Below are 57,671 nucleotides of genomic sequence, written 5' to 3' on the forward strand. Positions count from 1 at the left end.
AGCACGCGTACCCCTTTCGGAGCTACTTCATTTGACAGGCTTTTACTGTAATTGACCAGGGCCGCTTTCGCAGCAGCATAAGGCAACGTGGCGTCATACAGGGGCAATTTCGCCTGGATGGATGTGATGTGAACAATAACTCCTGCCCCGCGTCTGATCATGCCGGGCAGTACCCCCCGGTCCAGTCGCACGGGCGCCAGCAGATTCGTTTGTAGCGATAAGAGCCAATCCGCATCGGACAGTACGGCATACCCACCACCCGGCGTCTCGGAGCCACCCATATTATTAACCAGAATGTCCAGATGGCCGAATGTACTGAGTACTTCATCAATTACCTGTTGGGTACCGTCCGGTTTGATCAAGTCGGCAGCGATGAAATGGATGTCATCCGGTTGGTCTTCGGGCTTGTTTCGGGCCGTGCTGATTACCGTGGCACCCGCTGTCAACAGGCGATCGGCGATAGCTTTACCTGTCCCTTTGCTACCTCCGGTAACCAGGGCAATTTTACCGGCCAGTTCGTTGTTATTGGTAACGTCCATAACGTTGTCAATTTGTTTGGGACAAATTTCGGGCGTATGACAGGCGCTGACAAGTACGGACTTACGAATCAGATAGGGACAAATTTATCCCTATTGACCGGCGCAGGGCACCTGGTTATCTTTGTCATATGTACGAACGAAAAACACTCCCTGAGTTGAACTGCGGGCTCGACCTGATTGGCGAAGTCCTGTACGGGAAATGGAAGATGCGGCTTTTGTGGTTTATTCACGAAGGCTTTCAGCGCCCCAGCGAGCTACAGCGGAAAATTCCGGGTGCCTCACGGCGCGTGCTGAACGTACAGCTTAAGGAGTTGGAAAGCCACGAACTGGTGGGAAAGGTAATTTACCCGGTTGTTCCACCCAAAGTCGACTATTATCTTACTGATCTGGGCAAATCACTCATACCTATTATTAGGGTCATCGGGCAGTGGGGCGACCAGCATGATCAGCAATTACGGGCGCTCATTCTGAAGAACATCAACCTCTGAGCACCCGGATGACTGCCATAGGCAGGTTCTACCGCTTGCCGAAACCATCGGGCATTTCGTTGTAACGGCCTGGAAGCTGATTCGTACAGATCAGCCATCAAAGCGGCATAGGTGGTACCTGAAATAACGAAACATGACTCCCTGATGCTTTCTCAGGTGGGTATGTCCAGCTGAGAAAGCATTTTTGCCAGACGACATATTTTTTGCGCCGGAGTTAGGTTCATAAAGTACAGTTTTATCATATTACGCAACTCTGACACCATTCAGCGCTGCGCTTATGATATTCAGTTTCCACGCCACCCCTGATTTTGACTTCATTACCTACTTCGCCCGTCATATTCAGGCGACGGTACGGGACGGCCTCCTGGTCGTACCCGATCATCTGGGCGAGGGTTACGTTCGTAAATTATCGTTCGGGTCAGACTTCAAAATTACCATCCACCGGTACCTTCTTCGGGAAGACCTGATCATCAATCGCCATACATCCGGCCAGGGAAATGACCTGATCACCCTCTTTTTTTACAACAACGAACAAGCGCTTGAGATCGCTTACAACGATGACAAGCAGGTGCTGTTTTCCCAGCGCGATGAGTCGGCCATCCAGGCCGACCGCAGCAGCCAGCCGCATTTAGGGCAGTATTCGAGCGTCAGTGTCGGTTTCATAAAATTTTACAAGCCATATAAGTATCGTAAGAGCAGGTTCAATCAGAAGAATTTTCTTTAAGAAAATCGTTGTAAAGCTTATTACGGATGAATTTTTCTAAAAACTGACTAGCTTCTTTTGGTTGCTCATCAGGGCTTGGCATCACTGCACCTTTATCGAAACGCAAAAACGGCTCCAGGTCCGTATCCTGTGTATCAAATTCCGTTACGTTAATGACAATCACAAAAGCTTCCTTGTCATCGAAACGCCTGCGCATAATCGGCACTTCCTCTTTATGGATGTACGTCTTGGTTTCTGCATCCATATAAGCGTCACTTAGAAAAATAATGTATCCATCACAGTCTAAGAAATGCTGCTTTATTTGATTGTCCCAGTCTCCCCACCCTGTCAGATGACGATCATACCATAACTCGATTGTTTTGCGAGCTGCCACTTTTTTGCGTAGCAGGTCCACATAATACTTATCCTCTTTCGCAAACGAAACAACCAATTTTCGAATTTTAGGCTGTGCTACATCGGGTACGGTCTTGATCAGTGGTTGCGACGAGGTCTGCACAGGCTCTGGTTCACGAGCAAGCGCTGGTTGCCCGCTTGTTAGTTGCCAGTTGGCGTTCTGGTAAGTAAAATCGGTTTGTAGTTGGGTAATAGTTTCACCTGATATACAATCAGTACTGAGCGTAAGTGTATTATTGATCAAATCAGCCTCCAGCACGAACCGGCCCTCATGCGCTAAGTCAACCAACAGTCCCGTTCGCCAGATATTTCGAAAATCTGTTTTTGCCCCCCAGCGGGCTATGCATTGCTGAATGTGGTAATACGGCAAAAACGGCACGCTTTGCTGATAAATCTGTTTATTCAGATTGTCCTTGAGGAACTGTTCAGCCGAACTGGGTAGATTCTCGTCTAGGAACTGCGGGAACAAATAATAGGTATCGTCGGTCACGCTCTCGTAGCGCCTTTCATTTAATGGAAAGCATAGTCCGCAGCTTTCCATTAAGCGCACAAACAATCGTCGTTCGGCAACCGTGTACTGGGTTTTAAAATAGTCAAATAAATATTTTAGCCGCTTCTTACCGAATGTCTCATTAGCGAGTTCATCGTACAGCCGTCCCTCCCGATCAAGCACTTCGTAAATGGCTTCTATAGCCCATTGTTGATCGGCAATAATAGTATCGTTCAGAAACTGTTCATCAAAATAAAGAATACCTGTGTTGTGCAAATACTGCAAAAGCACCTCCTCAGCTCCAGTCAATACTTGGTGCTGACGACAGAGCTGAAAGAAATCCGATTTTGCAACCAGACGCTCCCGCTTGGTTATTTCTTGCTGACTATTGCGTATAAAATAATCACGAACGGCAAGCCACGAAGCCGGAAAAGGCATGTTGTACTCAGGCAGGCTCTGCGCAGCTTCAGTTAACGTGCCAATCAGGCCTGCAATGCCACGGCCCGAGCAGGCACTCACCCGAGCTGTCCATACCTGCTGCTCAGCCTCAAGCTGATTCACCAATGCCTGCGTAGTAGCTGGTACGGGCGTTTGGGTTTCCGTTTTATTTTGAACCACCACGAAAGCACTGTCTGGCGACAGTCGCTCAAGGTTATCTAGCCAATCGGGCAGTATTTTGTTGCGGTTGGTATCACCTCGCTTTCCCCGGCGGTCCTGAGCCAAACTAATGGCTTCTGTCTCAGCATCGAAAACAATCACCTGTACGGCCCGCGATCGTAAAAACAGCTGATGGGTACCATGGTAGATTTCCTGTCCACCAAAATCAAAAACAACTCCCTGCACCATGCCATTGAACAGTGGCAGTGATTCAATTCGTATAGCATGTGTACTATCCTTACCTGGCTGGGCTTTTCCAGCTTTCAGCGCTTCGAGCAGACTACTTTTACCCACATTACTGTTACCAGATACCATAAATTTCACCATCTGATTGAGGGCTGATTTATCAGCTAGATCAGAGAACCAGGCCCTAACATTACCAAGACAATTGTCTCGATAGTTTTTTCCTAGTAACTCAGTAGGAATATTTCGAGTCTTATTTCCTGTCAGGTACAGGCTTTGCAGCCCCGCTGGCAGGTCCTCAATCTGACTAACGGAGGTCTCACTCAAGTCCAGGCTTTGCAGCCCCGCTGGCAGGTTCTCGATCTGACTAACGGAGGTATAGCTCAAGTCCAGGCTTTGCAGCCCCGCTGGCAGGTTCTCGATCTGACTAACGGAGGTATAGCTCAAGTCCAGGCTTTGCAGCCCCGCTGGCAGGTTCTCGATCTGACTAACGGAGGTACGGCTCAAGTGCAGGCTTTGCAGCCCCGCTGGCAGGTTCTCGATCTGACTAACGGAGGTAAAGCTCAAGTGCAGGCTTTGCAGCCCCGCTGGCAGGTTCTCGATCTGACTAACGGAGGTCTCACTCAAGTCCAGGCTTTGCAGCCCCGCTGGCAGGTTCTCGATCTGACTAACGGAGGTAAAGCTCAAGTGCAGGCTTTGCAGCCCCGCTGGCAGGTTCTCGATCTGACTAACGGAGGTACGGCTCAAGTGCAGGCTTTGCAGCCCCGCTGGCAGGTTCTCGATCTGACTAACGGAGGTACCACTCAAGTGCAGGCTTTGCAGCCCCGCTGGCAGGTCCTCGATCTGACTAACGGAGGTAAAGCTCAAGTCCAGGCTTTGCAGCCCCGCTGGCAGGTTCTCGATCTGACTAACGGAGGTATAGCTTAAGTCCAGGCTTTGCAGCCCCGCTGGCAGGTTCTCGATCTGACTAACGGAGGTATAGCTTAAGTCCAGGCTTTGCAGCCCCGCTGGCAGGTTCTCGATCTGACTAACGGAGGTATAGCTCAAGTGCAGGCTTTGCAGCCCCGCTGGCAGGTTCTCGATCTGACTAACGGAGGTAAAGCTCAAGTCCAGGCTTTGCAGCCCCGCTGGCAGGTCCTCGATCTGACTAACGGAGGTACCACTCAAGTCCAGGCTTTGCAAATTAGAACAGGCCCGTATTTCTTTCGGTACTTGCACTAAATTCAGGCCACTTAAGTCTAATTGGGTTGCAGCTGTTCGTCGGGCTTGTTTAATCCGGCGGAGGGCTTCCTGATATGCTTCTTCGGTAGTCATTAGGCTGAAATTAGCAGATTATCGACCGAATGAATGCAACCAGCATCATCAACATTGGAATGCCATAAAAGACCCGCAATGAGAGCGAAACCATCAATCGCCATTCGCTGGGCGTCTGCGAGCGATATTGACCCGCATCCAGGCTATACCGTACCCGCTGCGCATCGGCGGAGTGCCGGATGACGTAGTTATATAGCTTTCGGTAAGCCTGCTCCGACCTAAGAAAGTAAGCATCGAGGTACCAGAACGACGTCCACACCAAAAGTAGAATGAACAGCAAGACAGGCGTTTGCAGAATTGTCTGCAAATTATCTTTTCCAAACGCAAGCACGGCTGCTATTAGCGATACGCTCCAGCCTTTGGTGTAATAAGCGTTCTGTGACATGCGGGCAATGACGCCCTGAATCAGATCAATTTCTTTGTGCAGGTTTTCTTGTTTAGGTTCGTCCATTAGTTGGGTGGATTAGTCACTCAAAGTAACAAACGGAACCGTTTTACGCAAAAGATAAGCTCAGCTTTGTTCTTGCGGCAACTTTTTACACCAACCTGATACCGGCATCCTCGATGGTGATTTTCCGGTCTTTGTAAAGTGTACCGATGGCTTTCTTGAACGTCTTTTTGCTCATTTCGAGTCGCCGGTAGATCTCCTCGGGCGCGCTGCTGTCCGTTAGCGGCAAAAAGCCACCCTCCGACCGGAGTTCGGCCAGGATGCGCCGGGCGTTCGGTTCTACGTTTTCGTAGCCCGGGCGCTGGAGGCTGACGTCGACCCGGTTGTCGTCGCGGATATGTTTGATGTAGCCGATGAGTGGGTCACCGGGGCGCACAGTCCGGAAAATCTCGTTATGGTAAACCAGCCCCTTGTACCGGTTATTGATGATAACGTTCATACCCAGCTCGGTAGCTTCGTAGGCCAGCAGCTGCACCTCTTCGCCCACGTACAGATCGCTCACGTCGGGGTCGAGGAAGCGGTTGACCCGGCTCGATGCAACCAGCCGATTCGTTTCTTCATCGAGATAGACAAAAACAACGTACCACCGCCCAACCTGCATGGGGCGGCTTTGCTCCCGAAACGGCACAAACAGATCTTTTTCCAGTCCCCAGTCCAGAAACGCCCCCGCATCGGTTACGGCCATCACCTGCAGAGTCGCAAACTCATCACGCTGCACAGCCGGAACGAGCGTAGTCGCCACGGGTCGTTCGAGTGAATCGTTATACACAAACACATCGATGGTGTCGCCCACGGCCAGATCGCGGGGCACGTACTTGTTGGGTAACAGAATGTCGTCTTTGGGATCGCCAGTAGGCGTATCGTTCAGAAAAAAGCCAACGCTGGTTTCACGCAGGGCGGTTAATGTGTTGAATCGTCCGAGTTTGAGCATGGGGCATGAATCACGTACCGGGGGCAAAGGTCGGCGTTTTTGCGCTGATACACGACATACCGGTAAAAACCCGGTTTGAAATAGGGTGATTTCCTCATTGGTTCGGCACCGGCATCTTCTTTATTTTACAAAATCAATTGACTATCAACCCCACCCATGACTATTCCTTTTACCCCCGACCTCTGGACCGTGCTGCTCGTGATGCTAACGGGCGGCATTATTGGCGGCATCGTCAATTTTTTCTACGCGCCCCTGCCCGATGGGCAGCCAAATTCCCTGGGGCGCTGCATTATTCTGGGTATTGGAGCCTCGGCGCTGGTGCCCGTCTTTTTGTTCGTCACCCAAAGTAAAATTCTCGATAAACTGTTTTACCCCGCCGGGCCAGAACTGTCGGCTGCCGACAAAGCCATCAACCTGCTGGTTTTTATCAGCCTTTGCTTACTGGCAGCCATCTCCTCATCGCGCTTCATTGCATCGGTCAGCGACCGGGTCATCGCCCAGTTGAAAGAAGAGGTCAAAGAGGCTAAAGAAGAAATCGACCAGACCCGAAAGGATGTGCAGGCTACCCGGCAAACAGCCGCCGAGGCCAAGCAGAAAATACAGGAAAATACCGCCACGCTCCGGGGCCTTAAGGAAGTGCAGAAGGCGCGAACCCTGGCCCCTTCGCGTCGGTCGGCCGTGTCTGCCAGCACCCGAGAGGTCCTGAACCAGCCTACGTTCGCATCTCATCCCGACGATCCGCAGAAAGGCCGCTGGGGCGGGTTGGCCGTTCGGGAGGGCTACCAACTGTCGGCTACGGTAGAAGCCGTGGACAACGACAACGATTTTTTTAGGGTACAGCTTCAGGTAACGGCACCCGATTCGGCTCAGCTCCCCGCCGATGCTGTCGTGGTCTTCCACCTGCACGACAGCTTCACCCCCGACGAGTACCGGACCCTGTTTCAGCAGCGGGTAGCTACGCTCGATCTGTACGCCTGGGGAGCGTTTACAGTGGGCGCCGAAGCGCCGGGCGGCATTCATCTGGAGCTCGATCTGGCCGATCCGAACCAGGTTCCAACCGCCCCTCAAAGCTTCAGAAATCGCTGATTATAGCCGTCGGGTTTCCGTCATATAAAGAAACCTTCGTGCAAAATGTTGATTATCAATAGACGATTATAAAGCCTACTTGCGTTATAGACTCATAACCATCTGAGTTTAGTCTTGATCAAACGCGTAGGATTCTCTCTGTTGATGGCTGCTTTTCGTCCGGCCATCTCGGTAGCAGCCAAGTTTACTCAATCGCCTATCACCTCATTTCAACCGGCCACCAGCCCGGTTTTGCTACAGGCCGACGCTACCCGTACCAGTCTGCTTACCACCTACTCAACCAGTGCCTGGCCGTCGACAGCATCGGCGGGCAACGAGCTTCCGATGCTCGACGTTAATTTTTGTGGAGAATGCCTTCCACTCGACCAGAGTGGTGTTGCTGACCGCTGGAAACACGTTTTCACCCTCTTCCGGAACAACACCAGCGATCTGGGCAGCCTCCAGAAACGAGCCGATGCGTTTTTCCCGATCATCGACCCCATTCTGGAGCAGTATGACATCCCGCAGGACTTTCGCTACGTGCCGCTGGCCGAGAGTGGGCTGAAGGCGAAAGCCGTATCGCCGATGGGGGCTGCGGGTTACTGGCAACTCATGCCCGGCACGGCCCGCGAGCTAGGCCTGAAAGTGGGTAAAGGGGTTGACGAGCGGTTCAACGTTCATAAAGCAACCGTAGCTGCCTGCAAATACCTGCGTAAACTATACGATCAGCTGGGGTCCTGGTCGCTGGTAGCGGCCGCTTATAATGCGGGCCCCGGCTATCTGAAAAACCAGCTCCGGCGCGACGCTCACCGCGACTATTATCGGATGAACCTCCCCCGCGAAACCCGTTATTACCTGTTTCGGGTCCTGGTGTATAAAGAAGTTCTGTCGCGTCCCGACGATTACCTGTCCTTCTTGTCGTAACGCACGAAAGGCCCCGGGCTAAAGCCTGGGGCTTCCCATGGTTAAATACCGTGGTCTGGTTGAGCCCCGCAGCCTGGTAAGAAGTTATTGTGGGAAGCTATCCGCTGACTTTGGTGGGCTCGACGGGCAACTCCTTTAAGAGCGGGGGAACCGTGTAGAAACCAGATTTCCTACACAACCCGTAGTCATCATTACGAAAAAGGTCTCCCATCCCGGGTTTATACCAGACCGTAGTCAGCTCATAGCTTTAATAAATAAACCCTGTTGGTCTAAAACAGTTATTAGCATACATTCGCCCCGCCATTTGCGGGCACTACACGTAGCGTTTGAATGCAAGCTGACACCAAATCAACGGACTCCCCACCCTCCCGCCCTTCTTTACCCCGGCGGTTTGAGCGGTTTTTCATTAATCTGGCCGATGTGGCGGCTTTTGTAGGCCGATTTTTCCGCGAAGCCCTGCTTCCCCCCTACGAATTCAAAGAAATTATCCGGCAGTGCTACGAAGTCGGATACCGGTCGTTGCTGCTGATCTCCACGACCGGTTTCATAACGGGTATTGTCTTCACGAACCAGTCGAGACCGTCGCTGACCGAATTCGGGGCCACCTCCTGGTTGCCGTCGCTGATCGCCATTGCGGTCGTGCGGGCGCTGGGTCCACTGGTTACGGCGCTGATTGCAGCTGGTAAAGTAGGATCGAGTATCGGGGCCGAGCTGGGCTCCATGAACGTTACCGAGCAGATCGACGCCATGGAAGTCTCCGGAACCGACCCGTTCAAATTTCTGGTCGTTACGCGGGTGCTGGCAACTTCGTTCACCATTCCGCTGCTGACGATGTACACGATCTTTGTGGCCCTGATTGGTGCGTATATAAACGTAAACCAGAACGAGCAAACCAGTTTCACCTCCTACATTCAGGAGGTATTCGGGGCCATCACCTACCTCGACATTTTCATGTCGCTGATCAAATCCATTGCGTTTGGATTCACAATCGGGATGGTGGGCTGTTACAAAGGGTACCACTCGTCGAAAGGCACCGAAGGCGTGGGTAAGGCCGCCAACTCGTCGGTAGTAACCGCCATGTTTTTAGTATTCATTGAAGAGCTTCTCTCGCTCCAGATCGCCAACGCGATCCGCGGCAGCTAGTGAGCATACGCGCCAATGGGCCAACGTCTAGGCGATCGGAAGCCCTGCCGTATCTGTTGCTCTGGCGTTTCTGATTTCTCTTTTACGGATTTATGGATGAGTTAGTAATTGACATACACGGACTGAAAAAGTCGTTTGGTGATCTCCACGTGCTGCGGGGCGTTGACCTGCAGGTACACCGGGGCGAAAACGTGGTGGTGCTGGGCAGATCGGGTACGGGTAAATCGGTGTTGATCAAGATCATTGTCGGACTGCTCAAGCCCGATGCGGGTGAGGTGCGCGTGCTGGGCCAGGACGTAACCCTGCTACGCGGTCGCGAACTGGACGAATTCCGCCAAAAGGTAGGGTTCTCCTTCCAGAGCAGTGCCCTCTATGACAGCATGAGCATCCGCGAGAATCTGGAGTTTCCGCTGGTGCGGAATATTCGTAACCTGAGCCGGGCTGACATTAACCGCGCCGTTGAAGAAGCGCTCGATGACGTAGGACTGTCGCAGACTATTAACCAGATGCCGTCTGAACTGTCGGGGGGGCAGCGCAAACGGATCGGCATTGCCCGAACGCTGATGCTAAAGCCCGAAATTATGTTATACGATGAACCAACCGCCGGCCTCGACCCCATTACCAGCATCGAGATCAACAATCTGATCAATGAAGTACGGCAGCGTACCGGCGCTTCGTCGATCATCATTACCCACGACCTGACCTGCGCCAAAACCACCGGCGATCGGGTGGCTATGCTGCTCGATGGCACCTTTGAACGAGTCGGCACGTTCGACGAAGTTTTTGCCGATCCCGATGAACGCGTACAGCAGTTTTATAATTACAACTTTGTGAATTGAACAGACGTCGCCGATTCGTGTTTGATGTTCGTGGCCTTCTCAGACAAGCCGGATGTCCCGCCCGGAAAGCGAACCCAGTCACACTCAACGTATACCACAACCACTACCAATAACACCAATGCCAACTGAATCGAATAAACGTTCTGTCATTGTCGGAATTTTCGTCGCCCTCGGTATCCTGATTTTCGTTGCCGGGGTGTTCGTTCTGGGCGGCCAGCAGAAACGCTTTTCCAGCAGTATAAAAATCATCGCGGTCTTTGACGATGTTGGAGGTCTCAAAGCCGGTAACAACGTCTGGTTCTCGGGGGTCAAGATCGGCACCGTGAAGCGCATCAGCTTCTTCGGTACCTCGCAGGTCGAGGTCGATATGAACATCGAGGAGGCCTCGCGGCAGTATATCCGGAAAGACGCCAGCGCCACCATCAGCACCGACGGGCTGATCGGCAACAAGATTGTGCAGATCGTAGGCGGTTCTACACGATCGGAACCCGTTGAAGAGGGAGACCGGCTGAAGACGCTGGCGGCCATGAGTTCTGACAAACTGATGGAGACCCTGCAGGAAAACAACCAGAATCTGCTGAAAGTCACTAACGATGTTAAGGAACTGATTGGCAACATCAAACGGGGTAAAGGTACCGTAGGTGCGGTCCTGACCGACTCGGTGCTGGCCGACCGGTTCCGCTCAACGATGGTCAACCTGAACCAGGCATCGGCCAATGCCGTCAAGGTAACGGGAGCCGTAACCCAGTTTGCCAACAAACTCAACACCAAAGGGTCGCTAGCCAACGAGCTGGTAACCGACACCACTATTTTCCGGCGCCTGAGCCGGTCGGCCGGTCGGCTCGAAAGCGCGGCCGGTTCAGCTGACCAGACAGTGGCTAACCTGAACCAGGCCTCGCAGAAGCTGAACAATACCAACAGTCCGCTGGGGGTACTGCTGACCGATCAGGAAACCGCCAACAATCTGCGGACTACTCTGCGCAACCTGAACACGGGCTCCCAGCTGCTGAACGAAGACCTGAAAGCGGCTCAGAGCAACTTCCTGCTGCGCGGTTTTTTTAAGAAACGCGCCAAAGAAGAGGCCAAGCGCAAAGCCGACAGCACGGCCGCAGCCACGCCCCAGCCTTAAGGCTTACCCGATTAGCTCCTGCCAGGAGATCAGCCCGATGGCCAGCACGGCCAGAGCCAATCCAATTTTATTAGCCGTTGATAGCCGCTCCTGAAAAAACAGGGCGGCTACCAGCGCGGCTACCAGAATGACCCCGATGTTGTAGAGCGGATATACCAGCGCCCCGTTACCGCCAAAGGCCGACAGCGCCAGCAGCAACGTATAAAAACTCAGAAAGTTGGGCACCCCCAGCGTAACCGCTCCAACCAGGCTCCTGGCCTGAAACGTTTCCCGGCCCTGCACCAGCCGTACCACCAGCATAGCATAACCAGCTACGATAGCCCCCAGTACCATAGTCAGGGTAACCTGTACGGTTTTGTCGGTGGTAGGTATGTAGCGCAGGTTCATGTAGTTGATCATGGTGTTGGTGGTGCCGTAACACAGAAATACCGCCACCGGCAATAGTACCCCGGCCCCTAGCCGACGCGCTGGTGGCTGCCCCTCGACGGGCTCAGCGCTCTTTTTGTACGTACTCAGCCCGACCGCTACCAGGGCCAGCACCAGGCCTATGTAATTTAGCGCGTCGAACTGTTTGCTTCCCGTACCGAATACAAACAGGCTGAAACAAACCGGAATGACCAGCGACAGGTTATTGGCCAGCGAGGTAGCGGTAATGCCCATACGCTGCGTACTGACGCCGGAGAGCAGGAATGTCAGGATGAAACCGACCCCCAGCGCCAGCGCCAGCCAGGTCCAGGTCTGGCTGAAGTCGACCGAAAAAGTCTGACCCGCCGGAAGCAGGGCGTACCCGGTCAGGAAACAAACGGTATAGTTGAAAACAATGGCCTGGAAGGTGTTGATGTCATAACGTGGGAAGAGCCGAAAATTCAGCAGCAGCACCACCGAAAGCAGAATACTCAGAAACAGAAGAAGCATGGGAACGCCTGCGAAGAGGTATTTTTCGGGCGAAGTTACACCGACCGACGGTTGCACGTGTATCTTTAGCGGCTCGACCCGAAAAATGCCTTTCGTTATGAATCGGTTTCTGTATGCTTCCGTTTTCGCTTTTCTGCTGCCACTAATCGCCGTTGCCCAATCCTCCTGGTCCGTCTCCCCCACGGTTGCGCCTGTGTTTACCCGTACCCAGTTCGTACAACGGGTGTTGTACCCGAACAGCGACGGGCAGCTGGTTGAGCCCGTCTATCTGAACGGGGGTTTCTGGTCAGCGGGGGTAATGGCGGGCGCGTCGGTCCATTACAGTTGGGCACCCGGCTGGTCGGTCAGTATGGGTGGCTGGTTTCGGTCGTCTACCCTGCGCCAGAACCGGCTTGCCAACGATGGCACTACGACGGTCAGACAGCGTAGTCTGCAGCTTCCGCTCCTGCTGAACGCCCGTACGTCGACCCGGCGGTTGTCGCCCTATCTGTCAGTCGGCACCCTGATCGATGTACCTATGCAGGCCCGGGTTATCGTAAACCGAACCGACGAGCCTACCCAGCGGCTACGGCTCGATACCGAACCGGGGCCCTTTTTTCACGTGCTGGCCGGTGCCGGTGGCTATTATCAGCTCAACAGGCAGTATGCGCTCATCGTGCAGCCCCTGATTACTTACAACCTGGGCCGCTTCGGAGGCATCCGAACCCATAACCCTTCCACTGACCTGGGCCTGCTGACCCAGCTCACCTATTCGTTCTGATCCGCAGGCTCCAACGCTTCCTTTTTATACCCTATCCCGATGAAATCATCTTTCCTGATTCTGCTGTGTCTGTCAGCGTGGGGGCCCGCTGCTGTTGCCCAAAATCAGCCGCTGCCCACTCCGTCGGCCACCGACCGCTTTGTTACCCGTCTGATGGACAAAGCAGGTATTCCGGGTCTGTCCATCGCCCTCATTCGCCACAATACGGTAGTCTACAGCCAGGGATATGGCTTAACTAAAGCCGACTCGACCCAGCGGGTGACCCCGGCCACCGTTTTCGACGCGGCTTCGCTGAGCAAACCGGTCTTTGCCTACGCCGTGCTCCAACTGGTCGAAGCGGGTTTGCTGGACCTCGATAAGCCACTCTACGAATACCTGCCCTATGCCGACGTAGCGGCCGACGAGCGCTACAAAAAAATTACGACCCGGCTTGTACTCAGCCATGCATCAGGCCTGCCGAACTGGCGAAAAGATCGACGGTCGAACCAGCTGGCGATGCGCTACAATCCCGGCGAGCGGTTCGGCTACTCGGGCGAAGGCTTTGTTTATCTGCAAAAAGTAGTCGAGAAAATTACGGGGAAGCCAATCAACGAGCTGATGATCGAGCGGGTGTTCAAGCCCTTACAGATGACCCGGAGCAGCTACGTCTGGCAACCCGCTTTCGAGGCTGATTTCGCCTACCCTCACGACAAAGAATCCAATCCTGAGGACAAAGGTCGATTCACGCAGCCCAACATGGCGTACTCGCTCCAGACAACCGCCGACGATTATGCCCGGTTCGTGCTGGCGCTCCTGAACGCAAAAGGGCTGAAACCTGCTACGATCGAACAGATGCTCTCACACCAGCGCCAGCTGCCTAAAACGTTTTCGGGCACAGAACCGCTATCGCCGGGTTTGTTCTGGGGGCTGGGGATCGGCATTGAGAGTACCCCGTCCGGCGACTATTTCTGGCACTGGGGCGACAACGGTACGTTTCGGTGTTACGTAACCGCCGACCGCAAACGGGGCGATGGTATTGTTTACTTCACCAACAGCTTCAACGGGCTGGACATTGCCGACGACATGGTTCAGCAGTTCATCGGCGGAGAACATCCAGCTCCTGCGTTTCTGGGTATCGATTAACGACCATTCGATAGTACCCGGCGAGCGTGTTGCCAGCCGGGTGCCTGACAGCGCAGCGTCGGTAGCCGCGTTCGGTTTTCGTCTTTCTGATTCAGGTTGTCGGCTCAGGGCCTGCCTTAACTGAAAACTACTCCATGAACAAACACGTTCTCATGCTGCTAGGACTGCTCATCGGGTACGCCCCGGCCTGTTCAGCGCAGCGGGTTACCATCCGGCAGACTGATCAATCGCCCCAGAGCCGGTATGCGGCAGCACAGCTGACAAAGGCCCTTAGCAGCCGGTCATACAGTGTACAGACCGGTAAACAGCCAACCGACTTCAGCATCCGGCTGGCACCGGCTAATCCCGCACTGGGTGCCGAAGCTTATTCGCTCGACTGGCGTCAGAAACAGCTTACCATAACCGGTGGCGATGCAAGAGGGATGATTTACGGGGCCCTGTCGGTTGTCGAAGACCTGACAAACGGGATAGCCCTGCCGCAGCTTAAACCCCGCAGCGAACGGCCGCATTTGCCCCTCCGCGCCATTAAATTCGACCTTCCGTGGGATACGTACCGACATAGTTATGCGCTCGACCTGCACTACGAAACGTGCCGGGATACGCTCTACTGGCAAGCGTTTCTGGACATGATGGTGACCAACCGGTTCAACGCACTCAGCCTCTGGAATCTGCACCCCTACCCGTTCATGATCCGGCCAACTAACTTCCCGGCGGCTACCCCCTTCAGCGAGACGCAGATGGCCGACTGGCAGCGGCTCTTCAAAGCTATCTTCCGCATGGCCAGCGAACGGGCCATCGAGACATACCTGATTCCGTTCAATATTTTCACCAGTCCCGAATTCTCTAAAGCCTACAACCCCAACCCGGCACTAAACAACCTCGACCATAAGCACTTCGTCGACGGCGACACCTCGGCCATTGTGAAGCGGTACACGCGCGAATGCGTTACGCAGGTCCTGCAGGAGTACCCCGAACTGACCGGGTTCGGGCTGACCCTGGGCGAAGGGATGGGCGGCATGACACCCCAGCAGCGTGAAGACTGGATGAACCAGACCATCATTGAAGGCATGCGCCAGGCAGGCCGGAAAACGAAACTGGTCCATCGGATTCCGTTCTCCAGTACTACCGGTTCGCTCGGTATAACGAGTGTCGAAACCGAAAAGCTGACCCGAAAATCCATCGAGCGCGAAGGGGCGCTGGACTTTATTGAAGGGCCAATCTGGGCCGACCTGAAATACAACTGGTCACACGCCCACTCCACGCCAACGCTGGTGAAAGTGCATGGGGGCAAACTATACGACACCTATTTTAACCCCGTCCCATCGGCCTATAAAGTAACCTGGACTGCCCGCAACGAGGATTTTTTCTGCCTGCGCTGGGGCGTACCCGACTTTGTACGGGCGCACGTCAGGACCAACAGCCAGCCCTATGTCGGCGGGTATTTCCTGGGCTCGGAGACCTATATTCCGGCCCGCGATTACTTTACAGCCCCCGGCGGGCCGGTCAACTGGCGGTACGCGTTTGAGCGGCAATGGCTGTTTTACAAACTGTGGGGACGGCTGCTGTACAATCCGGCCACCGCCGATGCGGTGTTCCGGGCTGAGTTCGTGCGTCGGTACGGACCCAAGGCAGGTCCGTTGCTGGAGGCCTATGCGCTGGCGTCGACGACTCCGCTCCGGCTGGCTTCGGCTTTCGACTTCACCTGGGATTTCTCGCTGTACAGCGAAGGCATGATGGCACACGATGCCGACAAGAACGTCTCGTATATCTCCGTTAATCAGCAAATCACCCAACCTACCCTCGACCCAACCTATGTGTCGGTCAGCGACTACGTGAAGACCACCAACGCGGGTGGATCGTTCGGTCCTGACAAAATGACCCCGACCCGACTGGCCCGGCTGCTGGAGCAGGACTGCCGGAAAGCGCTGCAACTGGTGAAGCCCATCCCGACTGCCGCCAGCCGATCGCTGCAGTACGAAGTGGCCGACGTGCTGGCATGGGCCAATCTGGGCTTACACCTGGCCGAGAAGCTGCGGGGCGCCGTTGCACTGCAAACCTACCGCACTACCGGCAACGAGACCAGCAAGCAGGCCGCGGTCCAACACCTGAAAGCCGCCCTTCGCTACTGGGATGAAGTAATTGCCATCACCCGTCCGCTCTACAACGACATGCCGCTGGTACACCTGAGCGAACAGAAAGGCAGCACCTGGGCCGAAAACGACAAACTCCGGTTTCACTGGGCGAAGCTACGACCCGCCGTGGCCGCCGACATTATCATTGCCGAGCAGTCCAAACCTGTTCGGGCAGACTAAGCCACAGGCGGGCTCAGCCGGCCAGCAACGTCTGGTCTTCGGTGAGCAGCCGCATCCGATAAGCGTTCATGGCCGTACGACCGAGCTGATTGACCAGTCGGTAATTGACCACTATACCGACCGCGGCCCCAATGCCGGGAACCAGCTGCGCCATTTTAGCCAGGTCGATGTAATCGCGGTACTCCTGCTGGAAGGTCTGCCAGTCGAACTGGTTGATATCCTCCGGCAATTCACGGCTGTGTCGGGGCCAGTCGGCCAGGTGTTTGTAGACCGCCTGCCGCCGTTCCTGACTCGAGAAAGCCAGCTGAAACACATATAGCATATATACCCGTTCGCGGTAATCGCTGACCTGGTACCCGTAGAGGGCTGCGATTTCGAAAAGCATTTTCATCTTCAACGTCAGCAGCAACGGAAAGTCGGCCAGCCCGAGCAGCAGGCCACCCGCCCCCGTCACGCCCCCTTCGGCGGCACTGGCATTCCGGTAAAACCGGATTCGCCCGGCAACGGCCGCATCCCGCTCGGTCAACGTCAGCCCCTCGGCGGGTTTGCTGGTTAGAAATCCGGCACCGAAGAGAACGGCCCGGGTCATTTGTTTGATAGCGGTCGTGATGACATCGTGTACACGCTGCGGAATCATTCGGTTGATCCGGCGCTGCCACCGGGCCGATAGTTTTCCGAAGCCAGAGGGCGGGCGCTGCATCGCTAGCTGCCAGCGGGTTAGCTCAGTTCGGACGGCGGTTTCGTAGGGGGTCATGGCAGGAAAATTCAGACTTTTTCGTATCTTAAACGAATCTTTGCCGGCTCCGGTGCGTTTTTTCTTTACATCTTTGTTATACCCAACCCTCTAACAGCCGCTTGTCCTTATGAAGAGAATTGTCGTGTTGTTGTCTCTGACTGCCTTGCTGAATGTAGCCAGCACCGCCCCCAGCGCTACCCGTACAGTTGCTTCTGCCACGCCCACATCGTCTGTAAAAACGGCCGCTTCCAGCAAATCCTTCGGTCATCTTGCGGTATATGACCTGCTCAATCTGGGCCAGTCGGGCCTTCAGAAAGAGGTGTTCGAATACGCCCTGCGTGGCTGGCAGAAAATGGGAGCCTCCAGGCCAATCCTGTCTATAGTAGACCTGAGTCAGCCCTCTACCAAAAAACGGCTTTACGTCGTTGACCTGCTCAATAAAAAACTGCTGTTCAACACCTACGTGGCCCACGGTCAGCATTCGGGCGATCTGATGGCCAGCCGTTTCTCGAACGTTAATGCCTCATTTCAGAGCAGTCTGGGTTTTTACCAGACGCTGAATACTTACATGGGTAAACATGGTCTGTCTCTTCAGCTCAAAGGGCTCGAGAAAGGCTTTAATGACCAGGTTTATAATCGCAACATCGTTCTGCACGGCGCCGATTATGCCTGCGAAGATTTTATTAAGAAAACCGGTCGGCTGGGTCGCAGCCAGGGTTGCCCGGCCGTACCCTACGCCGACTCGAAAAACATCATCCAGGCCGTCAAGGGCGGCACCTGTCTGTTCGTTTACGCCCCCAATCAGGACTACCTGAAACAGTCGGCTTACTTGTCGAATCCGTACACGTCTTTGTAGAACCGGAGCCGCCCGGCCGCGTCTACATCAGCGGTGTTGTAGGCGATGAATACCGGAAACGGTTTGGCCACGGCCATCGTCTGCGGTTTCTGATCGATCAGGCATCGGTTCATGAATCCTTTGTCGAATGTTTCTTTGCCCAGCACGAAGTTGGCCAGCTCGACGGGTTTCTGTACCCGTACGCAGCCATGACTCCGCCAGCGGTCGGCGGTAAGGGTAAACATATCCCGCCCGTTCGTATCGTGCAGATAGATAGCCAGCGGGTTGATCAGGTCGAACTTGATCAGTCCCAGGGCATTCTCGCAACCCGAAGCCTGCCGGATACGGTACGGAAAGTTTGTTTCTGACAGACTGGCCCAGTCAACATCTTCCGGGTTTACAACCTTATTCCGTTCGTCCAGCACCTCCAGATTCTGGTTGTACAGAAAGGCCACATCGCGCTGAATTTTGGGCAGCATTTCTTTGGTAGCAATACTTTTTGGCACGTTCCAGTACGGGTAAGCCACGATGTTCTGGATGGCTGTTGTCATGCAGGGAGTCCGTTTGTCGGCTTTACCGGCAATGACCTGCATCGGCAGCAGACGCCGGCCGCTCCGGTCAAATACATTGAGTTCGCCCGCCGGTATGTTGACCACCACAAACCGATCGCCCGCAAACCGATTGGTGTATCGGTAGAAATTGAGCGACTGCCGGATAATCCGCAGTGAATCGGCCATGGCGGGGCGGCTACCGGCCAGCTTCCGAAGCCGGTTATAATGGCCCACCAGCTGTTTGTAGGGGCCGAACGTAGCTGCACTGGCCAGCATACCATCCATTGATGATACATCGGCCTTCTGCGCCCACGACGAGTCAACGGCTTCTTTCAGCCCGTCGAACTCCATACGCGATGGCTTCTTGCCGTAGCGGATCTCCAGCAACAGCCGCGCCCGCTTATCGTCAAGCTGGGCCAGGGATGGCTGAGCGCCGACGGCAAAGCGACTGGTATCGATCCCGACTGAATCGGCATAGCGGCAAACCTGGTGCAGACTTTGGGTAGCCGCTGCCAGTTTTTCGTTCTCCTGCTCTACCTGAGCCTGCTTCTCCCGGTCGGCAGCCCGCTGAGTAAACAGGTAACGACCCACAAAAAACACGATAATAATCCCGGCAATGACGCCGATTAGTAGTCCAATTCTATTTTTATTCATGTTCATACGTTGACTCTGCTCGCCTATTTATAACGCGTGAGATTAGGTATTGGTTATACAGACGCGTTAAACGAAAGAAGGCGTTCCTCTCGAAACGCCTTCTTCAGGACCCATTTTCCCTTAACTGTAGGGCGGCTTATCGATATCTACTTTACCGTCGCGGTTCCGGTTTGGGTGGGTGGTAGCCACATCGTCTTCTTCGGCATCATCAGCCGGGGTTGTATCCATGCCGCTCACCGGCGTGTCTTCCGGAGAGTCGTTACCGGGTAGTCGGGTCGCTTTGTCGGAGCGGTCGCCTAAACCAGCGGGCGAAATAGCCTGTTTGGCACGCAGGATATCTTCTTTTTCGGGATCTTCCATGACGTTGTTTGTTTCGGATTTCATTTAATCTACTACACCGATAGAACATTCACCACCCACTATTGTTTGTCGGTAGCCATCCGAAATCGAGGGTAAGGCGCGTTGCCTTTCGTGGCAAACCACAGAATTTCATTCATCAACTCGTCTTCACCGGTGTCGATACCTTCCTCGGCCTGTTCAACCGATTCACGGGCATAATGCAGCGCCCGGCCGCGCAGGCTCGACAGGGGTTTGTTCATCTCGTCGAGCCGGACGCGGTTGGACAAAGCGGTAAAGGGCGCCGGATCGGGCTTGTCGGTAAAACAGTCGAACATGGGTAGCGCCGTTGCGTCGATCACGTTCATGGGCGGCAGGCCCAGAATCTGTTCGATCGTCCGGATCATGGACGTCTGGTTGTAATTGGTTCTGACCGTACGTCGAAGGCGTGAATAGGGACTGATCACGAAGCCGGTCGTACGGTAGGCCGACACGTGGTCCCAGCCGGACTGCGAGTCATCTTCGGTAATGAAAATAACCGTATTGGCCGCGAACCGGCTCCTGCTGATGGCTTCGACAATCCGCCCTACGGCCAGGTCATTATCGGCTACCATAGCGCGCGGAGTCGGAAATTCGGGGCTCATCCCGGCCGTATGATCGTTGGGCAGCGACATCACCATCAGGTTCGGCCAGTCGTCGCCGGGGCGGGCACTGGCTTCGTTCAACTCCCGGATAAACGCGTCGGCCCGCATCTGATCGTTGATCGTTTCATCATCGCAGCCCGGAAAGTCCATCGCCAGAATAGGCCTTACCCGCGAAATGGTAGTGGTATTGGTAAACGAAAACGGCTGTCCAACCTGTCGCATCTGGTAGAGCTTTTGCCAGTCGTATTGTTTCTTATCGAATTCGCAGGTGCAGGCTTCGCCGTAGATCCGGACGGTTTTACCGTGATCGAGGGCGTTGGTCCAGATCATGCCTTTTTTGTTGTAGACCAGCGCGTCGTACAGCACGTGCGGATAGGACCGGAACCAGGCCCGCACGCTTTTTTCGGTATAGTCGGTAACCATAGCTGCATCGGCCCAGTGATGCCCCTCGGCCGACGACTTGCCCGACACGTAATAGTTGTCCAGCAGCATGAACTCGCGGGCCAGCTGGTGCTGGTTAGGCGTTACGCTGTCGCCGAAGACACACAGTGACGGCATGCCTTTCCCCTCGCGCATGTCGCCCAGTACCTGATCGTAAGTCCGGTTTTCCTTGATGATGTACACCACGTGTTTAAAGACCGATGGCTCGCCGATACGCTCGGGTACCGGCTGGGGCGCCCTGTTGGGTCTGGGCAACTGCTCGGCCAGGGCCAGCCGAAACTGAAGGGTCATCCTGCGGACATCAGCCGTATAGTTCGCCAGCTGGGCCTCCGTCGGCACGGCAATGCAGGAGAGCGTTGCCAGCTGCCGATGCGCTGTAAAGGCCTGCTGACCGGTCTTTTGCGGCTGGGATGTCTGGCTCGCTCCCAGCTCAACGGCTGTAGCAATACGCGCCCCGTTCCCTTCGAGGTTGGCCACGTACAACTCGTTACCCAGACACAGAATCCCGGCCGGGTAAGCCTGCGTCGGCACGTAGCCCCGAACCCGGCTGCTGTCGGCCAGCGAAACAACGGCCAGAGCATTGTCGAGACCGTTGGCCACATAAAGCGTTGTTTCGGTGGGATCGAGCGCCAGGGCGTTGGGGGTGCTGCCAATGTAGGCCGTCTGACCGCCAAACAGCCCCACGGCGATTGAATCGGTAACCCGCCGGGTTTGCGCATCGATGACCGAAATGTTATCGCTGTTACCATTTGCTACGTAAAGCACCCGACCATCGCGACGACTGATGATAGCATTCGGGTGCAGCCCTACCTTGATGCTGGTTTCTGGCTTTCCCGTTTTCAGGTCGATTACCGTTACCGACCCCCGGGCCATGGCACCGGTACGGGGATCGATGTAGGCAGCGCCCCAGGGGACACCGGCCGTTTCGTGGGTGCTGGTCGAGTCGGGCACGGGTCCGGCCCAGTTCGTTACGTAGGCCTGATCACCCGCCAGCGCCACCCCAAATGGCGCAACACCCGTTTGGGCTGTCCAGACCACCGATCGATCCGAAAACCGAACCTTGGCCAGCTGATTATTGCCGTTTAGCACCACGTACAGATACGTCTCACCGCCTTCAGCCCGCACGGCTACATCGTTGGCCAGCGCAATAGGGGCCGGCGCAACCGGCACGAACGGCAGCAGCTCCACTTTCCCTATTTTACCATCGGCCCAGGAAGCAATCATGAGTCCGGACTGGCCTTTTTCGCGCTCCGACGCGCCCCAGACGATATAGGTCTGGTTCTGATGGGTAAACACCTCGATACCGGAGTACGTGCTCATCAGTGCTTTGTAGGCCGGCACATCGCGAAACGTCCACCGGTGCACGATCCGGCGGCTCGGCCGGTCCAGTATCGCAATGCCGTACCGATCCTCAATGACCAGCTGCGTCTGACCCGGCAGCACCGCCATGTCCAGCGTATGGTTCTCGAGTTTCGGATCGCCATAACTCAGCACGGTGCCGGCCGACTGGGTAAGCCGGTTATAGGGCATGATGGCTGGCGAACGGTCATCGAGACGTTGCTTATCCGACCGGTGTTTATAGGCTCGCGGCTGCGCGGCCGACAGAAAACTAAGCAGGCACAGACAAACAAGAAGTACAGGTGTTTTCATAAAGAAACAGGTAGTGGTGTTTGGGGAAGGGGGGGCTATCACCCCCAGCCCGGTAGGTATGGCGTATAGCAAATAGTCATCAGGCAGCCCTGGCCACCTGATGACTATATACCCTACTGCGAACGTTACGCAGAATTAATAACTGGCGTTCTGAGTCAGATAACCCGGCAGGTTCGAAGCGCCATCGATGGCCGTTTGCGGAATGGGGAAAAGCCGCTTCTGCCGGTCGGCATTTGTCTTCTCTGTCCAGGTGCCTTCGTATTTACCGAAACGGATCATATCCGTACGGCGCTGGCATTCCCAGTACAGTTCAAACCCGCGCTCCCGGAACAACAGGTCCAGACTCATGCTGGTCAGTGCTGGAGCCGGTGTGCTGGCCGTACGGGAGGCCCGAACTGCGTTAACATCAGCCAGCGCTCCAGCTGCGTCGCTGCTCTTACGCAGCTTGGCTTCGGCCCGCATCAGATACACATCGGCCAGGCGCACAATGGGGATATCGACATCGCCCAGGTTACGGCCCGACTGCGATTTCGGGCTAAACTCATACTTCAGTACACGATACCCGGTATTGTAGTTGCTACCCGCTACGCTGAAGTCGATCTGCTCGGTGAAATTGACCGGCAGGGTTGGCCGGTTGCGGGTGATGTGAAATAATTTACCAACCCGGTAATTACTCCCGCAGCGAACAAACGCACCGTTTACCCGCAGCAGACCATACTGCTGCCCACGCAGGATACCCCGGTCCATCACAACGCTAGCCGCCGTCATGCAGGAGTCGGCCGGAATATTCAGGTTCTTCCGGTAAAAACGCGGGTCGATACCAGCCGGGTCCTGCGGAGCGTAGGCGTTTACCCACGTCCGGTAGAAGTCAGGCGTGATGGCCGGACCGTCGGTGCCGTTTGCCCCCGTGAAAGCAGGCAGCGGAAACTGATCGCCCGAGAGGGAGAAGTACGCCAGCCGATTGTGTCCGTTCAGTTCTGCCCGTTGATCCACCGCAAAAATCAGCTCTTTATTAGTATGGTTGTCGGCATTGAAAACCGAGAAATAGTCAGGCGCCAGCTGATACTGACCCGAGCTGATGATTTTGTCGGTGTATTCGATCACCTTGTCCATGTCTTCGGTTTTGAAAGCGAACTGGGCTGCGTAGGGATCGCGGTACACGGCAGCGTTCAGATACAGGCGGGCCAGCAGGCCCCAGGCGCCCCCCTTGGTCAGGCGACCGGGTCCAACGGTGGACAGCAGGTCGGGTTCGGCAGCGAGTAGTTCGCTTTTTACGTACTCAAGGGCCTGCTCTCCCCGCAGGATCTGCGACGTGGCCTGCGGGTCATCTTTTTTGAATACCAGGCCGAACAGGTCGAGCAGCATCATGTTATAGTACGCCCGCATCCCCCGGGCCTCGGCCAGGTATACCTTCGTGTTAGGATCATTAATGGTCGGGAGGGTATTCAGCGCGGTAATCGAGCGCGAAATGCCCTGCGCCAGAATCAGCCAGGTATTGCGAAGGTTGGGGTCGGTACTGGTGGGCAAGTGCTGGTGCAGCGCCAGATAAATCCCGTTGTCGCCCCAGTCTGTGCCGCCCCGGTAGGGCAGAATCGCTTCGTCGGTCGAGATTTCCTGAACGGCGAAGTAATTAGTATGGGTAAACAGATCCGGCAGGCGGGCGTACACCGGCGCCAGATTCCCGTCGGCGGCCTGCCGGTCGGTCAGACCCGTTACCGACGACTCGTCCAGTACATTTTCTGTCAGATCGGTACAGCTATTCAAAACCAGCAGGCCGAACAGCATCAATGATGAAATAACTATTTTTTTCATACTATATCCTGAGTTACGAGTCAACAGCAGCCGGGATTCGGACCGGACGATCCGGCACAGCCCGGCCGATGTTGACCATTGACTAAAAGGTTAAGTTCAGACCAAAAACAAACGAGCGCGCTTTCGGATAACTGAGGTAATCGATCCCGTATGACGAAATCCCATTCACCGTGCGGTCGGTATTTACCTCCGGATCGAAGCCGTTATATTTGGTAATCACGAACAGGTTTTGCCCCGTTACGGATAGCCGGGCGTTGGCAAACCAGCGCTTCATCCCGATTCGACTCGGATCGAGGTTATATCCCAGGGTCAGGTTATTTAGCCGGAAAAAGGCACCATCTTTCAGGAAGCGGGTCGACACCGGAGCCGCGTTGTTGATCGACTCGTTGGGTTCGCCAATGGCTTCGGCGGGGCCGTTCAGCCCTTTCACCAGACGCGCTCTGTAGAACAGGGCGTTGGCCGTGTTGTCGTATACTTTATTGCCGGCTACTCCGTTGAAGTTGGCGGTCAGGTCAAAGCCTTTGTAGGCCATGCTGGCGTTGATGTTATACTGACGCGTAGGCAAAGCGCTACCTGCTGCAATTCGGTCTTTGTCGGTGCCGCCCTGGCCGTCGCCGTCGCGGTCGGTGTATTTGCTCAGGCCCTTATCATCGATACCGATGTACTCCCGCAAAAAGAATGTACCGATAGGCTGCCCGTTCACGTAGCCGTTGACAGTAGCCGACGTCAGGCCCGGTCCAGTTGCCGATCCCGACGTGATGACCGAGTAGGGCGAACCTTCGACCAGGTTCTTAATGAACGTAATATTTCCACCCAGATCGAACCGGAAGCCGCCCTGGCTCACGTACCGATAATTCAGATCCAGTTCCACACCCTGGTTGGTAATGGTCATATCGGGCACGTTGGTCCAGTAAGTAGCCGCTGGCTGAATAGGATCAGCCGGGATAACTTCGAGCAGGATTTTGCCAGAAACCTTCCGGAAATAATCGACAGAACCCGTCAGGGCACCTTTCAGCAGGCCGAAATCCAGACCCAGGTCCGTTTGGGTCGATACTTCCCACTGAATATCGGGGTTAGCCAGTCGGGTGTAGGTCGTACCGGCGGGGTAGGTCGTCGAGTTATCGAGGGGGTAACTGGTCGTATTCGATACGCTCGAGGTAAACAGGGCCTGGGTAATCTTCGAGGGAATTTCCTGATTACCAGTCCGGCCCCAGCCCGCCCGCAGTTTCAGGTCGGAGAAAGGCCCGTTTTTCAGGAAATCCTCTTCCGACAACCGCCATCCGGCCGAGAACGACGGGAAAACACCGTACTTATTGTTGGCGCCGAACTTGCTCGACCCGTCGGCCCGTACAGTAGCCGTCAGCAGATAGCGATCGCGAAACTGGTAATTTAACCGGCCAAAGAACGACTGCAGCTCATTCTCCACCGCAAAACCACCCGGACGGTTGTTGGCCAGCGTCAGATCCTGGCCCAGTCCGGGGTTATTGATGGGCTCGATGGGGCCGATCGGAAACTTGTTGACGCTCCAGTTGCGGCCACCCAGCGTAAACTTCTGGAACGAGTGTCCCAGCAAGGCCGATACGCTGTGCTGCCCTCTGGCCAGCGTATAGGTAAAGTAGTTCTCGATCAGGATGTTCTGGTTGGTCGTGTAGATACTTTCGAGCCGTCCGTCCTGCTGAGGAACCAGGCTGGCCAGCGACTGCAGGTCACGCGTCGATGAGGCATTATCAACACCCAGATTCAATTTATAGACGAGGTCTTTGGTGATTTTGTAGGAAGGTGATATGGATGCCACCACCCGGTTGGTCGTGGTGATATCCTTTTGCAGATCGAGCGAAACCAGCGGGTTGGTAAAGGCCTGGTAGCGGGCTGGTGCACCCGTGGCGTCATAAGCCGGGAACGTAGGGTTGGCCGAGAGAGCCGCGCCGAGTACACCCTCGATCGGGGGCCGCTCGTTGAACAGACGCGACGCAGTCAGGTTCACATCCAGCACCAGCCGATCGTTCAGGAATTTCTGAGTGGCGTTGAACCGCCCGGTAAACCGGTTGAGTTTGCTGTTTTTCAGTACCCCCTCCTGGTTCTGCATACTGAACGAACCGTAATAGGTCAGCCGATCGGCTCCTCCACCGAACGATAGGTTGTAATCCTGCGTGATGGCCGTCCGGCTGATTTCCTTCAGCCAGTCGGTAGATGCTTTCTGGTCGTCGACAACGCCCCCTATGGCCGTCACCTGCTGCCGGAACTCGTCGGCGGTAAAAAGCGGTATGGGTCGGGCCATGTTTGATACGCCCACATTGGCCGAAACGGTCAGGTTTGTAGCCCCGGCCTTGCCTTTCTTGGTCGTGATCAGAATAACGCCGTTGGCGCCCCGGGCTCCGTAGATGGCCGTTGCCGATGCGTCTTTCAGCACATCGATGGACTCAATATCCTGCGGGTTCAGGAAACTGAGTGGGTTGGTAGCTCCTCCGGTGCTGGAGTTATCGAGCGGAATACCGTCCAGCACGAACAGGGGGGTGCTGCCGGTCCGCACCCCGCCGGGTCCGCGAACGGTGATGCTTTGCCGCGCGCCCGGTTCGCCACTGACCGAGGTCACGTTGACGCCGGCCACTTTGCCCTGTAGCAACTGTTCAGGCGAATTGATGATACCGCGGTTAAACTCGGTGCTTTTCACCGTTTTCAGCGCCCCGGTAGCATCTTTTTTGGTCGTTGTACCATAGCCGATAACGACGACCTGCGCCAGCTCGGAAGCCGACGGCTTAAGCGCCACATTTATGGTTGTGCGGTTGCCGACCCGTTCTTCCTGCGACACGAAACCAATGAAGCCGATGACCAGCACAGCGTCTTCGTTGGGTACTACAATCCGAAAAGCGCCGTTGGCATCGGTGGTGGTTCCTTTCTGCGTGCCCTTTACCAAAACCGTACAGCCAGCCAGCGACTCGTTGGTAGATGCATCAGTAACCCGTCCGCTTATGGTTATCTCGGCAGGGGCCGACTGGCCCGAACGCTCAACCGACAGCCGGGCCAGTTGCTGGGCCTGCGCCGAGCCGATCAGACTACAGCCCGCCAGTAAAACGACCAGCAATCGCCACCGTGTTGACAACGAAACGAGTGAATTGGGATGATAGAAATTAGTCATAGTTGATTAATTAATTGGTGGTGCAAAGTTCTGCTTACGGTCCGTTGGAGAATTGAGTAATTGTGTATTTAAAGGAATGATAATAAACCCTGAGCAGCTCCCGCTAGCCACTTTCCCGGCGAATCAATTATCACTTCGGCAAATACAAATCCTGCCTGTCTGGAAGAAACAAAACAGCAATAATTAAAAAATTCCCCTAAATAATCATAACTGGATGTTATGCGTATGTTATCAGGTCATTGACGAACACAACGCCCGCGTAAAAGAGAGCCTTCCACGTAATTATACTTACGGCAACACCATTGGTCATCCAGCCGATTATACCGTAGCCAATAAAAAACCCCTTGCCGTTGAGTACAGCAAGGGGTTGGCAGGCCTACGATGCCTGGTCAGATGACTATTACTTCGCGCCGGTGGGCATCAGCACGGTATCGACCGAATGAATCATACCGTTGGTCGCTTCAATATCGGCCTGGTTGATGGTGGCTACGCTACCCTGACCGTCAGTAATCGTGATCGCATCGCCCTGCTTGCTAACCGTCAGGGTGCCTCCCGTTACTGTTTTCAGTTTCTGGCCGTCCTGCAGCTGTTCTGCCGAGAATTTACCTTTAACGACATGATAGGCCAGCAGCTTCACCAGTTTTTGCTTGCCTGCCGGCTTCAGCAGGGCGTCCAGCGCCCCCTCCGGCAGTTTGCTGAAGGCTTCGTTGGTAGGCGCAAATACGGTATAGGGACCTTTGCCGCTAGCCTGCTCCGTCAGCCCCGATATGCGAAGTGCCCGGAACAGAACGGTATGATCGGCTGATTTGGCCGCGCTGATGGTCAGATCACGGCCCGTTGAGCCCCCCGCTTTCAGGGTGCCTTCTGCCGTAGTGGATGTTGTAGTCATGGTGCCCGAGGAATCGGCACGGCCGACGGCATTCTGGGTCTGGGCCGACACCAGCGCTGTTGATCCTACAAACAGTGACAGGGCCAGCGCCCATCCTAAATACGTTTTCTTAGTCATCTTGGGTTATGTTAAACGTTGAAACAACCAGTCTGCCGCGGCAGACCCGGAGCTACGCACTCCGACTCTCAGGGACTTCCCCCTGAACCGGCCCCGATGGTACTGAAAAGCGTAAGGAATGGCGGTACGGTTCAGGGCAAAGCCCCCGATTGTTGAGTAAACGGTATACCGATCACCAAAAATTGCCTGTCAGTCAGAAAAATGAGTGAATGGGAAAGCCAATCGTCAGTAGATAACCGTCAGCTGCCCCCGATAAGTGGTCGAATAAGGGCCCTCGCCGGTGTTGATTCGATACGTATAAACACCAGGGCTGACCCGCTCCTGCCGGGACGTACCATCCCAGGGTACGGTATATCCTTTCGACTGGAAAATCACCTCGCCCCAGCGGTTGTAGACCGCTACGTCGCAGTTGGGAAACTGACCGGCGTTTGGAATTACCCACACATCATTCAGGCCGTCGCCGTTGGGCGAGAAAGCTGACGGAATATACATGGGCTCCACGACTTCGACCACGATAGAAAAACTGGTGGGACAGCCTACCGTACTGATCGCAGTGAGCTGGTACGGTGTTGTCACGAGCGGACTCGCTATTGGGTTGGGCACATCGGGACGGCTGAGCGACATCGGCGGGCTCCATATATACTGACCGATTTCTTCGGTGGCCTGGGTTTTTATCTGTACGCTGTTGCCTTTGAACAAAATATATGAAGGAGGTCCCGTTACTTTGGGACCGGGCGAGACGACGGCTATCCGGGTCTGCTCGGCCCGGCAGCCTTGTGCGGAGGTGACCCGGTACGTAATCGGGTGACGCCCGGTGCCTGCCTGGGTTGGATCGAACCGATTGCCATTCACCCCCGGGCCGCTATACACCCCTCCGACTGGCTGCCCATTCAGCGTAACGACCGATTCGGGCGAGCCGCACAGAGGGGGAATCGAGTCCAGCAGGGCCGTGGGCCGTTCGTTCTGCCGGATGGTCAGCAGGGCCGATTCGGCCGAGCACCCACTCGGGTTGGTCACCTTCACTCGAAACGTTCCACCCAGGCGGGTCTGCACGCGGTTGATTGTATCACCAAACGGGGTGCCATCCCGTCGCCAGTCGAACCGGCTACCGGGTTGATTCGTGGCGGTCAGCAGTACCGAGTCGCCGGGGCATAGGTCCGGTCGGGCCGCGCTGATACGCGCTTCAGGGCGAGGGAAAAACGTCAGGCTAAGCGAATCCAGCCCCTCACAAACGGCAGCACCCGGTCGGGCCAGCACTTCGTAGCGCCCAGACTGGGCTACCCGAAGAGAGGCCGTTTCCTGAGCAGTTAGCACGACCCCGTTGCGACGCCATCGATACTGATAGCCGGGCTGCCCCTCTGCCTGGAGCACAATCGTATCGCCCGAACAGAACGGTTTCGCTCCTTCCAGCCTGAGCTTTACGGTTGGGGCCGTGACAAACGAAACCGTCACCTGCTTTGATACGGTATCGTTAGCGCAGATTTTTGCCTGACTGGTCACCACCGTGTATTTTCCAACGGTTTTGACGTCGAGCGTATCGGCGTTGGCACCCGCAATGTTCACCCCATCGCGCTGCCACTGATAGCGGTAGTTTTCATTTTTGTCGACTCTGAACACCAGGGGCTGACTGCCACACCAGACCAGGTCTCCGCTCACGGGCTTGTTGTTAACCGAAATGACGGCAGGCGTGGGTGTATTTTTAGAACAATCGACAACGGGCAGCTGTATATCGCGTCGGACTACGCCAATGCGTTGCCCATTCCGATACTCTTCGCACTGCACAGTGAACAGAAAAAGCCCTTCCCGGTTGGCCCGTACGTTAGCGATCCCGGTAGTGGTGTTGATAGTCAGCGGAGGATTACCCGGTATAACGTTGGCCAGACTGTACCCCCGATTCCAGGTAATAGGTGGATAGCTGGCCCGGGGGGCATCGGACACACTAAACGGTACCGAACGGGTTGTGTACCCGTTGAAGGGTTGTACTATGGTGTACAGCAGCAAATCGCCATCCGCATCGGTCGCGCTGACATCATACGTAAACGGTTTATTCAGGCAGATGTAATCCCCGTTGGGTAATTTGAAATCCGGTGATGAATTGACAAACGGGCGACCTCCGCGAATCATGGGTGGAAACTCGAGGTAAAATACCATGCCCACACCGGCAGCAATGGCCGAATTGGTATTGGTCAGATCGTCGTTTCGGCAGCAGCGCTCCCAGACGATGTAGTACCCACCAGGGTCGGTATATTTCTGGGGATCAAACTGAACGACATCGTAATAGCGCGCTTCCGTAAACTCGAGTTCCCGAAATTCCGCGCAGGCAGAATTAGCAAACTCGAGCGGCAGCGTTTCCTGAAGCTTAAGCGTAATGGCTTCGACAAATACCGGATTGTTTTTCCGATAGATCAGCAGGCGGACCGACGCATCGCGCGTATCCTTACCGGTCTGTTTCTCATCCCAGTACTGATTGAGTTGTAGCCGAAACAGCCCGGGCTCTCCCCCCTGCTGCTGCATACTGACGTCGCCCCCAATGATGTGGGATGCTTCTGCCGCTTTGGGCAGCAGAAAAAATGAAATCAGCCATAAAAAACCCATCGACAAACGAAGGGCACTCCATACGGAAAGTTGTCGCATAAGCAACCGAACAAAAGAGCTTGTTAAGCCACCTCCTAACCGGAAGTCGAGCCCCGCCGACTGATGCTGTACACCAAGTACTCAATAAGGCTTGGGAGATCAGTTCGGCACTAGTGATCAACGCCGGCAGAACGGCCTGTTATTTCGACAAAATACCTTTCGCAATCAGATACGGAATGATCAGCCAGAGTAATCCTTTAATCAGGAAAAACAGAAACCCTGCCCAGCCGACCCGTTTGAGCCACATTCTGAATTTTTCATTCATATAGACAAAGATACTGTTCCGGGGCTGGTCAACAAAGCAGATGCCAAACGCTTTCTAAACGAACAATAGTGTTATTCTAGTCAGCGGAATCAGGTTATTATTTACGTCGGTCCCGGTTGGGCCCGGCAGGCTGTAGCTGAGCCGTTATCTGACCATATAGCCCTAATCGTTGGCTGCCTGTCTGTATTGTAAAAGCGGGTTCACCAATCGGTCGGCCGGGCAGGTTTTGAAACCGGTCTGAAGGGCTCTGATGATCGACGAATCAACTTTTCGGCCCGGCCAGGCGCTGTCTTTTTCTATGATAATGGGTTAATTTAAAGGAGAATTGCGTTCATTTACATCGCTAAGCTGAACGATCTGGCCCGATCCGGCAGGCAATTTCCTGCCTGCGGGGCAATACCGCCCAGCAGATCTGCCAAAAAAAAGAAGGCAAAAAAAGCCAATTTATCCGCTCAGTAGTTGTGAATACAAGACCAACCAGCGCATACAGAAGACAGTTATGAATATTACAAAACACAAGGTAGCGGCCATCCATTATACCCTGCGCGACGATGCCGGGAATGTACTCGATTCGAGCGAAGGCCGTGCCCCCCTGTATTATCTACACGGCGAAAACAACCTGATACCGGGTATGGAAGAAGGGCTGGAAGGCCGCGTGAAGGGCGATAAACTCAGCCTCGATGTACCCCCCGAAAAAGGGTACGGCCTGCGCGACCCGCAGCTTATTGAAGAAGTGCCGCGCCGGGCTTTTGGTGGCCAGGAAGTGGAAGTCGGGATGCAGTTTGAAGCCAACGACGGCCAGGTCATTACAATCACCAGCGTTGGTCCGGAAACGGTTACGGTCGATGCGAACCACCCCCTCGCCGATCAGAACCTGCACTTCGATGTTGAAGTCGTTGAGGTTCGCAACGCTACCCCCGACGAGCTGGCTCACGGCCACGTTCATGGTCCGGGGGGCGTTCACTAGTCTGCTCCGGCCCGCTGACCTATGGAGTAGACCGTAGGTCAGCGGGCCAGCTGTTACCATCAGAAGCTGGTCTTCTCGTATCTTTGCCGATTATGATGGCAGAAATTGGTACAGACATTGGTCGGGCAGCGGCTTTTCTTCAGGCGGGGCAGGTAGTCGGCATTCCGACCGAAACCGTGTATGGCCTGGCAGGCAACGCCCTGGACCCCGATGCGGTGCTGTCTATTTTCCGGGTTAAAAACCGACCGTCGTTCGATCCCCTCATCGTCCATACCGATTCGCTCGAGAAAGTTTTTCAGTTTGTCAGTGCCATTCCCGCCCCCGCCCGGCAACTGGCCCAGGCATTCTGGCCCGGTCCGCTGACGTTACTCCTGCCGCGCCGGTCTGTCATTCCCGATCTGGTTACGTCGGGCCTGCCATCGGTAGCTGTCCGCGTTCCCCATCATCCGCTCACGCTATCCCTTTTACGCGCGCTCCCGTTTCCGCTGGCTGCTCCGAGTGCCAATCCGTTTGGCTACATCAGCCCCACAACCGCCCAACACGTTGCCGATCAGCTGGGCGGCCAGATTCCGTATATTCTCGACGGTGGCCCCGCCCAGGTCGGGCTTGAATCGACCATCGTCGGATTCGATGAACAGGGGCCTACCGTTTACCGGCTCGGTGGTCTGGCTTTGGATCAGATCGAAGCCATTATCGGCCCCGTATCGGTCCGTACGCACTCGACCTCGAACCCGGCCGCTCCGGGCATGCTTAGCAGCCATTACGCGCCCCGCAAACCACTTATCTTACTGCCGCCCGGCCAGTCTCCGCCCCCTGCCGACCGGGTGGGTGCACTGGTATTTCGAGAACCTTTTGGGGGCATACCGTCAGACCGGCAACGGATCTTATCGCCCGTCGGTAACCTGAACGAAGCGGCCAAAAATCTGTTTGCCCACCTCCGCGCTCTCGACAGCTTACCCGTCGATGTGCTATACGCGGAACCCCTGCCGAACCAGGGGCTTGGCTTCGCCATGAACGACCGGTTACGACGGGCCAGCGTTCGGAAGTAAACCCGCCCCGTCAACCTGCCCAACCATTTGCAAGACCGGTTTGCTCAGGCAAATGAACCAATGGCTGTCCAGATGGGCCGTTGCCTGCTTCTGTGCCCCAATTTTCGCCCCTTCCAGGTATTTTTGGGTTGTATCAGCAACGGTATCGGTCGTACCGTCGCCTGTCGTCAATCCCCGCTAATGATGACCTTACTTACTCGGCTCATTCGATGGAGAGACTAGCTATAGGATATCACGTTTCGCACGAACAGTTCACCCCAAGCAGCCTCCTGGCTTACGCCCAGCGAGCTCAGCAGGCCGGTTTTACAGCCGCCTTGTCGTCCGATCATTTTCATCCCTGGAGCAACCGGCAGGGCGAAAGCGGGTTTGCCTGGTCCTGGCTCGGCGCGGCCCTGCAGGCAACGTCGCTTTCGTACGGCGTTGTCAATGCACCGGGGCAGCGCTACCACCCGGCCATCATTGCCCAGGCAGCAGCCACGCTGGCCGACCTGTTTCCACAGCGTTTTTGGATGGCACTGGGCACCGGGCAAGCCCTGAACGAACAGATTACCGGGGCTAAATGGCTGGCCAAGGCCGACCGAAACGCCCGACTCCGCGAATGTGTCGATATTATCCGGGCTCTGTGGGATGGACAAACCGTGACGCACCACGGACTCGTTACGGTAGAGGAAGCCACCCTGTATACTCGCCCGCGTGAGCATCCTCTGCTTTTCGGGGCTGCGGTAACCCCTTCAACGGCCGAATGGGTGGGTGGCTGGGCCGACGGTCTGCTGACCATTTCACAACCTCCTCAACAGCTTCGGGCGGTAGTTGATGCCTTTCGGCGGGGAGGTGGCGCAGGCAAACCTATGTACCTGAAGGTTCAGCTCTCCTACGCCCGCAGCGATTCGACCGCCCGGCAGGGAGCCTACGATCAGTGGCGGGGTAATGTGTTCCCGAATGCGGTATTGACCGATCTGCGTCGGCCCGAACAGTTCGATCAACTTGGCGAACTGGTCAATCTGAGCGAGGTTGACAAACTGGTTCGTATATCGGCCGATCCCCGTCAGCATATAGACTGGCTGCAGGAAGATATCGACCTTGGCTTCGAACAGCTCTTCCTTCACAATGTCAATCGGGACCAGGAGGTATTTATCGACGATTTTGGGCAGTTCGTACTCCCAGCCTTAGTCAATTAACATCCCTCCTGACGGCCGACGGATGAACCAGATTAACTCCCCAACATCATGAATCACCAGAAAGCCAGTTTTTACTTCGGGTACTTCTTGTTATCCGGCTCGCTGGCCGGCTGCAATTCGGGTATTCGCTACTTCGATTTCATCAGCAAACAGTTTACGGTCACCTATAATGTCGATTCGACCCGGGGGCTCGACAGCAGCCGAATGGCCAGCCTGACAAACATTACCTCCGTTTATATTTTTAGCGAAGGTGGCAAAGGAACCAATCACGTTCAGATGGGTATGCTCTCCAGAGATACGCCTTTTACCTGGTCCATACGCACAGACAGCCTGATTATCGACAACAAAGGATATGCCGTTCAGAAACAGGACATTGGCTACATTCTCCGCGCCGATTCCGTCAAGATCATTCTGAGTAAGCAGCCCTAGACGGCGCCGGAGCCTGACGAATAAACGCTGTAACCAACTTCTTCACGGCCTACTTGTTGGGTCTTCCGAAAACAGGAACTGGCTTTTCCTGATCGGCTTTCATCGTAGGAGGTAACCGGAATACCTGCCCCCTTTCATCGCAGAAATACAAATAGGAAGCGGATTGCTGGCGGGCATTGCCGTCTGCCCAGAACGCTACGAAGCCGGGCTGATACCCAACCGGCCGACGCGGATACGCATGGTTGCGGGTACTGCCGGGCGTTAACAGACGACTCGGACGCCAGGTTTTACCCGCGTCGCGGCTCTCGAGCCGGACCAGACTACCGCCCGTGCCATACGACTGCGGCCCCGGCTCAACAGGGCCTATAATCTGCCAGTTGTTCCCGTTTATATACAACGAGCCCATATCGTAATTATGGTCCGACTGCGCTATGTCATGAATCACCCAGTCGGCACCGGTCCAGTGGGCAACGTGCCATTGGTGAGGACCCTGCTCAGGACCGGGTTCGGGTCCTTTGCTGGTTATGTATAGTATAACCGGATGGCCATCGGCGTCGAAGTTTAGATCACTGATGTACACATTCAGGCCCGCCTGCTGATAGTTCTTGACAAGCGCCTTGTTTTTGGGCTCGGTGAGTGGCAGTGATACGGGTTCCTGACCGGCCGTATGCCAGCTTTTGCCGAAGTCGGTGGTTTCAACGTAGTACAGGTTGGTCCGGTAATCGAGCCCGCTTCCCTTTTCGGTATCTGGATGAAAATTGAACGATGTGCCAATGGTACTAGCACGCTGCCCACTGGTCTGGTAATGCCCTTCCTGGATCTGGCCGATGTCCTGCCAGGCCGACCAGCTGATGCCGTCGGGGCTAGTAATAAAGCTCATTGTCCGGCGCGGCTTGTTGGCTCCGTATCGGAGGACGCCCCGGTCGTAGTGGGTCATCAGGTTCAGGAACCCCTGCCCCGGCTGGTAATAGCTTTGTACGTAGGAGAAATTGTCGAACGGCACCCGCTGCCCGGCTTCGTTCTGCCGGGTGGCGGGTATCCGCTCAAAAGCCGCAATGTCGTACGGTTGCCGGCTTCGGTGAATATAGGATGGGCGTTCGGTACCGTGTGAGGTTGAAAAAATCCAGATGTACCCTTTATCATCCAGTTGAATAATTGGATTATCGTGGGCGTCGTCGGTTTGTTTGTTGAGCAGCCACGTTGGTTTTGACACCAGTTTAGTCCGATGATCGTAGACACCAACAAAGTGTCCTAATTCGGTAGAAGTCGAATCGGTAACTCCGCCGTAGCAGAAGAACGTTTTCTGGACGGCCGGTGCATAGACCGAGAACGGATAATGATTGGCCGGATACGTGCCCAGCCCACCACTGTATTTATGCGCATAGGCGTTGCCGGTTTTCCCGATATAGTACCAGATGCCACGGTAGCCGTCCGCTTTCTGACCGACCGGCTGGGCATCTATTCTGTTTATCACCCCCAGCATTACCCAAACAACTAACCAGCGCATACGTAGTTCTTATCACATCCGGAAACGACCCTGGACCCTCTAAATTTCTAAGTCTACAGGCTAGTCAATTTACTCAGTATCGGCTGCGTTTTTCGGGACGTACACCCCAGAGTGTTGCCTTACAATCCGTTTCGGGGTATGGTTACAAACAAATCCTGTCGGTAAAGAGTATAGTACATCGCAGTGAGCCATTTCTGACAAACTCAACAGCTCGTATATTTGGGGTGTTATCTCTTTTTCTTCCTCTCTCAAACAAGGTAATTCGGGGTATCAGATCATGTCTGTCGTGATTTGCTCAACGTAATGTATGAATACTAGTGATACTGTTGGTTCGTACCCTTTTTTGACCGGCGGGGGCGACATGGGTACGTTGACCCGTTCTTATGATTGGTCGAAAACCGAAATAGGATCTCCCGACCAATGGCCACAGAGCCTGCGCACAACGGTTAGTATCCTGCTAGCCTCCCGGTTTCCCATGTTTCTTTTCTGGGGACCCTCCCTTATTCAGTTCTATAACGATGCGTACCGCCCCAGCCTGGGTAATGATGGCAAACATCCTACTGCGCTGGGCCAGCGCGGAGAGGAGTGCTGGCCCGAAACCTGGCCCGTTATAAAACCACTCATCGATCAGGTATTTGCTGGCGGAGAAGCCACCTGGAGCGAAGATCAGCTTATTCCGATCTTCCGGAACGGCAGGCTGGAGAACGTGTACTGGACGTTTAGCTACAGCCCTGTCCGGGACGAATCAGGTGAGGTAGGGGGCGTGCTGGTCGTTTGCACCGAAACGACGAAGGCAATAACAGTACTCCGCAAAGCCGAAGAAAGCGAAGAACAGCTTCGTTTTGCTATCGACGCAGCCGAGCTCGGAACCTTTGACCTGAACCCCATCACCAACCGCTTTGTGGGCAATGATCGGCTGAAAGAATGGTTCGGGCTACCCCCATATGCCGAAATTCCGTTACAAACTGCGCTCGATGTCATTATCGATCGGGATCGCCAGCGAGTTACGGATGCGATCTGGGAAGCCATGCAGTATACATCAGGTGGCCTGTATGATGCGGTCTACACCATTACCAATCCCCAAACCGGAATTGAACGGATCGTTCGGGCCAAGGGAAAAGCCTATTTCAACCCCGACCGAACCCCATACCGGCTCAACGGCACCCTGCAGGACATTACCCATGAAGTAACGATTCAGCAGCAACTGATTGCCACCAACGAAGAGCTGGTCGATAGTATCCGGCAGTTTACCTTCGTAACGGATTTTATGCCCCAAATGGTCTGGGCCACCCAACCGGACGGAACCCACGATTTTTATAACCGGCAGTGGTTCGCCTTTACCGGCCTGACACCCGACCAGTCGATGGGCGAAGGCTGGTCAACGGTGCTCCATCCCGACGATGTAGCCCGCACGCAGGCCATCTGGCAGCATTGCCTGCAAACGGGCGATCCGTACGAAATCGAGTACCGCATGCGTCGGCACGATGGCGCGTATCGCTGGCTGCTGGCCAGGGCCCTGCCCATGCGCGACGCAGGAGCCGATGGACAGCCCGGCCCAATTCTGCGCTGGTTTGGCACCTGTACTGACATACACGATCAGAAATCGTTTGCTACCGATCTGGAACAGCAGGTAGCTCAACGGACCCGGGCGTTGCAGATTGCCAACCTCGATCTGCAACGCTCAAACGAAAACCTGGAACGGTTTGCCTATGTCTCCTCCCACGACCTGCAGGAGCCACTCCGCAAGATTCAGTCGTTCGGCGATCTGTTGAAAACCAACTACGCCAGCCAGTTGGGCGATGGGGTCGACTTTCTGGAGCGCATGCAGTCGGCAGCCGACCGGATGTCGATGCTTATCAAAGACCTGCTGGCTTTTTCCCGCATCCGGAACCAGCCCGGCGCCTTTCGGCCCGTGTCCATCCCACAGGTCATCAGTGGTGTACTTAACGATCTGGAGTTATCAATTCAGGAGTCAGGCGCCATCATCGACACCGGGCCACTGCCGACCATAGAAGGCGATGGTCCCCAGCTGCGTCAGCTTTTTCAGAACCTGATTACGAACGCGATCAAGTTCCGACAGCCCGGCGTGGTGCCCCGTATCAAAATCAGTTGCGAAACCGTTTCGTCGGCCGACCTCCCCGAAGAGCTCCACCCCATCAGCACGGCCAGTCGCTTCTACCTTATCACGGTTACTGACAACGGCATCGGCTTCGATGAGAAATACGCCGACCGTATTTTTCAGATGTTCCAGCGGCTACACGGCCGAAGCCAGTACGGCGGAACCGGCATCGGCCTGGCCATTGTTCAGAAAGTCGTGGATAATCACGGGGGCGCTATCCAGGCCGTCAGTCAACCCGGCCAGGGAGCGCGGTTCTGTATCTATCTGCCCGCCTGAGTACTGGAAAGCTGGCCAGCGCCGGTCATCGTCCTTTCATAATACGGTCGTTGCGGCCCTGTAATCCACCGGTATGTATGGCCACGACGATGGCATTGTCCGGGAAATGCCCACGCCTGGTCAGGTCAGACAACGCGTACAGCATTTTTGCCGTATAGACGGGGTCGAGCGGCACCCCCGTGTGGTTCTCAAACGCCAGGATGAAGTCCAGCAACGGTGGGGTGGTTTTGGCATAGCCTCCGAGGGCATAGTCGAGTACCGCAGTAGTAGCAGCGGTCGGCCGCGCCTTAACCGCAGCCTGGATCGTCGGTAGTTGAGCCGCCCCCATCAGCACCCCGATTCCAAGCACGCTGGTCTGGGGCGGTGCGGCCGCCACCAGCCCGGCCCAGGTGCTGCCCGTACCTACCGGACAGACCACAAAATCGGGCGCACGGCCCAGTTGTGCCTGAATTTCCGGTATCAGCTCAGCCACCCCCTGTTGTGCCAGTTCATTGGCGCCCCCCTCGGGCAGTATATAACAGCGCCCAAACTGACTGACCAGTTCAGCCAGACAAGCCGGCTTGTCCTTATCCCGATACGCGGCCCGGCTGACAAACTGTAGCCGCATACCACACGACTCGCAGAACGACAGCGTGGGGTTACGTGGCTGGCTGGCCAGTTCGTCGCCCCGAACGATACCGACGGTCCGAAATCCAAACGCCAGCCCGGCCGCGGCCGTCGCGTAGAGATGATTGGAATAGGCTCCGCCAAATGTAAGCAGCGTATCATGGCCCTGCGCCCGGGCCGCCAGCAGGTTATATTTCAGCTTCCGCCACTTGTTACCCGATACCTGGGGATGCAGCAAATCATCCCGTTTGAGGTACAGCTGAATGGACTTAACTGGCTCATCCAACCCGAGAGCGGCCCACGGATTAACGACCCGTTGCAGGGGTGAGTCGGCTGCCAACGCGGCCATTTGCGCCAAAATATCGCTCATCCTCGTATCTTCGTGGCTTGGTTAACGGCTCAAAACTGCGTTAATCAATGATACGGGTGACCAACGACCGCGAAGAAATTTTAGAAGACGAGGACGAACTCTACGAGCATCACCGCATTGTGGTGGATAAAGGCCAGAGCCTGTTGCGGGTTGACCGGTTCCTGATGGACCGACTACCCAATGCTTCCCGAACTAAAATTCAGGCGGGTATCGACACCGAATCGGTACGGGTCAATGACAAGCCCACCAAGGCCAGTTACAAAATTAAACCGCTCGATGTCATCACGGTATCGCTCCCCCACCCGCCCCGCGATACCGACATCCTGCCCGAAAACATTCCGCTTACCATCGTTTTCGAAGATGAGGACCTACTGGTGCTGAACAAGCCGGCTGGCCTGGTTGTACACCCTGCTCATGGCAACTGGAGCGGTACCCTGGTCAATGCCCTGGTATACCACTTCCAGAACCTGCCCACTACCCGCAACGGCACCATCCGGCCTGGGCTGGTTCACCGCATCGATAAAGACACCTCCGGGCTGATGGTGATTGCCAAAACCGAATACGCCATGACGCATCTGGCCCGGCAATTTTTTGAGCACAGCATCGAACGTACCTACAACGCACTGGTCTGGGGACTGCCCGACCCGGCCGAGGGGACGATTACCGGCTACATTGGCCGTTCGGTGAAAGACCGCAAAGTGCAGGCCATCTACAGCGACGAGACTAAAGGCAAATGGGCCGTTACCCACTACAAAACCCTCGAATCTCTTCGCTATATATCGTTGCTGCAGTGTAACCTGGAAACGGGCCGTACGCACCAGATTCGGGCGCATCTGAAACACATCGGTCATCCGCTTTTCAACGACGCTACCTATGGTGGAGACCGGATACTGCGGGGAAACCCGGTTGGCAGCTACAAAGCCTTCGTCGAAAATGCCTTCAAACTCCTTCCCAGGCAGGCTCTCCATGCTAAATCGCTGGGGTTTGTTCACCCGCGAACCCGGGCCTGGCTGCAGTTCGACTCTGACTTACCCGATGATTTTCAGGCTGCTCTGGACAAATGGCGGAATAAAATAGTGAATGATGAGCGATGAACCGTTAATTTCGTTCACCAACTAGCCCCCATTTGTTCTATCTCTATCATCATTCATTACTCCCTGCATGATTTCTATTCGCCCCGGCACGCGGGCCGACATTCCGCAAGCCTTTGATCTGGTCGTTGAACTAGCCGTGTACGAAAAAGCAGCCGACCAGGTAACCAACACCGTTGAGCAAATGGCCGAAGACGGTTTTGGTCCCAACCCGCTTTTTGGCTTACTCATTGCCGAAGACTCCGACAGCCAGAAGATCGTGGGCATGTCGGTCTATTACTTTCGCTACTCGACCTGGAAAGGCAAGCGGCTTTACCTGGAAGATATCATCGTGACCGAAGCCTTTCGGGGCTATGGCGTTGGTAAACTACTGCTTGATGCCACCATCGAAATGGCCCACGAGACGAACTGTACCGGCATGATGTGGCAGGTGCTGGACTGGAACCAGCCCGCTATTGGTTTCTACCAGCAGTTCGGTACCCGTTTCGACGATGGCTGGACTAATTGCCATCTCGACTTTTAAGTAAGGGGGACAGGACGCAGCGCCGGACGTATAGGGACGGGGATCAGGCCCTGACCGGATGGCCCATGAAAACGGCTATCCGGTGCCGCTGTGCGGGCGGGCCTGCCCCCATACCCCTGCCATAAATCCCTTGCCCTTCCCCCCAAATTCCTATCTTTGCGCTTCCGAGCATTTGTTTCTCAGCATGACGTATCGTCAACGTAAAATCCTCCGTATTGTCGGCTGGGTTTTCTTAGGTCTTTTTATAGTAGCTGGCATTGGGGCTGGTTACGCCTATTCCCGGCGTGAAAGCCTGTTGCAAACCGCCCTCGACCGGGCAGTTCGTAAAGCCAAACGCGACTACAATCTCAACGTTCGTATAGGCTCAGCCCGCTTTACGGGACTGAGTTCAATCGCCTTTACCAACATTTCGGTCGTCCCTGAAGAGCGGGATAGTCTGGCCCGCATCGGCACGGTTGAATTGAGCGTTCGTTTCTGGCCGCTGCTGGCTGGCAAAATCGGGCTCTCAGCTATGACGATGGATAACGGCCTGATTCAGGTGGTTAAACGCGACTCGCTTACCAACATCGACTTCTTGCTGCGCCGGAAAAAGCGCGACTCTACCGAAACCCAAACCACGCGACGGACCGACCTGGCCGACGTGGCCGAGAACCTTATCGATAACCTGCTGTCTAAGATTCCCGACAATCTCAGCGTACGCAATGTTGAGTTTCGGGGTATGGACAATAACGACACCCTTAGCCTGCTGACCCAGACGGCCACGATACGCGATGAGGTCGTTAACTCCACGCTGCTGCTGAACCGGAACCTGGCTACCTGGCACATCACCGGAACCGCCGACCCCGCCGACCGGGAGTATGACCTGGCTCTGTTTGCCGAAGGTCCCGCAGGCCGGCCAAAACCGCTCGAACTCCCGTACATTCAGAAGAAATACGAGCTTAAACTACAAACGGACACCGTTCGCTTTGAACTCCGCGACGTTGATCGCGAGCGGGGCGAGTTCCGGCTCGAAGGCACGGGCTCGGTCCGGAACCTGCGCATCAACCACCCCGCCATTGCCCGTACGGATGTACTCGTGCCGACCGCATCGATGAAAGCCAACGTGTTTGTCGGCGAAAACTACGTAGGCATCGACAGCTCCTCTACTCTGCAGCTGGGCCAGGTCAGCGCCCGCCCGTTTGTCAAATACACGCTCTCACCCAGCAAAATTTACGAACTGCAGCTGCATACCGATGCGATGGATGCACAAGCCCTGTTCAACTCGTTTCCGCAGGGACTGTTCGAGTCGCTGGAGGGTATGCAGGTGACGGGCAAGCTTAAATATGACCTGGCCTTTCAGCTCGACACCTCCCTCCCCGACTCCGTTAAGTTCAACTCGGGCTTAACTCCGCAGGGATTCCGTATCCTGAAAATGGGCAGAACCGATTTTGCAGCCATTAACCAGCCGTTTGTCTATACACCTTACGAACAGGGGAAGCCGATGCGTCCCATTATTGTCGGGCCCGAAAATCCGGATTATACACCCCTGAACCAGATCGCGCCCGATCTTCGGAATGCGCTGCTAACCTCCGAAGATTATAACTTCTTCACCCACAAAGGTTTCAACGAAAAGGCGTTTCGGGTATCCATTGCGACCAATTTCAAGGAAAAGTCGTTCAAGCGCGGAGCCAGTACGGTTTCCATGCAGCTGGTCAAGAACGCATTCCTGAGCCGGAACAAGACCCTTTCCCGTAAAGTCGAAGAAATACTGATTGTATGGCTGATCGAGAACGAGCGCCTGATTCCGAAAGATCGCATGTATGAGGTGTATCTGAATATCATCGAATGGGGTCGGAACATTTACGGCATTGGTGAAGCAGCCCGCTATTATTTCGGCAAATCACCGGCCCAACTGGATCTGGGCGAGAGTATCTTTCTGGCGTTTGTCGTTCCCCGCCCCAAACGGGCGCTGGACTGGTTCCTGCCCGATGGATCGCTTCAGGTACGCAATGTGCGTGGGTATTTCCGGATCATCGGCCGACTCATGGCCAAACGGGGTCTGACCGAGCCCGATTCAGGCGCTTATGGCTTTTACAGCGTCCGGTTGCGCGAAGGACTGCGCCGTCAGATTGCTCCCGTAGACAGTCTCTACCAGCCCGACAGCCTCATGACCGATCCAATGGAGGGCGAAGTAGAAGAGAGCGAGGGAATTGATGACTTCCTCCGGCGTATCTTCCGGGGTCGGCGCGAAGACGAACGCCGGAACGAATCGGCCCCCGCAACGGTACAGCCCGATGCAGCAACGGGTGAGGTAGCTCCAACCGATACGGTAAAAACACGTCGGCAACTGCGCCAGGAACGTCGGGAACGCAAACGCCGGGAACGGGAACAACGGGTACTGGAAGAAGGGGGTAACTAATGCGGGGATGGTTGGTTGCCGGTTAGAGCCAGCTCGACAATGGCCGCTACTATCTGAGCAAATGCATCCAGCGAACTGGGCTTGATGATAAACTGGTTGGCTCCTTTGGCCAGGCAGAAAATGCGATCGTCGTCGGCCGACGAGGTAGTCATAACGATCAGCGGCACCTGGCTAAATCCATCAAGGGTCCGTATCTGCTGCAGGAGGTCGCGACCCGAAATCCGGGGCAGGTTCAGATCCATGACGATGACGTCGGGGCGTTTGGTACTCGCCTGCAAGTGCGACTGCACCCGATCACCATCCATGATCACCTCCAGCTGACAGATGACCCGGCTCGAATGCAAAGCGTACTGGAACAATTCCACGTCGTCCTGATCATCTTCGATCAGTAAAATGTGCACTGTTTTGCTCACGAATCGCTGGTATTTTTACTCCTACATCAATAAAAAACCAGAATTTGCGCCTTCTGTTTAAGAAATACTAAACAGAATAGCCAATGAGCCCATCATCTGTCTCTCGTGTACAACCCGAAATTTCACTGAATCAGGTCAGGATTCGAGTAAATCGGGTCGGCGGGCTCGGGTACGTTCCAGTGCCTGTTCATGCCGCCACTCGTCAATTTTAGCTTCGTGGCCGCTCAGAAGAATTGCCGGAACGCGATGCCCCTCGAACTCAGCCGGACGCGTATACACCGGCGGAGCCAGCAGATTATCCTGAAACGAGTCGGTCAGGGCCGAGGTCTCATCGTTGAGCACGCCGGGCAACAGTCGGATAATGGCATCGGCGAGTACGCAGGCCGCCAGCTCGCCACCGCTCAGCACGTAGTCGCCAATGCTGATCTCTTTCGTTATGAACAGCTCACGCACCCGCTCGTCGACCCCCTTGTAGTGGCCGCAGAGAATGATCAGGTTCCGGCGTAGCGACAGCGAGTTGGTCGTCTGCTGGTTGAGTCGTTCGCCATCAGGCGTCATGTAGATAACGTCGTCATACGTCCGGTCGGCCTGTAGCGCGCGGATACAGCGGGCAATAGGCTCAATCTGCATCACCATGCCCGCGCCCCCACCAAACGCATAATCGTCGACGCGCCGGTGTTTGTCGGCGGTATAATCCCGCAGATCATGCACCACCACCTCTACATACCCGCCTGTCTGCGCCCGTTGCAGGATCGAATGGGCAAAGAAACTGTCCAGCAGCCGCGGCAGGCAGGTAATGATATCAATCCTCATCGGTATCGTCGTCATCGTCAGCCTCGGGTTTCGCGCCGGCTTTATCCTCTTCCATGTAGATATCGAGCAGACCAGCGGGCAACACCACATTCAACTTGCGGGCCTCCCGGTTTACGGTGCGAACGATGTCGCTGTTGATCGGGATCAGGACCTCTTTCCCCTGATAATCCATGGCAATCAGGTCCTGGGCGTTCATGGCATATACGCCCCGCACAATGCCCAGTTCACCCGCTTCGGCATCGACTACCTGATAGCCAACGATCTCATGAAAATAAAACCGGGTTTCATCGGTTATGGGCTCCAGCTCGTCTAACGGCAGGTACGCTCCGCAGTTAATCAGCCGTTCGGCCTGCTCGATGGTGTCTACATCTTCGAAGGCCACAATAGCGCGGCTACCCTTCACGATGGCAATCGATTCAATGAAATACGGAATCAACTCCCCCTTCACCTCCAGCAGTACCGTTTCCAGGTCAGCGTATTCGGCGGGGTTGTCGACATCCAGATACAGGACCAGTTCACCACTGACGCCGTGCGTTTTGGTGATGTGGCCCAACTGATAACAATCGTCTTTAGTCATGATAGAACGCAGCTCAGCACCGCCACTGAGCGGCTCACCGGCCATATTATGTACAGAAAGAGCCTGCTCGGTGTAGAGCAGGCTCTTTACTAACTATTTCTTACGAAAAACTATTCCGCAGCGGGAGTTTCTTCCGGAGCAGCCGCTTCTGTAGCCGGAGCTTCAGCCGTTGCTTCTTCAGTCGTATCGGCAGCCGGAGCTTCTTCAGCTACTGGCTCTTCTACTTTGTTTTTCTTCGCGATAGCCTCGGCACGGGCTTCGTTCACCTTACGCTCAGCTTCCAGACGAGCAGCACGAGCCTGCTCTTTGGTTTGCGTCTTGGTGTCAGCAGCACCGGCTTTCCGGTTCTCTTTGTCTTCTTTCCAGGTCGAGAATTTCTCGTCGGCCTGCTCCTGGCTGATGGCCCCTTTGTTGACACCTACCTGCAGGTGTTTCTTGTACATGATGCCTTCGTGCGACAATACCGAACGAGCGGTATCTGTCGGCTGAGCACCTACCATAAGCCAGTAAACGGCCCGTTCCGACTTCAGTACGACCGTCGAAGGGTCGGTGTTGGGGTTGTACGAACCGATTTTCTCGATAAACCGGCCATCGCGGGGCGAAGTAGATTCAGCCACTACGATGTCATACATCGCCATCTTTTTGCGTCCACGACGCGCTAAACGAATTTTAACAGCCATTTGTGCTTGTAAGTTTTGATGGGAGGACGAACCCCCCGCGTAAAACGTGGCCGCAAAGGTACGAAATTATAGCTACTATCCTCCCCGATAGCCATAAATAATAAACAATCGGGCTTACCCATCATGCCTGTTGCGGATGGGTAAGCCCGATGAACTCATTAAAGATCCCAATCAACCCAGACCGATAAGCCGGGTTCTGTCTCCGGACGGGCCGGATGCTTATCATTTATCTGGGATGCCGGTCACCCGACACCTCGTTCGACCTACCCGCGCTGGTGTTGGCCTTTCGGACCGCTGGCGACGAGCAGCCGCACGTCCAGCGCATATTTGGTCTTTCAGCCCCTAAGGTTTATCCTGCCCCGTCGGTCGCCCGCCGGGCGGTGGGCTCTTACTCCACCATTTCACCCTTACCTTTCGGCGGTATATTTTCTGTGACACTGGCTGTCGAACGGCCGTTGCCAGCCGTCCGCCTTCCCGTTAGGAAGTAGGGTGCTCTGTGCTGCCCGGACTTTCCTCGCCCGATCTCCCGGACGCGATAAGCTGGCCTGAATTGGTTGGGGACAGCAAAGGTATGCATTTTGTCAGCGATCGCGCCTACAGGCCGTCTACTTTGACGTCCAGACGACCCTGGGCGTGGACCACCGCCAGTAAGGCTGTCGGTGTCAGATAGACCTGATCGGGCCGTATTTCATTGATCCGGCCGTTGATAACCACTCCTTTAGCGAGCTGGTTGTTCCGGAGCTGCTGCTGTAGTTGCTTTTGTATATCGGCAATGTACGACCCGACCGGAAAAGTGAGTTGCTTCTCGAGCGTCCGCGCGAAGGTACCCTGCAGCAACCAGCTGGCCGACCGTTGGAGTATATTCCGGGTATCCAGATCGTACTTGAGGTCGCGGAGCGAAATCGTCTGCGTTTGGGCGTCGTAATACGGGCGGCCCCGCAGATAGATATCGCCCGTGATGGTACCGGTCAGCCCAGCTTTGATGATCAGGCTTTCGTTTTGCCCGTATAGATCGATGCTCGTTACGGTAATGGCGTAGCGGTCGTCACTGAACCGAAACGTTTTTCCGACAAATTCCTCTGTAGCGATCCGGGCGGCTTCGGGGTAGCTTACTTCGCTCAGCAGGCCTATCTTAAAATCATCGTTGACCTGAGCAACGACGTTTAGGTCGGGCAGGACCACAGCCGGTCGAACGTCGGGCCGGACGCCGGTGGTGGTGAGGGTAAACCCTTCAATACCGATCGTGGACCGAATGACCCGCTCCTCGAACCGCAGGGGTGTGATCAGTATCCGCTTAGGAACTACCTGAATGTATGTCCGGTATTTTTCCGACACCAGATATGGCTCCCTCAGCGTATTCCAGGCGCGAAGAACCGGGGTTTTCAAATCTACATTCCGTCGAACCTGCTGGTCGATCGCTTTGGTTATGCTGCCCAGATTTTTATCGATCATCCGCCCCACAAAGCTGGTGATCGGGATGTTGACGCCGATTACGCTAACCGTCGGCCGACGCACCCAGCCGTACCCATCGGCCGTAGTCTGGGTGTGAACCGACCAGTCACGCTCCAGATCGAAACGGGTTTTGAACCGCAGATCGATGTCGAACTCGGTCTCTTTATAGGTCGTAAAACCCAGCACCGACACGCCTGCCTTCACCCAGATTCGCAGAGGAACCGTAAAGTGGAATAAACTATCGGCAGCCGACACGAGGATAGTACCCCGTTTCCAGACTTTCGCCATAAACTGGTCGTTGGCGTTGTCGGTCAGGCTATTGTCCTCGTAGATCAGGCCGTTTACCTGGCTGTTGATCTGCCGTTCCACGTCGTTCAGCGCTATCGAGACCGGCACATGAACCGTAGACAAAAAGCGTTCGTTACGAACTTCCATTTCGGTAGTGGTGTAGGCTTCTTTGGGCGCCTTCGGATTCAGTCGGTTGGTGGTGGTGGTCTGGCAACCGACGAGCAAACTCATCCAGCAAAGAAAGACGAAACTAGTTAATCGTAACCTTGGTGGCTCCATAGCCGAACTTCTGTTTCTGGGCATCTTCAAAAAAACGAACGTTGGGGTGCTGCCCCAGCCGCCGGTGTATTTCGGTCTTCAGGGCACCGCTACCGACTCCGTGGATGAATGTGATGTCGTTCATACCACTGGCGATTGCATTTTCCAGGTTTTTCTCAAAATGGTGGAGCTGTACTGTAAGCAGGTCACTGGGCGTCCGGTTGCCGGGCCCGTTTGGCAACAGCGCTTCGACGTGCAGATCTACTACCGACGATGGCTTTTCAACGGACAGCGCGCCAAGATCGGTTTTGGCCTTCAGCATTTCGGCTTTCAGCTCGTCAGGCCGGATGGTAGTGGGGCGCGTAGATACCCCCTGGCTTCCAGTCCGCTGAGGTACGGAACCAGCGGGCTGAGGGCGGGTTCCAGCCGGCACCGGCGCAGCAGTGTCTCCCTCGGCATCGAGCTGGGTCTGAAAACCCGGCTGACCCAAAACAGGCACCGTAACCTTATTTTTGAAAAACGTACTGGCCCGGGCTTTGAACCGCTTCACCAGCGGAGGTCGTAATGACGACTTCCCCGACCGAAACCACAAACCCTGCACCACGAAAGTGGGCCAGTTCTCGAAGGTGGCGTGGGTATAGAGATCGTTCATTTTCTGCTGCGACTTCGGCTTCAGCAATCCGCTGTGAACCCCCCGAAACTGAACGCCACCGGCGGGGGCGGCCGACTCTTCGCCCAGCGCATACGCAAATTCCCAATCCGTGTTGTTGATCAGATGCAGGGTGTACTCCCGATCGTTCAGCGGCAGGAAAGCCAGGTAGATGCCCTGATTGGACAGTATGGCCGATGACGAGGACGCAGACGCGACTGGCTTCTGGGGAGCATAGCTATTGGTTTTCAGCAACCGCTCGGCCTCCAGGGGCGATACGGGCACTATCTCCGACCGCATGACCGGAATCCGGAACCCGTCCTCAATTTCAATTTCAATCATGTCGCCAGGCAGAAAGCGCGACACAACACCCTGTTCTTTAGCCCGCAGTAAACGGACTTTATCACCAATATTCATAATCGTACTTAATAAAAGGTTAGGCGGCTGTTTATACTCTGATTGGATAAGGCGAAACGGCTACCCACTGCAAAAGCGTGCCGGAAAACCGACCGTCTGTACAGATTTCCACCCTCGCGCTGGCCGGACAAGCCGTTTCGACTCCAGCCTGTACGTATGTAACAAGTTTTTACTGGCTTTGTCAGTCGAACGGTTCCGAAACGACTTTCGTTTTCAAAAGTACAACGATTAGCTTTGTCCGTTTCACGCTCGCCTTATCCGTATGCCTGCCGTAATTAACGAAAAACTTGAACTGGCCCACCAGTTTGTTCTACATACCAACCGGAATGTTTTTCTGACGGGAAAAGCCGGAACGGGCAAGACTACCTTTCTGCACCAGATCAGACAACTGAGCGCCAAACGGCTGGCGGTTGTTGCGCCAACGGGGGTGGCGGCCATTAACGCAGGTGGCGTCACCATTCACTCGCTTTTTCAACTCCCCTTTGGACCACTGGCGCCGGGCGTGGTGCAGCGGGAAGGTCGTCATTTCAACCGGGATAAAATCAGACTGGTTCGTACGCTGGATCTGCTCGTGATCGACGAGATCAGTATGGTTCGGGCCGATGTTCTCGATGGCATCGATGAGGTTCTCCGGCGGTACCGGGGCAGCAGCGCTCCTTTTGGTGGCGTACAGCTACTGATGATCGGCGACATGCAGCAGCTGCCTCCGGTTATCAAAGATGAGGAATGGGCGCTGCTCCGGCCTCACTACGATACAGGCTATTTTTTCGGTAGCCACGCCCTGCGGCAGACTCCATACGTATCTATCGAACTGTCACATATCTACCGCCAGTCCGATGCGCGGTTTATCAGCCTGCTGAACGGCATTCGAGAGAAGACCATCACCCGGGAACAGCTTGCCGACCTCAATCAGCGGTACGTGCCCGACTTCAACCCCGACGATAACGAAGGGTACATTACCCTGTCGACGCATAACCATACGGCGCTGGCCATTAATAACCAGAAACTTCAGGCCCTAAAACCGAAGTTATACCGTTTCGAGGCCACCGTAACCGGCGATTTTCCGGCCCATGCCTACCCGACCGAAGCGAGTCTAGAACTCAAAAAAGGAGCGCAGGTCATGTTCATCAAGAACGATATATCGCGGGATAAACTGTACTACAACGGCAAGATCGGGCGTATTACCGACATTGACGAAGATGGCATTACAGTACTGAGCGAGGGCGAAGCCATTCCAGTTGGGATGGCCACCTGGGAAAATATCCGCTATTCGCTCGATGCGGAAACCAAAGAAATCAAAGGCGAAATAATTGGTACGTTTGCCCAGTATCCGCTCCGGCTGGCGTGGGCCATAACGATTCATAAAAGCCAGGGGCTAACCTTCGAAAAAGCCATCATTGATGCCTCTTCGGCCTTTGCACACGGGCAGGTCTACGTAGCCCTCAGCCGCTGCAAAACCCTGGATGGACTTGTGCTGCGGACCCCAATTCCGTCGCATAGTATCAAAACTGAACAGACCCTCGAAGACTTTCACGAACAGGTACAGCTGCAAACGCCCAACGAACAGCACCTGCACGAGGCTAAACGCATCAATCAGGAATGGCTGGTTGAAGAACTTTTCTCGTTCGAGCAGGCGCACTCGCTTGTATATCGCTGCCGGCGGGTAGCCAATGAACATGCCGGTAGTCTCGACGGCGAAGTCGGCCCCCTGCTGAGCCAGCTTGCCGATAGCCTGCGCGACAAAGCCCGGGATGTGTCTCGCCGGTTTGTGGCTCAGCTGCCGACCTACTTCGGGGCCGAGCCACTCCCCGAAGCCAACGAAGCCCTGCAGGAACGGATTCGGAAAGCGGGGGCCTACTTCCAGACCCTGTTGGCCGATGACCTCCTGCCGCTGCTACAGCGCTGCCCCACCGACTGCGACAATAAGCAGGTTCGCGAGGCACTGCTGGAGGCCCTCGACGAACTGGAGAAAGAGCTGTTCAGCAAACTCCGATCGTTCGAGAGCGTTCGTACGGGCTTCGACGCGCTGGCATACCTGCAGGCCCGCAACCGGGCTGAACTGGATTTTAAACCGGCTCGCAAACAGATCGAGACCGCCAGCAGTGACGATACGCCGAAAGGTGGTTTATATGGCGCGCTGATGAAGTGGCGCAACGACCTGGCTGGCGAATACAATACATCGGCCTATATGGTTCTCCCTCAGAAAACTATTGTTGAACTGGCCCGGCTACGTCCTAAAACGACCGCCGAACTTCTGGCGATAAAAGGCTTCGGCAAAACTAAAGTGAAACAGATTGGGGCTGATCTGCTGGCCCTCATTCAGACCTATACGGAGCAGCCCCGCAAAGCACCGGCTAACGTAAAAAAAGCGAAAGAGCCCAAGCCACCGAAAGAGGTTAAAACTCCGTCGGCAACGGTGACGCTACTGCTGTTTCAGGCGGGCAAATCTGTACAGGAGATTGCGGCCGAACGCAACCTGGCTACGACCACGGTAGAAAGCCACCTTGCCGAATGCATCCGAACCGGCGACTTATCAGTCGAAGCCGTTCTATCACCTGACCGGCTGGTCCTGATTCAGTCGTATCTGGAGAGCAACCCTTCACAAACGCTCAGCGAATCGAGAACCGGTCTGGGCGACAGCGTTACCTACAGCGAGATTCGGTTTGTTTATAACGCCATGCGCGTTGCTCAGGGCACCGTAGATGATTAACCGAACATCAGGTTGTACGGACTCGGGCATCGCCGGACGTAAATGGTATTGACGAGCGGTTAGTAGCCGCCGTAAAATTTCCGCAGGCCCCACTCGATCGAGGCCAGGGTGAGGATCACGAAAAAGAGCCAGCGCCAGTTGATGATCTCGTTCATCTCCTCAGTACTGGTTAGCCGGGCCTGGCGCGGCCGATCGACCAGGTTGTTCACCAGCTCATCGAGCCGAGCTGGACTATAGAACTGCCCACCGGTTTGCTGGGATAGCTGCCGAAGCAGTCCGTGATCGGCCGTAGTATTAACGGCTTCGAGTTGCAGGTCGCGCACGACAAACTGCCCCGATGATTGCTCGTTCCGGTTGTTCACATTCACACTGGCTCTGAAGCGGTAGGCACCATCGGGCAGGCGGCTTATCTCGAAGCGGCTGTTGGCTGCCGTTGGGGTATAGGTGAATGACCGCGTAATCCCTTTCTCGTCGCTGATTTCGAGCCGCACGGGTCGGTCGTACACGCGCTCGAAAATATCATTGTACAACTCCGTTTCGAAAATGACTTTCTCCCCCGCAATAAATTCATTTCGGATGGGGTACACCCGCAGTTTACGCCGGTCTTCTTTCACCGAAATGAGTTGTATTACCTTCTGTATCAGTTCATCGACTACCTCCTGCTTGTCGGTCAAAGCGTACTCTTCGAGCCGCCACTGCCATAGGCCTTCCCCAGCCAGGACGGCGGTTTTCCGTGGACTCGTAACGTTCAGCGCCAGGAGTGGTTTGGTAGTCCGGACACTTCCCACCTGCTGATACAACACGACCTCACTACCGGGCTGCAGCCGGAAATCGCCATACGGGGCTAGCATAGGTGGTAGTTTACTGAGCAGTTCGAGCCGGGCTGGATCGAAGTTCAACTGCTTGAAATCAGCGTTGAATACGCCCAGCACCTTATCATTCTGATTGGGAGCGCCGGCAATCTGCATAACCGGGTTCGACGTGTTGAAGGGGCCCAGCGACGACTGGTTTCCCAGCACAAACAGAACAGGTGTATTTTTGGCCAGATACTTTTGAGCAAGCGCATTGCCAACGCCCCCGTTGTCGGGAATCTGGTGCAGGATAACCAGATCGTACACTTTATCCGCCGGTGGAGTTGGATCCGTAGAGCCCGTCAGGATACGAATATCCAGTTCGTAGTTCTGGTTTTTCTCCAGGATGCTGCGCAGGGCCTTGATGTCGGGATGGGGGGTCAGGGCCAGCAGCAGCACCTTCTCTTTGCCATCGATCACATCGATGTAGACATCCTGCCGATTGTTGCGCGTGCTGAATTCGCCGGGCTGGGGCAACACATCAACGACATAATGCTGCACGCCTTTCTGCGTAGCCGTAGTCTGGAAGGTAAGCTGATTGAAGGTCTCTGCCTGATTAAACGAGACAGACTGCCGGGCTAGTTCTTTCCCATTCTGCCGGAGTACAACGGTGCCGCTTCGCCCCTGAAACCCGCTACTGACAATCTCGGCCTGAATGGGAAACTGATTACCCAGGTACGCGATCCGGTTGGCTACGATGCCTTTTAGCTGAATATCACGTTTGGCGGTTGTATCGCCGAGCCCGATCGTCTGTACGGCAAACGGGTACTGCCCAAACGTTGGGGAGACACCCTGGTTAAAAATGCCGTCAGAAACCAGAATGACGTCGGTGAGGTTTCGGCCTTCGTAGTCAGACCGGATGCCCGACAGGAGGCCCGACAGATCGGTTGTGCGCTGTGAGAACGCAATTTGTGTCAGGTCCAGCTCGCCCGACGGTGTATTACTGATCGTATCGCCCAGTCGGCGTACAGCCACCTCCAGCCCCCGTTCGGTGAGCCCGTTTCGGAGTTGCTGTAGTTTCTCGAGCGACTGGCTGAGCGCTGGCCGACCGGCAGCTGCTACTGACTCAGAATTATCGATGGCCAGCACAACGGTTGGTTTTTCGGTCAGCGTGCGCAGACTTCTGATGAGCGGGTTAAGCAGAAGAAAGCAAAGCAGGCTCACCACCACGAACCGCAGCGCAGCCAGCCCATACGTCATTCGTTTGTCGAAGCCTCCTATCGTTCCTTCGTTACCGGCCAGGCGCGGTAGCGGCTGATACATGGCTAACGCGTACACTGCCCCCACGAGCAGACAAACCAGAATCCACCAGGGAGACGACTGAAAAATGACGTTCATTCTTGGGCAATAAGTTAAAAGCGACAGGTCATGAGCGATGGCTATGTCTCATAACCTATCGCTCATGATCACTTACTAGGTAAGCATACCTCCGTCTACCTGCAACACCTGTCCGGTGATGTAGCGAGACAGATCAGAAGCCAGAAAAACGGCACAGTCGGCTACCTCGTCGGGCTGACCACCTCGTTTCATCGGAATCTGCTGCTTCCATTCGTCAATGGCTTTTTCATTGATTTCGCCGGTCATTTCTGTCTCGATGAAACCGGGAGCAATGGCGTTGGAGCGAATATTCCGCGAACCCAGTTCCAACGCGACCGACTTCGTAAAGCCAATGATACCCGCCTTGGAGGCTGCGTAGTTCGCCTGACCCGCGTTACCCCGAATACCTACTACCGATGTCAGGTTGATGATAGACCCGGCGCGGGCTTTCATCATAGGCTTCGTGGCAGCTTTTGTGAGGTTAAAGACCGACTTTAAGTTAACGTTAATAACGGTGTCCCATTGTTCTTCCGACATCCGCATTAGCAGTCCGTCTTTGGTAATACCCGCGTTGTTCACCAGCACATCAAGTTTGCCAAAGTCAGCAATCACCTGCGTAACCAGATCGTCGGCGGCCTGGTAATTCGACGCGTCGGACCGGTACCCTTTTACCTGTCCGCCAAAAACCCGGAGTTCGTCTTCCAGAGCCTGTCCTTTTTCAACGCTCGATAGATAGGTAAAGGCTACGGCTGCACCTTCCTGAGCAAATTTTTGAGCCATGGCCCGTCCGATCCCACGTGAGGCACCGGTAATCAGCACTACTTTTCCTGTTAACAAGTCCATTCTGTGTAATATAAAATAAGCCATGTATGCAACCGTCAGAACAGTATCGAACAGGCCCGAAGGCTTTATTCGACTACATCATCCTACTGCCCCACGGTCATTATGCCTGGCTCATTGTTAAGTGGCCAAAAATAGGAGTTTGGCGGCAAACGACAAGGTTGATAGCAGTTTGGTTTCCCCATTAGCCTGCGTTACTTTGTCAGAAATTAAAACGGACTATGTTGTATCGGATACTACTTGCGCTCGGCCTGACCAGCTCGGCCGCGTTGGCGCAAAAGATTCACGCCCACAATGATTATGCCCAACCTCGTCCGTTTGTGACAGCCTATGAACATCGGGCTGATTTCATTGAAGCCGATGTATGGTTGCAGAATGGCGAGCTGGTGGTGGCGCACGACAAGCCACAGACGGCCGCTCCTACGCTCGACTCGCTGTACCTGGCTCCTATTGCACGACTTTTCGCTCAGTATAAAGACAAAGTAAGTCCCGATCGGACGTATACCTTTTCGCTGGTGATCGATGTGAAGGATAATTACGCGGAGGTGCTGCCTAAACTGATTGCCCGTCTGCAACAGAATCTGACCTGCTTCAACCGGGCTGCCAATCCCTACGCCGTCCAGGTTGTCATCAGCGGCAACCGCCCTAAACTCGACACGTACCTCGACTATCCCCTGCTTATTCAGTTCGACGGCCGGCCCAGCGAAGTCTACGATCAGGAAACGCTGCAACGGGTAGCTATGATCAGCGATAATTTTCGGGCCTACTCACGATGGGATGGGGTTAGCGACCTGTCAGACCTCGACCGAGAAAAGCTGAAGCGGGTCATCAAACGTGCTCATAACGATAATAAGCCCATCCGGTTCTGGGCCATTCCCGATACCCCTTCGGCCTGGAAACTGCTGAAAAAGTTAGGCGTAGATATCATCAACACCGACAAAGTTGCCGAGGCCATCAGCGAGCTGAAGTAACCAGAAAGACACAAAAAAGCCGGACGGAATCGTCCGGCTTTTTTGTGTACACTTTGATCGTTTATTCGACAACGGCCTCTGGCTTTTTCACCGTGATAGTCAGCGTTTCGCCTTCACCCGGATAGTCGGCCTGGATCACATCGCCTTCCTTGAGTTCTCCCTTCAGGATTTCCTCGGCAACGGGGTCTTCGAGATAGCGCTGAATGGCGCGGCTCAGCGGGCGGGCACCGTATTGTGGGTCATACCCTTTCTCCGACAGGAAGTCTTTCGCTTTTTCGGTCAGCTCTACAGTGTATCCCAGATTGGTTACCCGGCCCAGCAATTTGCCCAGCATCAGATCGATGATCTTGTGAATGTCTTCGCGCTGAAGCGAATTAAACACGATCACATCGTCCAGACGGTTCAGAAACTCCGGCGAGAATGCTTTACGAAGGGCGCTTTGAATCGTACTCTTCATCAACTCATCCTGGCTTTCGCTCGAACGTTTGGTAGCAAACCCGATACCGGCTCCAAAATCCTTCAGGTCACGCACCCCGATGTTCGAGGTCATGATGATGATCGTGTTCCGGAAATCGACCCGGCGCCCCAGACCGTCGGTCAGGATACCATCGTCCAGCACCTGCAGCAGGATGTTGAACACATCCGGGTGGGCTTTCTCGATCTCGTCAAGCAACACGACACTGTATGGCTTCCGGCGAATCTTTTCGGTCAGCTGACCACCTTCTTCGTAGCCCACGTAGCCCGGAGGGGCGCCAACCAGCCGGCTTACGCTGAATTTCTCCATGTACTCCGACATATCGATCCGCACCAGCGCGTCATCTTTGTCGAAGAGATAGGTAGCCAGTACTTTCGCCAGCTCGGTTTTACCAACCCCGGTCGGACCAAGGAAGATGAACGAACCGATTGGTTTCTTCGGATCTTTCAGACCGACACGCGTCCGCTGGATGGCCTTCACCAGTTTGTCGATAGCCGACTGCTGACCGATCACCCGACCTTTCAGCTCTTCGCCCATGTTCACCAGTTTCTTGCCTTCGTCGTTCGATACGCTCGTGACCGGAATACCCGTCATCATAGCGACTACCTCGGCAACGTTTTCTTCGTTAACCGTGTACCGGCGCTTCTTGGTATCTTCTTCCCAAGCCTGCTTGGCACGGTCGAGCTGATCGATCAGTCGCTTTTCCTTGTCGCGGAGCTGAGCAGCTTCCTCGTACTTCTGGCTTTTAACGACCTGGTTCTTTTCTTTCTTAATGTTCTCGATTTGTTCTTCCAGCTTCAGAATATCTTCCGGAACCGTAATGTTCGAGATGTGAACCCGAGCGCCTACTTCGTCGAGGACGTCGATCGCCTTATCGGGCAGGAACCGGTCCGAGATATACCGCTCCGACAACTTCACGGCAGCCTCGATGGCTTCCTTGGTGTAGTTTACGTGGTGGTGATCTTCGTACTTATCCTTGATGTTGTTGAGAATCTCGATGGTTTCATCGATCGAAGTAGCATCGACCATCACCATCTGGAAACGACGGGCTAGCGCACCATCTTTCTCAATGTACTGGCGGTATTCGTCAAGCGTTGTCGCGCCGATGCATTGAATATCGCCCCGGGCCAGCGCTGGCTTGAACATGTTCGACGCGTCGAGCGAACCCGATGCGCCACCGGCGCCAACGATTGTGTGCAGCTCATCGATGAACAGAATCACCTCGGGCGACTTTTCGAGCTCGTTCATAACGGCTTTCATCCGCTCTTCGAACTGACCGCGGTATTTGGTACCCGCTACCAGCGATGCCAGATCAAGCGTTACTACCCGCTTGCCAAACAGTACCCGCGATACTTTCTTCTGCACGATACG

General features: G+C 55.1%; 45 protein-coding genes, 1 other RNA gene and 1 pseudogene (2 of these 47 cut by a window edge). 21 read left to right on the plus strand and 26 right to left on the minus strand.

Translation table 11 applies throughout. The annotated features are described in order from the left end of the window. Positions 1–539, minus strand: a pseudogene (locus tag FBR45_RS16890) (SDR family oxidoreductase); it reaches 250 nt to the left of the window's first position. A 128-nt stretch (positions 540–667) separates the two neighbouring features. On the opposite strand from FBR45_RS16890, the gene FBR45_RS16895 reads away from it, so the two are divergent. Both FBR45_RS16895 and FBR45_RS26910 read left to right on the plus strand, forming a co-directional pair. Continuing rightward, on the plus strand, positions 668–1,027 hold the full coding sequence (locus FBR45_RS16895; protein ID WP_138504426.1) for a winged helix-turn-helix transcriptional regulator: 360 nt from the start codon (positions 668–670) through the stop codon (positions 1,025–1,027). A 277-nt stretch (positions 1,028–1,304) separates the two neighbouring features. Then, complete coding sequence (locus FBR45_RS26910; RefSeq protein WP_246082277.1) at positions 1,305–1,751, plus strand: hypothetical protein; 447 nt, start codon at positions 1,305–1,307, stop codon at positions 1,749–1,751. Here the strand turns inward: FBR45_RS26910 and FBR45_RS16910 are convergent. The 3 genes from FBR45_RS16910 to FBR45_RS16920 all read right to left on the minus strand — a co-directional run bounded on the left by FBR45_RS16910 (position 1,729) and on the right by FBR45_RS16920 (position 6,167). After that, positions 1,729–4,788, minus strand: a complete 3,060-nt coding sequence (locus FBR45_RS16910; protein ID WP_138504428.1) for a COR domain-containing protein — start codon at positions 4,786–4,788, stop codon at positions 1,729–1,731. The two genes, FBR45_RS26910 and FBR45_RS16910, sit on opposite strands and share 23 nt — an antisense overlap. Positions 4,789–4,798: 10 nt before the next feature. Continuing rightward, complete coding sequence (locus FBR45_RS16915) at positions 4,799–5,239, minus strand: hypothetical protein (RefSeq protein WP_138504430.1); 441 nt, start codon at positions 5,237–5,239, stop codon at positions 4,799–4,801. An 85-nt stretch (positions 5,240–5,324) separates the two neighbouring features. After that, on the minus strand, positions 5,325–6,167 hold the full coding sequence (locus FBR45_RS16920) for a CvfB family protein (RefSeq protein WP_129601539.1): 843 nt from the start codon (positions 6,165–6,167) through the stop codon (positions 5,325–5,327). Positions 6,168–6,323: 156 nt separating this feature from the next. Between FBR45_RS16920 and FBR45_RS16925 the strand changes: the two genes are divergently transcribed. The 5 genes from FBR45_RS16925 to FBR45_RS16945 all read left to right on the plus strand — a co-directional run bounded on the left by FBR45_RS16925 (position 6,324) and on the right by FBR45_RS16945 (position 11,267). Further along, positions 6,324–7,253, plus strand: coding sequence for a YEATS-associated helix-containing protein (locus tag FBR45_RS16925; RefSeq protein ID WP_138504432.1), 930 nt, complete (start codon positions 6,324–6,326; stop codon positions 7,251–7,253). A gap of 144 nt (positions 7,254–7,397) precedes the next feature. Continuing rightward, on the plus strand, positions 7,398–8,156 hold the full coding sequence (locus FBR45_RS16930) for a lytic transglycosylase domain-containing protein (protein WP_138504434.1): 759 nt from the start codon (positions 7,398–7,400) through the stop codon (positions 8,154–8,156). 330 nt (positions 8,157–8,486) lie between these two features. After that, positions 8,487–9,299: an MlaE family ABC transporter permease gene (locus FBR45_RS16935; protein ID WP_138504436.1), complete on the plus strand. Its 813-nt coding sequence runs from the start codon at positions 8,487–8,489 to the stop codon at positions 9,297–9,299. A 92-nt stretch (positions 9,300–9,391) separates the two neighbouring features. Then, on the plus strand, positions 9,392–10,138 hold the full coding sequence (locus tag FBR45_RS16940) for an ABC transporter ATP-binding protein (protein ID WP_138504438.1): 747 nt from the start codon (positions 9,392–9,394) through the stop codon (positions 10,136–10,138). Between the two features lie 118 nt (positions 10,139–10,256). Continuing rightward, entirely contained in the window at positions 10,257–11,267 is a 1,011-nt protein-coding gene (locus FBR45_RS16945; protein ID WP_138504440.1) for an MlaD family protein, read from the plus strand. A gap of 3 nt (positions 11,268–11,270) precedes the next feature. Here the strand turns inward: FBR45_RS16945 and FBR45_RS16950 are convergent, their stop codons facing one another. Then, positions 11,271–12,182 (minus strand): EamA/RhaT family transporter, encoded by a 912-nt coding sequence (locus FBR45_RS16950; RefSeq protein WP_138504442.1) that lies wholly within the window; start codon positions 12,180–12,182, stop codon positions 11,271–11,273. 97 nt (positions 12,183–12,279) lie between these two features. Between FBR45_RS16950 and FBR45_RS16955 the strand changes: the two genes are divergently transcribed. The 3 genes from FBR45_RS16955 to FBR45_RS16965 all read left to right on the plus strand — a co-directional run bounded on the left by FBR45_RS16955 (position 12,280) and on the right by FBR45_RS16965 (position 16,376). Next, positions 12,280–12,942 carry an outer membrane beta-barrel protein gene (locus FBR45_RS16955; protein WP_171044912.1) on the plus strand — a complete coding sequence of 221 codons (663 nt, stop codon included), beginning with the start codon at positions 12,280–12,282 and terminating at the stop codon, positions 12,940–12,942. Positions 12,943–12,981: 39 nt separating this feature from the next. After that, positions 12,982–14,064 carry a serine hydrolase domain-containing protein gene (locus tag FBR45_RS16960; protein WP_138504446.1) on the plus strand — a complete coding sequence of 361 codons (1,083 nt, stop codon included), beginning with the start codon at positions 12,982–12,984 and terminating at the stop codon, positions 14,062–14,064. Between the two features lie 134 nt (positions 14,065–14,198). Then, positions 14,199–16,376: a glycoside hydrolase family 20 zincin-like fold domain-containing protein gene (locus FBR45_RS16965; protein WP_138504448.1), complete on the plus strand. Its 2,178-nt coding sequence runs from the start codon at positions 14,199–14,201 to the stop codon at positions 16,374–16,376. Between the two features lie 13 nt (positions 16,377–16,389). On the opposite strand, the gene FBR45_RS16970 is transcribed toward FBR45_RS16965, so the two are convergent. Then, positions 16,390–17,130, minus strand: a complete 741-nt coding sequence (locus tag FBR45_RS16970; RefSeq protein ID WP_138504450.1) for an EcsC family protein — start codon at positions 17,128–17,130, stop codon at positions 16,390–16,392. A 109-nt stretch (positions 17,131–17,239) separates the two neighbouring features. Between FBR45_RS16970 and FBR45_RS16975 the strand changes: the two genes are divergently transcribed. After that, positions 17,240–17,968 (plus strand): murein L,D-transpeptidase catalytic domain family protein, encoded by a 729-nt coding sequence (locus tag FBR45_RS16975; protein WP_138504452.1) that lies wholly within the window; start codon positions 17,240–17,242, stop codon positions 17,966–17,968. Here FBR45_RS16975 and FBR45_RS16980 read toward each other — a convergent pair. The 8 genes from FBR45_RS16980 to FBR45_RS26765 all read right to left on the minus strand — a co-directional run bounded on the left by FBR45_RS16980 (position 17,938) and on the right by FBR45_RS26765 (position 31,076). Then, positions 17,938–19,152: a L,D-transpeptidase family protein gene (locus FBR45_RS16980; protein ID WP_138504454.1), complete on the minus strand. Its 1,215-nt coding sequence runs from the start codon at positions 19,150–19,152 to the stop codon at positions 17,938–17,940. The genes FBR45_RS16975 and FBR45_RS16980 overlap by 31 nt on opposite strands. Positions 19,153–19,272: 120 nt before the next feature. After that, positions 19,273–19,512 carry a hypothetical protein gene (locus FBR45_RS16985; RefSeq protein WP_138504456.1) on the minus strand — a complete coding sequence of 80 codons (240 nt, stop codon included), beginning with the start codon at positions 19,510–19,512 and terminating at the stop codon, positions 19,273–19,275. A gap of 59 nt (positions 19,513–19,571) precedes the next feature. Beyond that, positions 19,572–22,223, minus strand: a complete 2,652-nt coding sequence (locus FBR45_RS16990; RefSeq protein WP_138504458.1) for a YncE family protein — start codon at positions 22,221–22,223, stop codon at positions 19,572–19,574. A 135-nt stretch (positions 22,224–22,358) separates the two neighbouring features. Further along, positions 22,359–24,035 (minus strand): RagB/SusD family nutrient uptake outer membrane protein, encoded by a 1,677-nt coding sequence (locus tag FBR45_RS16995; RefSeq protein WP_138504460.1) that lies wholly within the window; start codon positions 24,033–24,035, stop codon positions 22,359–22,361. Between the two features lie 82 nt (positions 24,036–24,117). Beyond that, entirely contained in the window at positions 24,118–27,171 is a 3,054-nt protein-coding gene (locus FBR45_RS17000) for a SusC/RagA family TonB-linked outer membrane protein (RefSeq protein ID WP_138504462.1), read from the minus strand. 400 nt (positions 27,172–27,571) lie between these two features. After that, complete coding sequence (locus FBR45_RS17005; RefSeq protein WP_138504464.1) at positions 27,572–28,177, minus strand: fasciclin domain-containing protein; 606 nt, start codon at positions 28,175–28,177, stop codon at positions 27,572–27,574. A gap of 225 nt (positions 28,178–28,402) precedes the next feature. Next, positions 28,403–30,811 carry a gliding motility-associated C-terminal domain-containing protein gene (locus tag FBR45_RS17010; RefSeq protein WP_246082278.1) on the minus strand — a complete coding sequence of 803 codons (2,409 nt, stop codon included), beginning with the start codon at positions 30,809–30,811 and terminating at the stop codon, positions 28,403–28,405. 139 nt (positions 30,812–30,950) lie between these two features. After that, positions 30,951–31,076, minus strand: coding sequence for a hypothetical protein (locus FBR45_RS26765; RefSeq protein ID WP_255376586.1), 126 nt, complete (start codon positions 31,074–31,076; stop codon positions 30,951–30,953). Positions 31,077–31,575: 499 nt separating this feature from the next. Here FBR45_RS26765 and FBR45_RS17015 point away from each other — a divergent pair, with 499 nt between their 5' ends. The 4 genes from FBR45_RS17015 (at position 31,576) to FBR45_RS17030 (ending at position 34,699) form a co-directional block, all read left to right on the plus strand. Next, entirely contained in the window at positions 31,576–32,043 is a 468-nt protein-coding gene (locus tag FBR45_RS17015) for an FKBP-type peptidyl-prolyl cis-trans isomerase (protein WP_077923392.1), read from the plus strand. A gap of 95 nt (positions 32,044–32,138) precedes the next feature. Beyond that, the gene (locus FBR45_RS17020; RefSeq protein WP_138504779.1) at positions 32,139–33,092 is read left to right on the plus strand and encodes an L-threonylcarbamoyladenylate synthase; all 954 of its coding nucleotides are present in this window, start codon (positions 32,139–32,141) and stop codon (positions 33,090–33,092) included. A 209-nt stretch (positions 33,093–33,301) separates the two neighbouring features. Further along, entirely contained in the window at positions 33,302–34,270 is a 969-nt protein-coding gene (locus FBR45_RS17025) for a TIGR03885 family FMN-dependent LLM class oxidoreductase (protein ID WP_138504466.1), read from the plus strand. A 48-nt stretch (positions 34,271–34,318) separates the two neighbouring features. Continuing rightward, complete coding sequence (locus FBR45_RS17030; RefSeq protein WP_138504468.1) at positions 34,319–34,699, plus strand: hypothetical protein; 381 nt, start codon at positions 34,319–34,321, stop codon at positions 34,697–34,699. A gap of 49 nt (positions 34,700–34,748) precedes the next feature. Here the strand turns inward: FBR45_RS17030 and FBR45_RS17035 are convergent, their stop codons facing one another. After that, positions 34,749–36,206 carry a BNR-4 repeat-containing protein gene (locus FBR45_RS17035; protein ID WP_138504470.1) on the minus strand — a complete coding sequence of 486 codons (1,458 nt, stop codon included), beginning with the start codon at positions 36,204–36,206 and terminating at the stop codon, positions 34,749–34,751. A gap of 475 nt (positions 36,207–36,681) precedes the next feature. Between FBR45_RS17035 and FBR45_RS17040 the strand changes: the two genes are divergently transcribed. Continuing rightward, positions 36,682–38,601, plus strand: coding sequence for a PAS domain-containing sensor histidine kinase (locus FBR45_RS17040; protein ID WP_246082279.1), 1,920 nt, complete (start codon positions 36,682–36,684; stop codon positions 38,599–38,601). A 25-nt stretch (positions 38,602–38,626) separates the two neighbouring features. Here the strand turns inward: FBR45_RS17040 and FBR45_RS17045 are convergent, their stop codons facing one another. After that, positions 38,627–39,577, minus strand: coding sequence for a 1-aminocyclopropane-1-carboxylate deaminase/D-cysteine desulfhydrase (locus FBR45_RS17045; RefSeq protein ID WP_138504474.1), 951 nt, complete (start codon positions 39,575–39,577; stop codon positions 38,627–38,629). A 47-nt stretch (positions 39,578–39,624) separates the two neighbouring features. Here FBR45_RS17045 and FBR45_RS17050 point away from each other — a divergent pair, with 47 nt between their 5' ends. The 3 genes from FBR45_RS17050 (at position 39,625) to FBR45_RS17060 (ending at position 43,589) form a co-directional block, all read left to right on the plus strand. Continuing rightward, the gene (locus FBR45_RS17050; protein ID WP_138504476.1) at positions 39,625–40,671 is read left to right on the plus strand and encodes an RluA family pseudouridine synthase; all 1,047 of its coding nucleotides are present in this window, start codon (positions 39,625–39,627) and stop codon (positions 40,669–40,671) included. 67 nt (positions 40,672–40,738) lie between these two features. Next, on the plus strand, positions 40,739–41,191 hold the full coding sequence (locus FBR45_RS17055) for a GNAT family N-acetyltransferase (protein WP_077923398.1): 453 nt from the start codon (positions 40,739–40,741) through the stop codon (positions 41,189–41,191). Positions 41,192–41,375: 184 nt separating this feature from the next. Beyond that, positions 41,376–43,589 (plus strand): transglycosylase domain-containing protein, encoded by a 2,214-nt coding sequence (locus tag FBR45_RS17060; RefSeq protein WP_138504478.1) that lies wholly within the window; start codon positions 41,376–41,378, stop codon positions 43,587–43,589. Here the strand turns inward: FBR45_RS17060 and FBR45_RS17065 are convergent. The 7 genes from FBR45_RS17065 to FBR45_RS17095 form a co-directional block, all read right to left on the minus strand. Beyond that, the gene (locus tag FBR45_RS17065; RefSeq protein WP_138504480.1) at positions 43,586–44,002 is read right to left on the minus strand and encodes a response regulator; all 417 of its coding nucleotides are present in this window, start codon (positions 44,000–44,002) and stop codon (positions 43,586–43,588) included. The genes FBR45_RS17060 and FBR45_RS17065 overlap by 4 nt on opposite strands. Before the next feature lie 135 nt (positions 44,003–44,137). Further along, the gene (gene trmD, locus FBR45_RS17070) at positions 44,138–44,815 is read right to left on the minus strand and encodes a tRNA (guanosine(37)-N1)-methyltransferase TrmD (protein WP_138504482.1); all 678 of its coding nucleotides are present in this window, start codon (positions 44,813–44,815) and stop codon (positions 44,138–44,140) included. Then, positions 44,805–45,392, minus strand: a complete 588-nt coding sequence (gene rimM / locus FBR45_RS17075) for a ribosome maturation factor RimM (protein ID WP_138504484.1) — start codon at positions 45,390–45,392, stop codon at positions 44,805–44,807. Before rimM ends, trmD begins: the two co-directional genes overlap by 11 nt. A 110-nt stretch (positions 45,393–45,502) precedes the next feature. Then, complete coding sequence (locus tag FBR45_RS17080) at positions 45,503–46,072, minus strand: 30S ribosomal protein S16 (protein ID WP_138504486.1); 570 nt, start codon at positions 46,070–46,072, stop codon at positions 45,503–45,505. A gap of 169 nt (positions 46,073–46,241) precedes the next feature. Next, an RNA gene (rnpB, locus tag FBR45_RS17085) (RNase P RNA component class A) lies at positions 46,242–46,624 on the minus strand. Between the two features lie 42 nt (positions 46,625–46,666). Continuing rightward, on the minus strand, positions 46,667–48,043 hold the full coding sequence (locus FBR45_RS17090; RefSeq protein ID WP_246082280.1) for a DUF4403 family protein: 1,377 nt from the start codon (positions 48,041–48,043) through the stop codon (positions 46,667–46,669). A gap of 19 nt (positions 48,044–48,062) precedes the next feature. Next, a complete protein-coding gene (locus FBR45_RS17095; RefSeq protein WP_138504490.1) occupies positions 48,063–49,136 on the minus strand; it encodes a Smr/MutS family protein in 1,074 nt (357 codons plus the stop codon). Positions 49,137–49,398: 262 nt separating this feature from the next. Between FBR45_RS17095 and FBR45_RS17100 the strand changes: the two genes are divergently transcribed. Next, entirely contained in the window at positions 49,399–51,846 is a 2,448-nt protein-coding gene (locus FBR45_RS17100) for a helix-turn-helix domain-containing protein (protein WP_138504492.1), read from the plus strand. 59 nt (positions 51,847–51,905) lie between these two features. Here the strand turns inward: FBR45_RS17100 and FBR45_RS17105 are convergent, their stop codons facing one another. Continuing rightward, positions 51,906–54,035, minus strand: a complete 2,130-nt coding sequence (locus tag FBR45_RS17105) for a VWA domain-containing protein (RefSeq protein ID WP_138504494.1) — start codon at positions 54,033–54,035, stop codon at positions 51,906–51,908. Between the two features lie 75 nt (positions 54,036–54,110). After that, positions 54,111–54,857, minus strand: a complete 747-nt coding sequence (gene fabG / locus FBR45_RS17110; protein WP_138504496.1) for a 3-oxoacyl-[acyl-carrier-protein] reductase — start codon at positions 54,855–54,857, stop codon at positions 54,111–54,113. A gap of 218 nt (positions 54,858–55,075) precedes the next feature. On the opposite strand from fabG, the gene FBR45_RS17115 reads away from it, so the two are divergent. After that, entirely contained in the window at positions 55,076–55,825 is a 750-nt protein-coding gene (locus FBR45_RS17115) for a phosphatidylinositol-specific phospholipase C/glycerophosphodiester phosphodiesterase family protein (RefSeq protein WP_138504498.1), read from the plus strand. A 61-nt stretch (positions 55,826–55,886) separates the two neighbouring features. Here FBR45_RS17115 and FBR45_RS17120 read toward each other — a convergent pair whose 3' ends face one another. After that, positions 55,887–57,671: the 3' portion of an ATP-dependent Clp protease ATP-binding subunit gene (locus tag FBR45_RS17120; protein ID WP_077923409.1), read on the minus strand. The gene runs 747 nt beyond the window's last position; 1,785 of the gene's 2,532 nt are visible here — the last part of the coding sequence; its start codon lies off the right edge, out of view; it ends in the stop codon at positions 55,887–55,889.

The organism is Spirosoma lacussanchae (assembly GCF_005870035.1).
In the GTDB taxonomy this organism is placed as follows: Bacteria; Bacteroidota; Bacteroidia; order Cytophagales; family Spirosomataceae; genus Spirosoma; species Spirosoma lacussanchae.

What these genes read in the sequence shown, in the direction of transcription:
- FBR45_RS16895 (WP_138504426.1), top strand. Translation starts at nt 668, where the DNA reads ATGTACGAACGAAAAACACTCCCTGAGTTGAACTGCGGGCTCGACCTG.
- FBR45_RS26910 (WP_246082277.1), top strand. Translation starts at nt 1,305, where the DNA reads ATGATATTCAGTTTCCACGCCACCCCTGATTTTGACTTCATTACCTAC.
- FBR45_RS16910 (WP_138504428.1), bottom strand. Translation starts at nt 4,788, where the DNA reads ATGACTACCGAAGAAGCATATCAGGAAGCCCTCCGCCGGATTAAACAA.
- FBR45_RS16915 (WP_138504430.1), bottom strand. Translation starts at nt 5,239, where the DNA reads ATGGACGAACCTAAACAAGAAAACCTGCACAAAGAAATTGATCTGATT.
- FBR45_RS16920 (WP_129601539.1), bottom strand. Translation starts at nt 6,167, where the DNA reads ATGCTCAAACTCGGACGATTCAACACATTAACCGCCCTGCGTGAAACC.
- FBR45_RS16925 (WP_138504432.1), top strand. Translation starts at nt 6,324, where the DNA reads ATGACTATTCCTTTTACCCCCGACCTCTGGACCGTGCTGCTCGTGATG.
- FBR45_RS16930 (WP_138504434.1), top strand. Translation starts at nt 7,398, where the DNA reads ATGGCTGCTTTTCGTCCGGCCATCTCGGTAGCAGCCAAGTTTACTCAA.
- FBR45_RS16935 (WP_138504436.1), top strand. Translation starts at nt 8,487, where the DNA reads ATGCAAGCTGACACCAAATCAACGGACTCCCCACCCTCCCGCCCTTCT.
- FBR45_RS16940 (WP_138504438.1), top strand. Translation starts at nt 9,392, where the DNA reads ATGGATGAGTTAGTAATTGACATACACGGACTGAAAAAGTCGTTTGGT.
- FBR45_RS16945 (WP_138504440.1), top strand. Translation starts at nt 10,257, where the DNA reads ATGCCAACTGAATCGAATAAACGTTCTGTCATTGTCGGAATTTTCGTC.
- FBR45_RS16950 (WP_138504442.1), bottom strand. Translation starts at nt 12,182, where the DNA reads ATGCTTCTTCTGTTTCTGAGTATTCTGCTTTCGGTGGTGCTGCTGCTG.
- FBR45_RS16955 (WP_171044912.1), top strand. Translation starts at nt 12,280, where the DNA reads ATGAATCGGTTTCTGTATGCTTCCGTTTTCGCTTTTCTGCTGCCACTA.
- FBR45_RS16960 (WP_138504446.1), top strand. Translation starts at nt 12,982, where the DNA reads ATGAAATCATCTTTCCTGATTCTGCTGTGTCTGTCAGCGTGGGGGCCC.
- FBR45_RS16965 (WP_138504448.1), top strand. Translation starts at nt 14,199, where the DNA reads ATGAACAAACACGTTCTCATGCTGCTAGGACTGCTCATCGGGTACGCC.
- FBR45_RS16970 (WP_138504450.1), bottom strand. Translation starts at nt 17,130, where the DNA reads ATGACCCCCTACGAAACCGCCGTCCGAACTGAGCTAACCCGCTGGCAG.
- FBR45_RS16975 (WP_138504452.1), top strand. Translation starts at nt 17,240, where the DNA reads ATGAAGAGAATTGTCGTGTTGTTGTCTCTGACTGCCTTGCTGAATGTA.
- FBR45_RS16980 (WP_138504454.1), bottom strand. Translation starts at nt 19,152, where the DNA reads ATGAATAAAAATAGAATTGGACTACTAATCGGCGTCATTGCCGGGATT.
- FBR45_RS16985 (WP_138504456.1), bottom strand. Translation starts at nt 19,512, where the DNA reads ATGGAAGATCCCGAAAAAGAAGATATCCTGCGTGCCAAACAGGCTATT.
- FBR45_RS16990 (WP_138504458.1), bottom strand. Translation starts at nt 22,223, where the DNA reads ATGAAAACACCTGTACTTCTTGTTTGTCTGTGCCTGCTTAGTTTTCTG.
- FBR45_RS16995 (WP_138504460.1), bottom strand. Translation starts at nt 24,035, where the DNA reads ATGAAAAAAATAGTTATTTCATCATTGATGCTGTTCGGCCTGCTGGTT.
- FBR45_RS17000 (WP_138504462.1), bottom strand. Translation starts at nt 27,171, where the DNA reads ATGACTAATTTCTATCATCCCAATTCACTCGTTTCGTTGTCAACACGG.
- FBR45_RS17005 (WP_138504464.1), bottom strand. Translation starts at nt 28,177, where the DNA reads ATGACTAAGAAAACGTATTTAGGATGGGCGCTGGCCCTGTCACTGTTT.
- FBR45_RS17010 (WP_246082278.1), bottom strand. Translation starts at nt 30,811, where the DNA reads ATGCGACAACTTTCCGTATGGAGTGCCCTTCGTTTGTCGATGGGTTTT.
- FBR45_RS26765 (WP_255376586.1), bottom strand. Translation starts at nt 31,076, where the DNA reads ATGAATGAAAAATTCAGAATGTGGCTCAAACGGGTCGGCTGGGCAGGG.
- FBR45_RS17015 (WP_077923392.1), top strand. Translation starts at nt 31,576, where the DNA reads ATGAATATTACAAAACACAAGGTAGCGGCCATCCATTATACCCTGCGC.
- FBR45_RS17020 (WP_138504779.1), top strand. Translation starts at nt 32,139, where the DNA reads ATGGCAGAAATTGGTACAGACATTGGTCGGGCAGCGGCTTTTCTTCAG.
- FBR45_RS17025 (WP_138504466.1), top strand. Translation starts at nt 33,302, where the DNA reads ATGGAGAGACTAGCTATAGGATATCACGTTTCGCACGAACAGTTCACC.
- FBR45_RS17030 (WP_138504468.1), top strand. Translation starts at nt 34,319, where the DNA reads ATGAATCACCAGAAAGCCAGTTTTTACTTCGGGTACTTCTTGTTATCC.
- FBR45_RS17035 (WP_138504470.1), bottom strand. Translation starts at nt 36,206, where the DNA reads ATGCGCTGGTTAGTTGTTTGGGTAATGCTGGGGGTGATAAACAGAATA.
- FBR45_RS17040 (WP_246082279.1), top strand. Translation starts at nt 36,682, where the DNA reads ATGTTTCTTTTCTGGGGACCCTCCCTTATTCAGTTCTATAACGATGCG.
- FBR45_RS17045 (WP_138504474.1), bottom strand. Translation starts at nt 39,577, where the DNA reads ATGAGCGATATTTTGGCGCAAATGGCCGCGTTGGCAGCCGACTCACCC.
- FBR45_RS17050 (WP_138504476.1), top strand. Translation starts at nt 39,625, where the DNA reads ATGATACGGGTGACCAACGACCGCGAAGAAATTTTAGAAGACGAGGAC.
- FBR45_RS17055 (WP_077923398.1), top strand. Translation starts at nt 40,739, where the DNA reads ATGATTTCTATTCGCCCCGGCACGCGGGCCGACATTCCGCAAGCCTTT.
- FBR45_RS17060 (WP_138504478.1), top strand. Translation starts at nt 41,376, where the DNA reads ATGACGTATCGTCAACGTAAAATCCTCCGTATTGTCGGCTGGGTTTTC.
- trmD (WP_138504482.1), bottom strand. Translation starts at nt 44,815, where the DNA reads ATGAGGATTGATATCATTACCTGCCTGCCGCGGCTGCTGGACAGTTTC.
- rimM (WP_138504484.1), bottom strand. Translation starts at nt 45,392, where the DNA reads ATGACTAAAGACGATTGTTATCAGTTGGGCCACATCACCAAAACGCAC.
- FBR45_RS17080 (WP_138504486.1), bottom strand. Translation starts at nt 46,072, where the DNA reads ATGGCTGTTAAAATTCGTTTAGCGCGTCGTGGACGCAAAAAGATGGCG.
- FBR45_RS17090 (WP_246082280.1), bottom strand. Translation starts at nt 48,043, where the DNA reads ATGAGTTTGCTCGTCGGTTGCCAGACCACCACCACCAACCGACTGAAT.
- FBR45_RS17095 (WP_138504490.1), bottom strand. Translation starts at nt 49,136, where the DNA reads ATGAATATTGGTGATAAAGTCCGTTTACTGCGGGCTAAAGAACAGGGT.
- FBR45_RS17100 (WP_138504492.1), top strand. Translation starts at nt 49,399, where the DNA reads ATGCCTGCCGTAATTAACGAAAAACTTGAACTGGCCCACCAGTTTGTT.
- FBR45_RS17105 (WP_138504494.1), bottom strand. Translation starts at nt 54,035, where the DNA reads ATGAACGTCATTTTTCAGTCGTCTCCCTGGTGGATTCTGGTTTGTCTG.
- fabG (WP_138504496.1), bottom strand. Translation starts at nt 54,857, where the DNA reads ATGGACTTGTTAACAGGAAAAGTAGTGCTGATTACCGGTGCCTCACGT.
- FBR45_RS17115 (WP_138504498.1), top strand. Translation starts at nt 55,076, where the DNA reads ATGTTGTATCGGATACTACTTGCGCTCGGCCTGACCAGCTCGGCCGCG.